Here is a 56,929-nt window from a genome sequence, read left to right as displayed (position 1 = left end):
AAAGTTGTGATGCGTATTTTGGACTTAAGCAGTGTTGCCAATTCAATTGACAAGCTTGGCTTTACAGAGCAAAACGAAGTCCTTTTCCGAAACATGATTGACAATCCTAATGGTATTTTGCTAATAACAGGCCCTACAGGATCAGGGAAATCATCTACATTATATGCAGCCTTAAGCAACTTGAATGAAGAAGATGTAAACATCATTACAGTAGAAGATCCAGTGGAATATCAGCTCGATGGTATAAACCAAATTCAAGTGAAAGAAGAAGTAGGTTTAACATTTGCAGCTGGATTGCGTTCAATTTTGCGTCAGGACCCAGATATCGTAATGATAGGTGAAATAAGGGATTTTGAAACAGCACAAATAGCAGTACGTGCCTCGTTAACAGGGCATTTAGTTTTAAGTACTTTACATACAAATAGTGCAGTTGAGTCAATTTCTCGACTACAGGATATGGGGATAGAACCGTTTTTATTATCCTCTTCACTAGTAGGGATTATGGCACAGCGCTTAGTACGACGTATTTGTCGAGATTGCGGAGAAGACTATGCTTTTACGAAGCATGAATTAGAAATCATGCATAAGAACGGCATTGAAGGAGTTACACATGGTAGACGCGGAAGAGGCTGTCCTTCGTGTAATCAAACAGGTTATCGTGGACGGATGGCTATTCATGAAATTTTACCAATCGATCGCAATATTAAAGAAATGATATTAAGTCGAAGTAGCGATAGTGCGATGCGTGATTATATGAAACAAGAAGGCTATTACACATTACTGGTAGATGGGCTGTTAAAAGTAGTAGAAGGACAAACAACCACTTCAGAAGTATTGCGTGTAGCAAATGCAGATTAGGATGTGAATCGTTCATGACAACATGTAGAAATATTGATGAGCTATTAACACGCGCATTTGAAGAAAAAGCGTCTGACCTTCATTTAACAAAGGGAATCCCGCCAGTTTATCGTATCCATGGGCAACTAGAACAATATGGGAGTGAACTACTAACTTCTGAAGAATTACAGACAATGGTGAAAACTATTTTACCTGAGCATAAATTACAAGAGTTTCATGATAAAGGGGAAACCGATTTTAACTATTCATTGCAAGGGAAATGTCGTTTTCGCGTAAATGCCTATCATCAACGCAATGAAGTGACGATAGCTGCCCGTTTGATTGAAGCGAAAATTCCTTCCATTGAATCGTTAAATATGCCACAGATACTGTATCAATTAGCAGAGAAACCACAGGGTCTTATTTTAGTAACAGGTCCAACAGGTTCTGGTAAATCTACAACGCTTGCTGCAATGATTGATCATATTAATGAAACAAAATCAAAGCATATTATCACGCTTGAGGACCCAATTGAATATTTACATACACATAAAAAATCCATTATCAATCAACGTGAAGTAGGGGTTGATACTCAGAGCTTTGCCAATGGTTTGCGTGCTGCTCTTCGTCAAGACCCTGACCTTATTTTAGTAGGTGAGATGCGTGACTACGAAACGATTTCAACAGCTATCACAGCGGCAGAAACGGGCCATTTAGTGATGGCGACATTACATACAAGTAGTGCTCCGACTACGATTGATCGTATTATAGATGTTTTCCCACCACATCAGCAGGGACAAATTCGTGTGCAACTAGCCAATGTTTTAGTAGGCATTATTTCACAGCGTTTATTCGTACGTAAGGATGCCAAGGGGCGAATTGCTGCTACTGAAATATTAGTACAAGCACCATCTATTTCAAATTTAATTCGAAATGAGAAAGTTCACCAAATTCCTACTGTTATGCAGACGAGTAAAGCGTTAGGTATGCATACTTTGGAATCGTCTATGCAGCAGCTAATCGCTATGGGGAGAATTTCATTGGAAGACGCAAGGCCATATATGAATGCGGGGGATTATAATTGACCGTTTTTCGATATAGTGGACGCACAAAAACTGGTGCACACAAAAAAGGAATTATTGACGCGACTAACAAAAAGGTAGCACTTGAAAAATTACGAACACAAGGCATTAATGCCCGTGAGCTGGAAGAGTCTAAAAGCATTTTACACAAAGACTTAAACATTGGCGGAAAAGTAAAACACCAGGATTTCGTTATTTATTGTCGTCAATATGCAACACTAATCCGTGCTGGCGTTTCAATTGTAGAGGCAACACATATTTTAAGTACGCAAACGAAAAGTAAAGCATTAAAAAAAGCTTTACAACAAGTGGAAGAAGATATACGTGGGGGTACAGCGTTTTCAGATGCAGCAGCCAAGCATCCAAAGGCTTTTCCAGTCATGTTTATTAATATGATGCGCTCAGGTGAGGCAACAGGGAATATCGATGAGACGCTAGAGCGCTTAGCAGGGACACTTGAAAAGCAATTCAAAATTAAGAAGAAAGTACAATCGGCATTGACATATCCGGCTATTTTATCTGTGCTTACAATCGCTGTAGGTATGTTTCTAATGATATTTATCGTTCCGACATTTATGGCTACTTTTGAAGAAATGGACATGGAAATGCCAATATTAACGGTTGTTGTTGTCAGTATTTCAGATTGGTTAATAGCATACTGGTATATTGCAATTGGGATTCTCATATTATCGATTCTTCTATTTCGATTTTTCTATAAAAATAATAAGCAATTTCATTACAATGTGAACTATGCATTATTGCGATTACCTGTATTTGGCATTTTGATGCAAAAAAATGTAATCTCTCGCATGACTAGAACTTTATCATCTCTGTTCAGTAGTTCAGTACCCATTCTACATGCACTGACAATTGTTGAGAAAGTTGTAGGGAATCCAGTTGTAGGGAAGGTTGTAATGGAGGCGAGAGATAACCTAGAAAAAGGCGGTACATTATCTGAGCCACTAGAAAAAAGTTGGCTATTCCCTCCTTTAGTAACCCAAATGACTTCTATCGGGGAAAAAACAGGTTCGCTGGATTATATGCTCGAAAAGATAGCGGATTTTTACGAGGAAGAGGTAGATCGCTCCGTTGATACACTAAAATCGCTCATTGAACCATTGATGATACTCGTTTTAGCAGCGGTTGTCGGTGTAATTGTCGCGGCAATTTTCCTACCAATGTTCGCATTATACGAAAATATGTAAGCGTACTAACTATAAAGGGGGTGGTATAGAAAAGGCTGTAGTAGTAGTTGTTGTAGGGGTACATATTTTTGGACTAATCATAACAATTTATAAGGAGGAACATTGATGTTTAAAAAAATCATGAACAAAAAACTATTGAAAAATCAAAAAGGTTTAACGTTAATTGAGCTATTGGCAGTAATCGTTATTCTAGCGATTATTGCAGTGATTGCAATTCCTGCTATCGGGAATATTATTAATAATTCTAAAGACAAAGCAATCCTTTCAGATGCGGCAGGTTTACTATCAGGTGCAAAAATTGCTATTGCTGATGGATCTTGTGGTGCTGCAGATGATAATAATGTAATTACTTGTAATAAGGATGTACTTGAAGAGGTGTATGAGGGTGAATTATATACAGGTGACCAAGTAACGTATAATACTAAAAATAAAGCTTATGAAATCAAATTCAATGCTTTAGTAAACATTAAAAATAAAGATAAATTTAAATTTGGTGCTTTCGCACCGCCAGCAACTACTATAAGTGGAAAGGATTTAGTTGGAGCTATGAATAAATAATTAATTTTTCACAGAACATCCAATGTAAATTGGATGTTCAATTGAATGATTAATTTATATAGATTAATAAAATAGATATCAGAAAAAGGAGGCATCTTTCCCTATGTTTACAAAAAAGAAAAAATCGCATGTGTCGATTGAGATAAAGGATTATATATTGCGTGCGATTGTGGCAAAAGGTACTGACCCGTCACAATGGAAGGGCTATGAAATGCCATTAGCACAGGGAGTTGTTGAAGGTTCTGTTATTCATGATGAAATGGAATTGTTTGATGTCATGAAAAATAATGTGGCAAAATGGGCAGGCAAAAAGCAAAATGCGCGTATTTTTGTACCGGATACTTCCGTTTTGTTAAAGAGCTTTGAGCATCCTGATGATATAGAGTGGAATGAATTAAAAGGGTATGTGGAAATGGAGCTTGGTCAGTCCATTCATCTTCCATTTCAAGATCCTCTTATTGATGTGTATGATCCAAAACCTAGTGATGGACAGGCGATGCTATTTGCAGCACCTTCAGAAGAAGTGACGAAAATGATTGGACTATTACTCGATGCTACATTAGAACCTCAAGTAGCAGATATTCGTACATTGTGTAATATTCGTCTGTTAGAGCATTTGCAGTTAATAAAAGATAATCGAACTTATTTAATAGCGGATTGGTCCATCAATGAATTGTCGATTAGTATTTTTTCATATGGCCAACTGGAGTTTTTACGGTATCAATCGTTTGATACAGATTTATCGGAATGGAAGTTTGAAGAGATTGAGGAGTTTAGTTTTTCTTATCGTTTAGATGCTGATGACAATTATCGTATCATTCTTACCGATCAAATGCTTGAAATCGATCGTATCATGAATTTTTTTAAGTTTTCCTTACATAAAGGTGAGAAAAGTGTCGATGAGATTATCATTCTAGGAGATAATCCACTACTTCCTACGATTAAAGATTTGTTAGAAAATAATTTTCCGACACCGATTATTATGTTAAATGATTCAGTCATTCAAAAATCATTCCCTCAATTTTCAGAGGAATTTGCAAGCTTAATTGGACTTGCATTAAAGGAGGTTAACTAATGGTACCAGAAATTAACCTCTTGCCGAATTTGGAAAAGAAGCATTCAACCCCTACTTCAATATATATAGTATTTATTATTCTTATTGGTATGATAGTAGGATATATGGTTTTTTTGTTTTTCCAAGCAAAAAGTGATCTTACAAAATTAAGTGCGCAGGAAGTGGAGCTTTCATCCCAACACGAACAACTTCAAACTGAGTTAGATGTAAAGCAAAATGTGAACAAAGGCTCATTGAAACAATCTGTACAATTTGTGGAAAAGGTCTCGTATCCAGTGACCCCCTTAATGGATGAAACCCAAGTATTGTTACCAGAGCAAACGTATTTAAGGGATTATGTATTTGGTGAAAAAAATGTTGAGGTTACGGCTGATTTTGAAACAATGTCAGCAATATCATCTTATTTAGAAAAGCTAACAGCAAGCCGCTATTTCAATGATATTCAGGTTGATACTATTTCTAATTTTGATGTATCTATAGGGAATCAAGAGGAAGAAAGTGCGAAGAACAAGTTTAAGGAAGTGCCTCGTTATTCGGCAACGATTATATTAGGAATTGATTTTAAATTTCTCGCTGGAGGTAAAGAATCATGACTAGTAGTAAAAATTCAACGATTATTATCTTAACAGCTTTCATTGCAGCCATTTTATTTGCGCTATATTACTATATAGTAACACCTAAATTAGAAGAAGTAGATGCGAAGGAAAGTTCAATTAACTCCCTTCAACAAGAAATATCAACAATTCAGAAGCAGATTGCTTTAATTGAAGAGAAAGGTAAATCAACTAGTGCAAGTAATTTATCATTGCGTAAAAAAGTACCTCAAACACGAGCTATTGAAGAGGTAATTCGAAATATTGAAGAGATTGAAGCGGTGACGGGAACACGGGTAGAAGCTATGGACTTTAATAATTATGATTCGCTCGTAATGGATTCTACTATGACAGATCCAAACTCGATAAATTCTGAGGAACAGGCTAAACCAAAGCAACCTGCAAATGAAGCTGAGGAACAAGCTGTTGCTAAAAATGATGAAACACCTGAAGCGAAAGATAAAATACCAACTGCTACTTTCACTAAAGACTCCTTACCAAAAGAATTAAAACTAGTAACATTTAGTATTGATGTTGTCGCACTGGATAATGAAGCAATGGTCGAGTTTATAAAAGAGGTTGAAAAAATTGATCGTGTGATGAAAATTGATGCTATCGATTTCACGTTGACTGGTGAAGAAGAGAAATTCCAGGAGGACGCCGATACAACCTTAAAATCTACCATACAAGTAACGACGTTCTATTATGAAGGACAACAATAAATTTGATGGCGCGCATACATCCGATGTATGGGCGTCTATTAGTATAGGAGGAAATAAAAATGGAGATTGCTTATACAATTACTGTTTTTGTATTTGGGCTCGTTTTAGGCTCATTTTTTAATGTAGTTGGTTTACGTGTGCCTTTGAAGGAGTCCATTGTGCGTCCGCCCTCGCATTGCACTTCTTGTAAGAGACAGCTGACGGCGTTTGATTTGATACCTGTTTTGTCTTATGTATTTCTTGGGGGAAAATGCCGTAGCTGTGGTCACAAAATTTCTTGGATTTATCCATTGATGGAACTTATAACAGGTGTGTTTTTTGCCTTTGCTTATTGGAAATTGGGCTTCAGTACAGAATTTTTTGTAGCACTATTATTAATTTCATTATTAGTCATTATTGTCGTGTCGGATTTTGCTTATATGCTTATTCCCAATAAAGTGCTATTATTCTTTTTACCATTGCTAGTTTTGGGACGCGTCATATCTCCTTTGTCTCCGTGGTGGGACAGTATAGTTGGAGCCTTGGTAGGTTTTGGCATATTATATTGTATAGCTGTCCTATCAAGAGGTGGAATGGGTGGGGGTGATATTAAATTATTCTTTTTACTTGGTCTTGTACTCGGGACAATACATGCACTTCTGACGCTATTTTTAGCTGCTGTAATTGGCATGATTGTTGGAATAGTAGTATTAAAAGTACGCGGACAGGGAAGAAAAACGCCTATACCATTCGGACCTTCTATTGCTTTAGCTGCTATTATTATCTATTTCTATGGGGATGCGTTGATGAACTGGTATCTTGGATTTTGGTAATTAATCAGTGGGGGATTCATTCGATGATTAATAGTCTTCGAGCTTTTATAGGTAGTTAATGCTAGATAAAGATCATGGAGGGGATAACATGAAACCAATTATCGGAATAACAGCCTTTGCGGAGGATAATTTGTCCTCAAGATTAAATGCTGCTTATAGCAAAAGTATAATTGAAGCTGGGGGTGTACCTCTTATAATTCCGATTGGAGTTGAAGAGGATGTAGCACAAATTTTATCGTTGACGGACGGATTATTACTATCGGGCGGACATGATGTACATCCATTTCTTTTTGGTGCAGAACCTACACCAAAGTTAGGGAAGATTCATCCGGAAAGGGATTCAGTAGAACTTTCCTTGATTGAAGCGGCCTCTATTCGGAAAATGCCGATTTTCGGCATTTGTCGAGGGATTCAAATGCTAAATGTTGTGTTTGGAGGCACTCTCTATCAGGATATTGATAGTGAATATCATAGTAAAAAATTAATAAAGCATACGCAACAAGCGGCACGGGGCGTTGCTACACATCATGTTGATCTAACATCGGATACATTATTAACAACAATTATTGAGGAAGAAAAAATTCCGGTGAATTCATTTCATCATCAGGCAATAAACGTAGCAGCAGAAAAATTGAAAGTGGCAGCCAAATCAAGTGATGGTATCGTTGAAGCCGTAGTACACGAAGATTTACCATTTTGTCTAGCAGTACAATGGCATCCTGAAGAGCTAGCCATTGTAGGAGATGAAGCATCAAAAAAATTATTCACTGCATTTGTAGAGGCGAGTTTGAAATTCAAGGTAGAGGCATAAAACTTGATAAGCATTACATGGCTTAGGATGGAAATTAACTAAAGACATTGCTAGAGGGAAGAATCCATATAAGGTGGGTTCTTTTTTAGTGTATAAAATGGCACTCGAAAAATAAGAAAAAGAGGTATATGCCCATTTGTGAACATAGAATCCTCTTTTTGTACGTTGCTATTGAGATACTTTTAATGAACACGACGATAAAGACCTACAACATGACCCAAAATAGAAACTTGGTCTACGATAATTGGCTCCATTGTTGCGTTTTCAGGCTGTAAACGGAAATGACTCTTTTCCTTAAAGAAACGCTTTACAGTTGCTTCATTCTCTTCAGTCATTGCTACGACAATATCACCATTATCAGCTGTTGATTTTTGTTTAACAATAACTAAATCTCCGTCTAAAATGCCAGCTTCAATCATTGATTCACCCATAATTTCTAGCATAAATAACTGATCTTCACTTGTACCATAAATATCCGGTAGCGGGAAATATTCATCGATATTTTCAACAGCAGTTATCGGAGAACCTGCAGTAACCTTCCCAACAAGTGGTACATGAATAACTTGTTGCTTTTGAATAGAGTCCTCTGGCTCTAGAATTTCAATGGCACGTGGTTTAGTTGGATCGCGTCGAATTAAGCCTTTTTGCTCCAAACGAGCTAAATGTCCATGAACTGTAGAGCTTGAAGCAAGTCCAACTGCTTCACCAATTTCACGTACAGATGGTGGATAACCCTTTGCGCGTACCTCTTCTTTAATGAAATCTAATATGGCCTCTTGTCTTTTCGAAACTTTTTTCATGATTGCTCACCTCTTTTTTCTAGTCATTCTACTTATTAGTAGTATAGCAGAATGCGAACACTTAAGCAAACATAGGTTCGAAAAGTGTTTGACAAAAACGTTTGTTCGCATTATTATAAGAACATATATTCCGAACAGACATTCTTGAAAAGGGGTTATACACATGAACTGGTTTAAAAAAAATCCACATATTACAACTTTATTAGGAGCTTGTCTTCTATTTACAGCATATCTTTTTATAACAGATCCAGGAGATGTTACATACGCAGAAATTGAAGTCGAACATGGTGATAGTTTATGGTCGTTAGCCGAACAGTACCGTGGTAAAATGAAATCGGATGAATGGATTAAGCTTGTTAAGGCAGAAAATGAATTATCGAACGTACGAATTATTGCAGGTAATTCTCTAGTGATTCCAGTAGTGGGTGACGACCAATCCAATCCTATAAATTCAATTGAAATTGCGAGAAATGTAAAATGATAACAAAACAACAATCGGCTGTTGTCTATTGCCGTGTGAGTACAGAAAAAGAGACACAAAGCTCCTCATTAGAGCGACAGGAGGAGGAGTTAGTACGCTATGCTAAGGAACAGGGCTACGAAGTGAAACTTGTTTTTAAGGATAAGCATAGCGGCTATGATGTGGAACGAGAGGGTTTACTAGAAATGCTCGATTTCATAAAAGAAAAAGAAGTAACAGCATTATTTGTGCAGGATGAAACACGTTTAGGACGTGGAAATGCTCGAATGGCCGTTTTGCATTTATTGCAGAAAACTGAAACTAATGTTTTCTCTATGCGAGACGCGGGACCTGTACAATTAAATGAAATGGATACGATGCTCCTAGAAATTTTAGCAATTGTAGAGGAGTACCAGCGTAGAATCCACAATGCTAAAATACGTCGTGGTATGCGTCGTGCAGTTGAAAATGGCTACCGCCCTGAAAATAATTTATCTAACCGAGGAAACCCAAACGGTCAGGAACGTAAAGATGTCCCTATAGAAGAAATCGTCAAACTCCGCAATCGAGGCTTCACATTTGAGGAGATAGCTATGACTCTTAGGGGGCTAAGCTTTGACGTAAGCAAAGCCACTGTCCATAGGAGATATCGGGAACATTTAGAGAGAAACGAAATAAAGTAACGTTTTAATCAGTGGGAGTTTTCCTACTGATTTTTTTCTTTTTAAAGGCTCTAGATGAAGGTGAAGGAACCAGTAGTGACGGATAGAACAGTGAAAAACGTGGATAGAATCGGCAAAGTGATGGATAGAACAGCGAAAAACGTGGATAGAAACGCCAAAGTGACGGATAGAACAGCGAAAAACGTGGATAGAAACGCCAAAGTGACGGATAGAACAGCGAAAAACGTGGATAGAATGCCAAAGTGATGGATAGAACAGTGAAAAACGTGGATAGAAACGGCAAAGTGACGGATAGAACAGCGAAAAACGTGGATAGAAACGCCAAAGTGACGGATAGAACAGCGAAAAACGTGGATAGAAACGCCAAAGTGACGGATAGAACAGCGAAAGAATGTCCAACAGATTGGACATTTTGGAAATAAAATAAGAGAAGTAGCCATTTCTACCTCTCTTGCTCAATATTCTCTAGAAACTTTCCATCTTTTATTGTAGTAATCTTTCATATCATTTAGAGCTTTTTCTTTATTCTCTGTACCAATTTTCATCAAAAGAGAGATGTAGGGCTTTGCCCACAGTAATACCAAATTGTATAAAACCTCTACCTCTTGCAGTTATGATGTTACCATCTTGTACAACTAGGTCTTCAGAAAAATGATTAAGATCGAAGAATTCTAATTTTTTAATACCTTCTAGCGGCAATCCAACAGTATACTTTCTGTTTTTTAATACTCCGGCTTTCGCTAAAAGAGTTGGAGAGCTAGAAATACTTGCGATGGTTGCTCCTTTGGCATGCGCATTACCAATAAAATCAATTAATTCTTGCTCATTTATTAGTAAAGCTATATCCATACAGCCTGGTAGCAATAAGCTATCGATTTCGTCAAGATTAACTTCACTTATTTGTGTATCGGCTATACAAGATAAACCAGATTCCCCTTTGATTTTTTCATTGTTTAACCCAACAGTAACAATGGGTTTATCTCCTTGCATTAAAATAGATAATGCTACACTCAATTCATATTCACTAAATTGGGGGTACAATAATATAGCGGTCTTTTTCATATAATTCTCCCATCTATTTTAAAACGAAGATTTAGAACAGCACTATAGTGAAAGTATATCTTATACCCACTCTTCATCTAAGACAGCATAGTAGTATTCATCCCACCACTCATCTTTGTGTGGTATACATTTTTTAAAATAACCCTCGCGTCTCATCCCGATTTTCTCCATCACTTTATAGGATGGGATATTTTCCGGCTGGCAAGTAGCAATAATTCTATGCAGTTTCATTTCTTTAAATCCGTAGTCCAGTACAGCTCTTGCAGCTTCAGATGCGTATCCATTGTTGTAATAGCTCGGATTCAATACCCAGCCAATTTCGTACGTATGATCACCAAAGTATTGATGGAAAACAATATGACCAATAACTATACTTTCACTTAGTAAAATAATAGGGAAGTGTTTTGCTTTTTCACCGCTATTTTCTGAAACAAACTTTTTTGCTTGTTCCTCATTAAAAACGCCCTCTGGAATATACTTCATCACAGTTGGATTTGAAGTATATTCATAGACAGCTTGCCAATCTTGAACTTCGAATTCTCTTATTAATAGTCTGTTAGTTTTGATAAACATTTCATTCTCCCCCAAGCATAAATTAAATGATATTTGGAACCATATAAATTAGTTATACACTTGTAGTTCCTTAAAGTCATGCAATTTATGGTATTTATTTCTAAAATATAAGGATACTAGAAAGGTTGGTATAACTGCATTTTAAGGGGAAACATGCTATACTTTGCATACCATATTCATTAAGATATGTATTGAAAGGTGTGTAATTATGTTATCAAAAGAAAAAATTAACCGAATCAATGAACTTTCTGCTAAGTCTAAAAATGGTACTTTAACAGAGGCAGAAGCTAAAGAACGAACAGCGCTTCGTAAGGAATATCTAGATACATTTAGAGCAACAATGCGTGATACAATTGAAAACGTAAAAGTGGTAGATGCTGAAGGAAATGATGTAACACCAGAAAAAGTTAAACAAGCGAAAAAAAATAAATTTCTAAATTAATGTGTCACATTTAAATCAATTACGCCTCGGCGTAATTGCGTCTGGATTTTGAATTGTGCTAGCACAATTAATTCCTTTCAAAATCCGTGATATCCGCCGGAGGCATTATCTTTATTCAGTTAGTCTTATACGGTTTAACTGCTGTGAAAATAGTATATTTAAAATAAATATTTCTACTGAATAAAGATAAAGTATGTAACAAAACGTTAATAGTATAACAAAAGCATTGTTTTCTGAAGCAATGTTGACTAAACTGTATAAGAACAATATATAGGACGAGAAAGGATGTCACAAAATAATGACTCAACATGCGGATCAACTAGCGATTAATGCTATCCGAACATTGTCAATCGATGCAATTGAAAAAGCAAACTCAGGTCACCCAGGTTTACCGATGGGGGCAGCGCCAATGGCTTATACGCTTTGGACAAAACAACTTCGCCATAATCCGGCTAATCCAAAATGGTATAACCGCGATCGTTTTGTACTTTCTGCAGGTCATGGCTCTATGCTTCTATACAGCCTACTTCACCTTGGGGGCTACGGTTTACCAATGGAAGAAATTCAAAACTTCCGTCAATGGGATTCATTAACTCCAGGACATCCTGAATATGGTCATACTATAGGGGTAGAGGCAACAACAGGTCCTCTAGGTCAAGGTATTGCTATGACAGTTGGTATGGCAATGGCTGAACGCCATTTAGCAGCTACTTACAATAAACCTGGACATGACATCGTTGATCACTATACATTTGCACTTTGTGGCGATGGCGATTTAATGGAAGGTGTAGCAGCTGAAGCTATCTCTTTAGCAGGTCACTTAAAGCTTGAAAAGTTAATCGTATTATACGATTCAAACGATATTTCTTTAGATGGTGATTTAGAAAAATCATTCTCAGAAAATGTCCAAAAGCGTTTTGAGTCTTATGGCTGGAACTATTTAAAAGTTGCTGAGGGTACAGATGTTGAAGCAATTAACGCAGCTATCGAAGAAGCTAAAAAATCAACTGGCATGCCAACACTTATCGAAGTGAAAACAGTTATCGGTTTTGGTTCACCAAACAAATCAGGTAAAGCTGCTTCTCACGGTGCACCACTTGGTCAAGATGAGGTAGTTTTAACAAAAGCGGCTTATGAATGGGCTCACGAGCCATTCCAAATTCCTGCTGAAGCCTATGATACATTCGCAGCAGCTGCTGAAGTTCAAGGAGCACAACCTGAAGAAGCTTGGAATGCTAAGTTTGAAGCATATAAGCAAGAGTTCCCAGAATTAGCGGCGCAGTTTGAAAACGCAATGAATGGTCAATTACCGGAAGATTTCGCTTCAGAATTACCAGTTTATGAAGCAGGTAAATCAGTAGCAACTCGTTCTTCTTCTGGAGATGCAATCAATGCAATTGCGAAGAAAACACCATCATTCTTCGGTGGTTCAGCTGACCTTGCTGGGTCAAACAAAACTACGATGAAAGACGCTGGAGATTTCTCTGCAGATGATTATGCTGGCCGTAATATTTGGTTCGGTGTACGTGAATTTGCAATGGGTGCTGCTATGAACGGTATGGCACTTCACGGTGGTCTAAACGTATTCGGTGGTACATTCTTCGTATTCTCTGATTATGTTCGTCCAGCTGTACGTCTTTCTGCATTAATGGGTCTTCCTGTTACTTATGTATTTACACATGACTCAATTGCTGTAGGGGAAGATGGTCCAACGCACGAACCAATCGAACACCTTGCATCTTTACGTGCAATGCCTAATTTATCTGTTGTTCGTCCAGCTGATGCAAATGAATCAGCAGTTGCATGGGAGCTAGCGGTAGCATCTGAAAAAACACCAACTGTTTTAGTATTATCTCGTCAAAACTTACCTGTTCTTGATGCATCTATTGATACAGTACGTGAAGGTGTTACAAAAGGTGCTTATACAGTATCTCCTGCTACAAAAGAAGTGGCAGATGCCATTTTAATTGCAACTGGCTCTGAGGTTTCACTTGCAGTTGAAGCACAAAAAGCACTAAAAGCTGAAGGCATGGATGTGGCAGTTGTTTCAATGCCATCTATGGATCGCTTCGAAAAACAAGACGCAGCTTACAAAGAATCTGTTCTTCCAAAAGCTGTGACAAAACGTTTAGCAATCGAAATGGGCGCATCATTCGGCTGGCATAAATACACTGGTTTTGAAGGAGACGTTCTTGCAATTGACAAGTTCGGCGCTTCTGCACCAGGTGAATTAGTAATGGAAAAATACGGATTCACAGTAGAAAATGTTGTAGCGAAGGTTAAAGCTCTATAATTTAATAAATACCGCAATACTCAGTAAGGGTTAAATCTCCACTGAGTGTTGCGGTATTTTTTCGCGTTTAGAAGATTTCATTAAAGAAATCAAATAGTTGCACAATGAATTAGAAGTATGGCAACAAAGTAGTAAAAGGCTTTGGAACTTCCTCCAATGTTAGCCCATCAACAATAGTCCCACTAAATCAAAGAAGCTGACATCTGTGCAATGATTGAGAGGCTTGCAAAAAGTTGCCCAACATCGTGCTGTTGCTGTCGCTTCGCTTTCACACAAAAAACATTTGTTGGCCTAAAACCTTCGGACGTAATTATCGAGGCATATTTAAAAAATACGAAACGGCATAGATAGAATGCAGTTTCGTATTTTTTTGGAAAAACTCACTTTGCAAGCCCGTTTTGAAAAGCGTAGACAACTGCTTGCGTGCGATCTTGAACATCGAGTTTCGCTAAAATATTGCTGACATGTGTTTTTACAGTTTTTAATGCAATGAATAGTTCATTGGCGATTTCCTGATTCGCTTTGCCCTTTGCCATAAGCAATAATACTTCCATTTCACGGTCGGTAAGTTGCTCATACAGTGGGGTACTAGAGCCATGGCGCATGCGATGCATCATTTTTGATGTTACTTCTGGCTCTAAAACAGTTTCGCCACCCATCGTTTTACGAATGGCTTCGGCGATTTGTTTCGCATTTGACGTTTTTAAAATATAGCTGACTGCACCAGCCTCTAATGCAGGATAGACTTTGTCATCATCTAAAAAACTTGTCACCATCATAATTTTTGCTTCTGGCCATGCTGCTAAAATTTCAGCTGTCGCCTCAGCTCCTGTCATGACTGGCATCACATTGTCCATTAAAATAATATCTGGACGCAAGGCGAGAGCGCGTTCCACTGCCTCTTTACCATTTTCAGCTTCACCTACTACAGTGATATCTGGTTGTGCTGACAAATAGGCAGATACACCGATACGCACCATTTCGTGGTCATCCACTATTAACACTTGAATCATTTACTTCAACCTCCTTTTGTAAAGGGATTTTCACCTCTACAATTGTACCTTCCCCAGGTACTGACACAATTTTGTACATACAGCCTATCTCCACAGCGCGTTCAGCGATGTTTTGTAGACCATAAGAAGTAGATTTATCGGCTTCGACATCAAAGCCGAGGCCATTGTCCTGAATACGTAAAATTGCTAAATCATCGCGGGCAACGAGCAATAATTCAACTTCACTTGCTTTGGCATGCCGTAGCGTATTCGATAACGCTTCCTGTGCAATGCGGAATAAATGATCCTCTTCCGCTTTGGATAACGCCATTTCCTCAAGTTCATATTCAATATGAAAAAATACTTTTTGCTGCAGCTCAATTATAAGTTCCTCTAGACCTTGTGCCAGCGTTTTATTATGCAGAGCAACAGGGCGTAAGTGTAATAATAATGCACGCATTTCAAGCTGTGCCTGTTGCACAATTTTTTCGACCTGCTTTAAGCTCGTAGCATTTTTATCGGTTTCGGTTAAGGCGGAAAGTAACATCGAAGCTGCGAATAATTGCTGTGATACTGAATCATGGAGCTCGCGAGCAAGACGTTGACGCTCAGCAATAATTCGCTCTTGAATAATTTTATCATTAGCTTCTGCACGTTCATTGGATAAGCGCTGCAAGCTTTTTCGTTGCGTATCAATTAACTCACTTGTTTGAACTAAAGCTTTCTTCAAGGGTTTTGGTAAAGGTTGTTTTTTAGGTAAAACAAAATCAGGTTCAACTAACTGTTTCACGATACGGGTCGCCTGAGCTTCTCTAGCACGGGCAGTCATACTAATCCAGCTGGCAATCAGTAAACTAAGTGCAAAAAGAATGACGACAATAAAACCACCGAGTGGAATATTATTGTAATTCTGTTGCCATAAGGGCTCCCATGTTTTCTCGTTTGGCTCGCCCCAAACAACGACAAGGAGACCGAATGCAGCACTCATCAATATAAAAAGTAGGGTAAATATCCTTGAGATAAAAGCAATCATTTACGTAGCACCTCCAAGTCCCCAAGCCATGTTGCAACATGTATAACAAGGGTACGCTTTGCATCCTCAGGGTTTCCATCTGAGAAACTTACACTTTCATTGAGTATACGTTGTGGACCAACATGTAGGCACTTTAATTCACCAAACAATGTTGTATAGTGTAAGCGGAATGGTATTTCATATGGGATATAAATTTGTACCTTACCAATGCCTTGTCGAATCGTAATAATACTTGTGCCGGTAGGTAAAATTGTTTGTGTTGTGTCAATCGTAATGTCGCCTGCAAGTCGTTGTATTTGGACATCTTGCCATTTATAAGCTTCTACTGGTGCAGGGAATGTACCGAATAATTCACTTTTTGTAGCGGGAAGCTTTTCGAAAAGCTCCGCACCAATAACTTTGGCCGTGTTTTCTCTTTGCAAGTATTGATAGAGCATATATAAAAGAATAATGACGATAAATAAGCGTAAACTCCACATCGTAAAGAGTGCGATCGAGATAAAGAAAATTCCTGTCCATTTAAAGAAACGATTTTTTTTCGAGAAACTTAAATAAAGAAGCCCTACTCCAATCAATAGACAAAAGGCGCCACCATTATTAAAAATTGTGAGCTCGACAAAAACGAGTAAAAAGAAGCATAGTACCCAAAAAGTGAGCTTATTAGTTGTGAAATTTTGCAAGAGGGTCACCCTTCTTTCTACTAAGAGTATAAGAGAGGGAATGGGTCCCTCTATTTCAAAACGTGAAAGAATGCGCCTCTAAATACGGCGCATTTCTTTTTATTATAACATGTTATTTATTTTCAATTAGCAGTGGTGCGTTATCTTCTGCGACATTTTTTTCAAGCTGTGCAAGACGAGTTTCGAAAGATGTTACTTCATGATCTTTGTCGATTTGGTAAGCAAGTTTATCGATATATGATTCTAAATCTTCAAAGTTGGTTTTATTGTTTTTAGCAATCATACCGTCCATTTGATGATGAGCGCGTGTGACGTTTTCTTTGCCCATAAGCTGTAATTGACGTACTTTCATATCTTTAATTTTGTGTTTCATCGTTTCAAATTTGCGTTCAAGCTCGAAGTATTCACGTGTGCTTGCTTCAATACTAGTTTGTAATATATTGTTACGTGCTGTGTATGCAGCTACTTCATCAGTAGCAAAATCGATTAGATCTTGCTCACCGCTAGTATTCGCTAATTGAAGTTGAGCTTCACGTTTAGCTAGTAAATCTGCATTTTGCTTAAATTCCTGCTCTAGTTTTTCCTTTAATTGACCTTGACGCTCTAATAATTTTCCAGTTTGCTCTGTTTGTTTTTCTGCTTCACGAATGTATTGGTTTAACATTGCAATTGGATTTTTTTGTTCTTTCTTATCAAATAAATGATGCAAGTCTGCCTCTATTGTATATTTAAAACGTTGAAATAAGTTCATGTAAATTCGCTCCTTTTATTTTGTTAAGTTAGACCATTCTTTTTCAAAGTTTGTAAACGGATCTTCTTCTTTAGCTTCAATTGTTGGGATTTTTACATCTTCGTTGTTCCATTTTTTATAGATAACGTAGATGACAGCGATTGCTCCTAAACCAATCATTGCTGGGATATTAGATATTGCTGATAGAACACCTATCAGACCTACTGTAACCCATAAGATTTTGCCGAATGTCGATTTACTCGCAGTGTAGAAGTGCATACCGAGTGCTACAAACAATCCTGAAAATAGTAGCCCTGCAAGCGGTCCAGTTAAAGCAAGTGCAACACATCCTGCGATAAAGCCTCCTATTAGTAGAAAAAATTTTCTCATATGTTTTAGCTCCTTTCGTTGATACCTTTATATTACCTATTAGCGCGCTTTGCTAAAACGGACTGGAAATTGATTTTACTCTAGGTCTTGAGGCTGAGAGTATTCTAAGTACTATAAAAAAAAGCGAAAATGCAATTAGCCATAATGTAATTAATAGAACTGAAAGTAGAAAGTTTTCGACAAAAATAGAAGATGAATGCCTCCTTCTTTTGACAAATTAAAGAGTTTGGATGAGCTATACTTATAAAAAAGAAATGAGCGAAGGAGGATTTCTAGTGAGAACCTATTCCATATATAAAATAAAAGAAGAGCATTTAACGTTTATTTTTGGCAGAGAGCGTAAGTTGTTAGAGATGATGCAAGGCTGTGAAGACGCTAACGAGAAATCCTTAAAAGAACTTGCATATATATGTGAAACCGTTCGCTTTGATGAGATAGCTACGATGCTAGAGGCGCAACTAGATTCCAAGTATGCACATTTAGAGAGAGCTCGTAATGCATTATTTTTAGAACATCCTATAAAAGGAAAAATGGCTATTTATTTAGTGGAACGCAAAATTTGTGTCTATTGTGAGGGTTCACGGATGCTTGATTTGGATCTATTCCAAATGCTTGCAAAGATGAGCGAACGCTTTATTGCATTTAATAAACAAGATAATGAGTGTGGGTGGCTAAAGCCAATGAAGTATACAATGCATTAGGAAATTTCACTACAATATATAGTAACACGCTAATATTTGGTGTATAATGGAGCGTGGAGAGTTTTTTTTCTCGGTATATATTGTAGTGGAGGAGGTTGGTTGTATGCCTACATGGGGCTGGATTATTATTGTAATTATCGCATTAGCAGCGGGCGCGGCACTTGGGTTCTTTTTAGCTCGTCAAGCTATGATGAAATATTTAAAAGAAAACCCACCGATTAACGAACAAATGATTCGTATGATGATGGCGCAGATGGGTCGTACGCCGTCTGAAAAGCAAGTACGCCAAATGATGTCACAAATGAATAAATTCCAAAAATAATTGGAATTTTTAAAAAGCAACTAGTCCAAGCCTGGGCCAGTTGCTTTTTTAATTATTTCAGAGACAAATCTTCGGATTAAATCGATTTTTGTGAATAATATAAATAATTTGTAAAAAACATATAATTCTATCGGAAAACTCGTTATAATGGAAATATTCTATTTAAAGGAGTTGTGTGCATTGCAGAAAGAAAAAACAAATGTTGAAAGCTTTGATTTAGACCATACGAAAGTAAAAGCGCCATATGTACGTTTAGCAGGTGTTAAAACAGGAAAAAATGGTGATGAAGTGTACAAATATGATATTCGTTTTAAACAGCCTAATAAAGAGCATATGCAAATGCCTGCATTACATTCCTTAGAGCATTTATCGGCAGACATTATCCGCAATTACTCTGACCACATTGTTGATTTCAGTCCAATGGGATGCCAAACGGGCTTTTATGTATCACTAATCAATCACAATGATTACGAAGACTTATTGAATATTTTAGAAAAAACATTTACAGATGTAACTAAGGCCACTGCAGTCCCAGCGTGCAATGAAGTGCAATGCGGATGGGCCGCTAGCCATAGTCTAGAGGGTGCGCAAGCGTTAGCTAAAGAATTTTTAGCAAAACGTGATGAATGGCATATCGTTTTTGCAGAATAAAATGAAAGGCAGAAAAGTTGTTATATCAACATTTCTGCCTTTTTTCGTAGCTTCTTTCAAAAATGAAATGGAATGACATTGGACGAAGAAGAATCACGATTAATTTTTTGGTAGATGAAGTTTTCTAAAAAATCATGGATTAAATCCTCATATTCAGCCATATTTTCATTAAAGGATTGTGCATGAGCACCATTATCAAATAGCTGTAGTTTCTTAGGTCCAGTTTTTTTATTGTATAAATCCAGTGACATGGAAGCTGGGATAAATGTATCAGGAATACTATGGATAAAGAGTACTGGCTTTTTAATATTTGTTACAGCTTCAGAAGGAGTCACACTTTTAAAGGAATAACCGTCTCGCAAGCGGACGAAGAAATCGGCAAAACGAATTGGAATAATCGAACCGTATTTAAATTCGGTCTTCGCAATTTGTTTTAACAGCATTGAAAAATCAGAGAACGCACAATCAGAAATATAGAAATCTGCACCGTCCTCTACAGTTCCTGCATATAGGAGCATTGTTGCGGCACCCATCGATTCACCATGAATACCAAGAAGAGCGTCTTCACCAATCATCGCCTGGATAGTTTTAACAACTGCGTCAAGGTCATTTTTTTCATAATAGCCGTAGCTAGTCGTTTTCCCACCAGTTTCCCCATGCCTACGATGGTCAAAAATAACGGAATTGTAACCAAGTCGTTCAAAAAGTCGAGCGTATTTGACGGAGTTAATTTTATTTTCCGTTACGCCATGGCAAATAATGATGGTATTATTTGTTTCCAAAGGTTGAAACATAATACCGCGAATCGTATATCCATTTGGAGAGTCAATATTTAATTCACATTTTAAATTTTTATTGTACCAAGCTTCGTCAAAACGTTTTGCAGTCGTTTCCCGTTCACGAACAAATTCAGGATCCTTTTGCTTAATGAACATTAATTTATTGGAGAGCGCGAAGCCAAACAGACCTGTTGCTGCTGCGGCAAGCGTCGTCGTTATACCTGAAAATAAAAGCATTTTCTTTTTCATTATTAACACCTCCACGTCCTGTTTCTTTTGTTGTCTAGGCATACAAATGACATCTTACGTATGTATGCACTTTGCTTAATTGTAATGTTCCCAACTGAGATTGTTTAAAACACGTCAACATTTTACAATATCTTTGGCAAAACTGCGATTATTTCTATTATCGAAAATCGTCAAAATATTTGTTAAAATAGATATATCTGCTAGTAGCATATGCATGCAGTGTTCATTTTTGAACGGGGAAAAGGGGAGAATGTTTATGACAAATGAGGTAGTAATAGTAAGTGCAGTACGTACAGCTATTGGTTCATTCCAAGGAACATTAAAGGATGTACCAGCGACAAAATTAGGGAGCATAGTTATTAAAGAAGCATTAGCACGTGCTGGTGTAGCAGGTGAAAAAGTTGACGAGGTCATTATGGGGAATGTCTTATCAGCTGGGCTTGGACAAAATCCAGCTCGTCAAGCAGCAATTGCAGCAGGTTTACCACATGAAGTATCTGCATTAACGATTAATAAAGTTTGTGGCTCAGGACTAAAAGCTGTTCACTTAGCGACGCAAGCCATTTTAGCAGGGGATGCGGATATTGTCGTTGCAGGTGGCTTTGAAAATATGAGCCAAGCACCGTATGTATTAAAAAATGCACGAGAAGGCTTCCGCATGGGGGATCAAAAAGTAGTCGATACGATGATTCATGACGGATTATGGTGTGCCTTTAATGACTACCATATGGGCGTTACAGCTGAAAATTTATGTGATGTCTATGAGATTTCTCGTGAGGAACAAGACGCCTTTGCAGCACGTTCACAACAGCGTGCAGAAGCGGCAATTACAGCAGGAAAGTTTAGCGATGAAATCATAGCGGTTGAAATTCCTCAGCGCAAGGGTGATCCTATTGTTTTTGATAAGGATGAATTCCCGCGTCAAGGCGTTACAGCTGAGTCTCTATCTAAACTACGTCCTGCCTTTAAGAAGGATGGTTCTGTGACAGCTGCAAATGCATCAGGCATTAACGATGGCGCAGCGGCAGTCGTTGTCATGTCGAAAGAAAAAGCGGAAGAGCTAGGCATTCGACCAATGGCACTAATTACAGCAAATGCAAGCGCAGGTGTTGACCCAGCTATTATGGGAACAGGTCCAGTAACGGCAGTAAAGAAAGCATTAGCAAAGGCTGATGTGACATTAGATAATATAGATTTAATTGAAGCGAATGAAGCTTTTGCAGCTCAATCGATTGCTGTAGATCGCGAACTAGGCTTTAATCATGATAAACTAAATGTGAACGGGGGAGCAATTGCCCTTGGTCATCCAATTGGTGCAAGTGGAGCACGTATTTTAGTAACGCTTTTACATGAGATGGAAAAGCGTGATGTTAAAACAGGTCTGGCAACACTATGTATCGGCGGTGGGCAAGGCGTAGCAACAATTGTCAAGCGCCCTTGAAGTGAATAAGAAGGTGAAAGTAATGGGGAAAAAACGAAAACAGCAGCAACGCGTGGATAGTAGCGTAACAGCTAGTCTACCAAAGCAGGAGGCAGTGACATTAGCCGATCAACTAGGCGGTGACGTACTAGCCAAATTAAAAGCTGCAAAGCAAGATTTAACAGTGAAAGAACAAGCCGCTGAAGAAGAGCGCCAAGCAAAGCTAGCCTTTGAGCGCAAGCAACGCGAAAAAAACAAATCGTTTGAAGAACTACTAAACGAATACGGCGATAAAGGCTCGAAATTCTAAAGAGAAACAGTGAATCCAAATGCATGCGGATTCACTGTTTTTATGTTTTATCGGAAAGATTCGAAGATTTATCGGAATTATTTATGTTTTTATCGGAATAATTATCCTCCTTGCTCAATTTTAGAGATAAATTATTATTACTATATTATTGATTTATTGATAAAATTAGAAATAATCACCAAAGGTTGAAATCAACCCACTATATGGTGATTAGTTCAAAAATTATTTAAAAAATAAAAAACGGGAGACGCTGCCAATACATATATCTCTTAATAGTTTTAGATAAATCTAAGATAGGAGAGAAAAAATGATTGAATTAAGCACGAAAAAATTAAGAGTAATCCCATTGAACGCAAAGTATTTAGATTTACTAATTAATGAAGAAAAGACATTGGAAATAGAGTTGTCAGTGAGTAGTAATGAAGTTTTTCTTGATGAAGAATTAAGACAAGCTTTGAAGTTTAGACTATCAAAAGTATTAGAAGATGAAGAAAATTATATTTGGTACACGAATTGGGTAATCGTATCGAAAGAAAAAAACTGTATCGTTGGTGGCATTATGTTAAAAGGTCTACCGAATGAGCAAGGTGAAGTCGTAATCGGATATTATACATTTCCACAGTATCAGGGAAAGGGATACATGACGGAAACTGTTAGGGTGATGAAAGATTGGTTACTTAGTCAATCTCATGTTAAGTATGTGATTGCTGACACTGATAAAAATAATATTGCCTCCCATAAAGTATTACAAAAAGCAGGTGCAACGTTATATTCAGAATCTGAAAAACTATATTTCTGGAGATTCTAATAATATCAATTAAAAGGCAAAGGGTGCTTTTAACGCGCCCTTTGTCTATTAAATATCTTCCTCATCAACACGACAATCCCAACAAATACAACTGCTCCAGCGGTATCCAAAATAACATCCTGTCCGCTCATCGTGCGTCCGGGTGTGAAGCTTTGACGTAGCTCATCAAGCGTTGCAATAATAGCTGTCCCGGCAATAGCGATTCCTGCGGCAAATCGACGCTTTCCCCATGCAAAGTAAATGCCAAGTGCGATGCAGCCGAATCCAGCAAAATGCGTGAATTTCCGAATTAAAAATTCTACAAACTTAAAGTAACCACGCTCTTCAACGGAAACAACTGTATCCCAATAAGGAATTTTTAAAACAGATAATTGCTTTTCAAACGGCTTATTTGCTAATATCTGCTCTAATTCAGGAATAATAGACTGTTGTTCATAGGTCATACTAGAGGAAATCGCAAGTACTACTAAAAATACGATTAAGATAAGCCATTTTTTCATCGGTGATCCATATATTGTTCGGCTTTCGTTAGCTCTTTGATAGCTTTAAAATCTGTTATCGAATCAATTTTTTCATAGGCAGCTAGTGTTTGCGCCAGCTGTTCTTGTGAGCTTGCACCGATTACTGTTGAGGCGATAGTAGATTCCTTTAGATTAGAAGCGATTGCTAGTGCATGTAAATCGTCATAATGTGAAGCTAAACCTGTTAATGTTGCAGTTAATTCGTCCGCTGTGTAAGTGTTAAAGCCATTGACACGCTGTAAACGTTCTTTCCAACTATTCGTTAGTAACCCCTTTGCAACAGTCCCACGCGTTACAACGGAAGCCCCTTCTTTTGCGATAAAGTCGAGCCATTCCTCTGGACGACGATCTAAAGCACTATATTGCATCATGACACTTTTTGCAGAGCTTGCTGGTAAAAAACGCTTTAGTACATTTGGTCGAATAGAGGAAATACCATATTCTCGAATTAATCCATCCTTTTTCAAATCTTCAAAAGTGTCGATAATTCCATCCCAATCGTCCTCTATAGTACCGCCATGTAACTGGTAAACATCAATATAGTCAGTACCTAGACGTTTTAAGCTAGCGTGTAAAGCCTCCTTTATATAGGACGGAGATGCATCCCAATGCCAACCTTCTACACCTTCTGTCCATCGATTACCCACTTTCGTCGCGACTAGTACATCTTGACGACGCTTTCCTAAAATAGCGCCGATCATTTCTTCATTTGCCCCAAAATCATATAAATCGGCTGTATCGATGTAATTAATGCCTGCATCTAATGCCATATCGACGATTTTAGAAGCCTTTATCTTATCTGTCGAAAGAGACATGCCCCCTAAACTAATCTCTGAAATAAACAATTCACTTGAGCCAAGCTGTCTTCTTTTCATACTAATGCCCTCCTTCGATTTCTCTACTTGTAATGGTACAATGAACATATCTGAAGAACAAGCGAGGTTATAGTCAATGAAAAAGTTTGAAGAAAAAACGACAAAGACTACATCCATTTATGACGGGAAAATTGTGAAATTTCAAGTTGACGATGTCACTTTACCGAATGGTAATGTTGCAAAAAGGGAGATTATTAAACATCCTGGTGCGGTGGCAGTTATTGCTGTTACCGATGAAGGAAAGTTAGTATTAGTGGAGCAATATCGCAAAGCTTTAGAACGTTCAATTGTTGAAATTCCAGCTGGTAAGCTTGAACCTGGTGAGGAGCCGATTGTGACGGCGCGACGTGAACTGGAGGAAGAAACAGGTTACGGTGCACAAAGCTTAACGTATTTACAAGCGTTTGCAACATCCCCGGGCTTCGCAGATGAGATCATCCATCTATTTGTAGCAAAAGATTTATATACAATTGAAAACAAAGCAGATCTAGATGAGGATGAATTTGTCGAATTAGTAGAAGTTTCGTTGGAAGAGGCGAGGCAAATGGTTGCAGATGAGCGTATATACGATGCTAAGACAGCGTTTGCAGTACTTTGGCTTGCAGCACAATAAGATAATAATCTTTTGCATAATAGAAGCGGACGAGCATAAGCTGTACAAACCTTGATAGAAAAGGAGCATGTTTATGTCTCGTACGGTGTCTATATTTTATCACGCATCTATTATTGCGGTGAGTTTCGTTTGTGGCGTTATCTTATTTCATATTATTGGTGGGCCGAATGCGGAGCCTTTTATTTCATTTATAGAGCCTCGTTTAATAAATGGGGACAGGCATTCTCTATTTCGTTTAGTGTTACCTGTTGCTGTTTCAATCGCTCTTATATTATTGCTTGCAACACATAGTCTCCTGAAGGTTTTAGTACGTGTTACAGTGGCGATACGAGCAACCTTTTTTGGCTTTAGCTCGGTTTTTTTATTACAAAAACTTGAAGCTTTCTGGGTTTATACGATTTGGTGGTTTCCATTTCAGCTCATCTATTGTATATTGTTGCTAGTCCTATGTAATTTACTTGTACCAGCTTGGTCAAAAAGAAAAATCGGAAAAATGATACATGGTCGGACAATTTTGTTGAATTTTTTCGCATTTTTCATCATAATAGTGGCTGAGTTTATTGTTATTTCTTATGTGATTAAATAATAGATACAATTCACGGGAATTTAACTTCTTTCAGCTGGTGTCCTAAAATCTGTACCTGTCGCTACGCTTTCGGTACAAAAGACATTCGCTGAAATAAAGGAACTCAGTCTAAAAACGCCACGTTCTGTGGTGACGACTGAGTGACCAACATCACGTTGGCTTAAAGCCTCCGGACGCAATTATGCCGAGGCATAATTGATTGTCAGGTAAAAACATACAAAAGCAAATTCGAAATCTACTCACTACCTTGTAATAGGATTTATTCCTTTGGTATAATGGGAAGAGTTTAGGGGGGCGTCACATGGAGAGCCGAATAGATCGTATAAAAAAACAGTTGCATAGTGCTAGTTATAAGCTGACGCCGCAGCGAGAAGCAACAGTTGCTGTACTGCTTGAGCACGAGGAAGACCATCTAAGTGCAGAAGATGTTTACCTTTTAGTAAAAGAAAAAGCACCAGAAATTGGTCTAGCGACTGTCTATAGAACGTTAGAATTACTAACTGAGCTCAAAATTGTCGACAAAATCAACTTTGGCGATGGCGTTTCACGCTATGATTTACGCCAAGAGGGAGCTGCGCATTTCCACCATCATCTTGTTTGTATCGAATGTGGTGCGGTTGATGAAATTCAGGAAGATTTACTTGAAGATGTGGAAGCCGTTGTTGAAAGACGTTGGAATTTTATTATAAAGGACCATCGATTAACTTTCCACGGCATTTGCTGGCGCTGTCATGATAAAAACGACGAAGTATCAGAAGAAAAGTAAAAAAGACGTCCCAAAAAGTTTTATGACTTTTTGGGACGTTTTTTTAATCTGAAATTTTAGTTTTAATAACTTTTGAACGGTCTTGGATGTCTGTAATCAGTAATCTATTATTTGATAGTTTCATTGTGTAACGTTTTTCGCGCTGGTATGACCAAGTACCATCTTCTGTTAGGTAAAAATCAAAAATTTCCGTCGAATCAAGAATGATTGTGGATGGATCCGTAGCATATACCTTGTCAATCATATTAGACTTAAAATCATAGGAATAGTAATCAAATGTGATATGATCCGTTACGAATTTACTGTAATCTCTTCGTATTTGTGTACCCTCTAAAAAATAATCCTGAACATAACTAAAATCAGCATTATCTAAAGCGTACTTGTAGTTATTACGAAAATCATAGAAGAGGGAGCGAGCCACGTCTTCATATTCAGAAAGGAAAGTATCCAATGCTTGTTGATTTGCTTTTTTTTCGGCTTCAGCTCTTTGTTTAGTCTGTATAGAGCCAAATTGAAGATGATGTTGCGGATTATTTAATGTTATTATTTCGGATTTCTCTTCTTGACCATCTTGTCCTTTTTTAACAGCATGTACTTTAACAGAATCATCTAGTTTTGCAGTGAAAAGCTTAACATCTTGTGCTTTTTTTCCCGTACTTTTTCCGTTGATAAATACAATTGCATCTTCAATATCAGATGTAAGATGTACCTGATAATCTGCAAGATCTATTGAAAGCATCTTTTTGTTCTCTTCATTATTAGAAATTATTAGCTGATCTTTAATTTCATTTTGAAAATATTCATCTTTTAACGCTAAACTATAATTGTAAATTCCAGGGGCGAACTTACCAATTTTTTCTGTTTCATTAGATAAATCAGTAGATACCAATTCCCCTAATTTAAATTTTGTGTCAAGTTTAACAGGACTAATAGTATGTACACTTAATTCGATTGGTTGAATATCAAATGTATATTTTTTGTAGAATATTAAGAAATTGTTTTCTTTTATCGTAATTAGTTTCGAATCATCCTTATTTGTTACAGGTTCGGTATATCCTTTTTCCATATATTCATTCAAATTTTCCTCTAACACAGGATTAATATTTTTTGTCCAATTTTGATCCTTCATATAGTTATAAAATGCCTTATTATCAATGATTGTATCTTCAGGAAATCGGAATGATTGGGCGAATTTTTCATAATTTTCATCAGAAAAATAATTGTTCAAATCAGCTAGCTGTTTTTTAGGGTCTATCTGGCTTTTAATAATAAAATGCCCACCGATTAGCAATGCTAGTATAGCAAAAATACTACTAATGATAACCTTTTTTGTTGTGCTCATAGGTTCTTTTTTGTGGGATGTTTCAGAGAAATAGCTTTGTTGTTTAGGGATGTTTGCTATAATTTCTGATTCTTCAGAACGAGTAGGTGAGAGTTTAGTACCGCATTCTAAACAAAATTTCTCGTTCGATATTACTTGTTTTCCACAACTCTGACATTCGCGCATTATAAAACTCCTTTTTTGTAAATATAATATAAATATACCATGTAAAATGGAAGAATAAAGAATAACTTATTGAAAAAATAATAAAAAATGGATACTATTAGGGATGATAACAACAGAAATAGTGAAGGAAGTGTATATATGATTGAAATGAAAGATATAAGTACAATGGAGTTGAAGGATTTAAAAAATGGCTTGAGATTGGCGAAAGATAAGCGAATGGAACTGATTGTTAAATTAGGAGAATTGGTTCATTTACAATTATTAAATCAAAAACTCAATCATGATGAATTGTCAGAAATTTCTTTGGGGATTGCGTCGCAGGATCGCTTAATCTACCGATATGGTAAGCAGATAACAAATATAAACGCGGCATCACAACAGTGTTCAAAATGCATGCAACAACTTGGCGAGAATGCAAAATTCTGCGGGAATTGTGGTACATTGAATCCTACTTATATTGATCCAAATACTGTGTATAAATCATGCCAAAGCTGTTCTGAAGAAATACATGAATCTGCTCTATTTTGTCCATGCTGTGGAATGAAACAGGGGGCACTATAATGACTTGTAGGCATTGTCACGAGCAACATCCCAATTATTTTACATATTGCCCTAAAACAAATGGGGTTATTGAGAAAGAGCCATTTAAACATACATATGCAACGAATGATTTTTGCTTATCTTGTGGCACAAAAAACGAAGAATCAGGCTCGTTTTGTAGTCAATGTGGTGAGATAACTATTAAAAGAGTTGAGCAAAAAACGACATTCAATAAGGTAATAAGCGAAACGTTAAAAAATGTGAATGTACCAAACATGGGGAATATAAAAGGTCAAGAATTAAAGAATGCATCAAAGGAAAAAGTGAATTTCTTTAAAAATAACCCATTATTTTTTGTTCCTATTGTTGTGTCCATTTTGTTAATATTTATGTTTACATTCATTGCGAAAAATAGCTTTCTAGATGTAGTAACGGCTGATTTAGATCATGAACAATCAGCAATCGTTAAAGCAATTATGAGTGACCCTTCAGAGCTAGAGGATAAGATATATAAGGAGTCTGGTATCAAACTAAGTATACCTAAAATACTCTCACTTCCAAGCTTAGTGACAGTGGTTCATAATGTTAAAGCAGAATGGAATGTTGTTTTAGACGCAGGTTTTACTAATAATTCTATACATATATCTATGGACAATGTGTTATTTGGGCTAATGCTCATTCCTTTTATTGCTTTAGCAATAGGTGGTGTTATTTACGGTATTCTTGCACGTAAAAAAAATTGGTCTTTATATCAAGGGATTGTTTATTCAACAATTGTGTATGTTATTGTGATGTTAGTTGTCTCTTTCATATCAAAGTTCAGTACAAAGCTTGGTCAAGTAGAAACTAAAGGGCTATTTATGATTGAGGCGTCAATGGATTATTCAGCTTTGGATATGATTTTCTCAGCGACTATTTTATCAATTGTAATATTTGGGTTTGCTGCAATTTTAACTTATTTTAATAAATCTATTTTTGAAAAATTGAGCTATCAAGTAAAATATGTGCAGTATGCTATGTTTTCTGTAGCCATTACATTTATTGGGTTGCTTATTAATTTCTCAAACATTTATTTTAGTTTGGATAAAAAGGTTTTAGAATCAGAAACTGTTTCGATTTTTAGCAGTATTTATATGGGAACTTGGAATTGGATATGTACGTTCTTTTCAAAGCTGCATATGAATACATCACTAGATGGTTTTTCAGAGAACATCACTTACAGCCTTTTTGATAATGAAAAATCTGAAGTATATCAGTCTTATTTTTATAATAGTTTATTTGAAGGGGAAAAATATTCGTTATTGCCATCATTTATTTTAGTACTAATTACGATCGTATTGATTAGTGCAGCTGGCTATATATTATATATTGTCCATCGTATGAATTGGAAAGAATGTTTAATTTTTGCAGGTATGTTCACAGCGTTACAGTTAATGATTATTTATTTTGTGAATATCCAGCTCGATTTTGCAGCTTCCGATGGTTACATCCAGTTTTCATTTTCATTTGAAATCATTTTGACAGCTTTACTTGTTTTGATCGTCTCTTCAGCAAGTTTTGCCGCAGGTGGTTATTTGCGACAGTATCAATTAAAAAAATAAATAGACTACCTCTCTTACACGATGCGTGAAGGGAGGTTTTTTTTGTAGAGCAAGCATTTGGTTTATTGAACATGTTAATATGGAAGATAGTAGAATGTTAAGGGGGCGCTATGATGAATGAATTTCAATATGCAATAGAGGATTATATCCATTTTATCCAAGTAGAGCGACAATTATCTGATAATACATTAGCATCCTATCGCCGAGACTTAGAAAATTACGTGAATTTTTTGCGGGAAACGGAAGGGATGTCTGATTTTCGTAAAGTGGAAAGGACGACCATTTTGCGTCATTTAGAGCAGTTGCGAATGCAAGGAAAGACAAGTCGTACTGTTGCCCGCCATATTTCCTCTATTCGTAGTTTCCACCAATTTTTACTTCGAGAAAAGCGAGCTGAAACAGATCCGACAGTTCATTTAGAAATGCCAATCATTGAGCAAAAGCTACCAAATGTCCTCTCGATTGAAGAAATTGAAGCTATATTAGCGTCACCAAATCGCAGCAAGCCACAGGGCATTCGGGATGTGGCAATGCTAGAACTATTATATGGGTCAGGGATGCGAATTAGTGAGCTAATTGCATTGGATTTAACTGATATTCACCTAACGATGGGCTTTGTGCGTGTTTTTGGTAAGGGAGGCAAGGAGCGCATCATTCCCCTTGGAAAAAGCGCGCTTTCTGCATTAAGTACTTATTTAGATGGCGCACGGAGTCAATTACAAGGAAAGTACCCAAAAACGGATGCTTTTTTTATTAATCAAAGAGGAAAACGTTTAACAAGGCAAGGTTGTTGGAAATTAATGAAGGAGCACGCTTTAAAAGCAGGCATCCAACATGAACTAACGCCACATACATTACGCCATTCCTTCGCAACACATTTAGTGGAAAACGGTGCGGATTTACGTGCAGTACAGGAGATGCTTGGGCATGCGGATATTTCCACAACACAAATTTATACACATATTAGTAAATCCCGACTATCAGAGGTTTATAAGCAATTTCATCCACGTGCTTAAAATTAGTAGGAGGTCTGACCTTTATTTTTCGAGCTTTTTTGGTAAAATAGAGACATGAGAGTAGGAGGCAAAATTATGAATAAACCATTTAAGAAAATCCATGTAGTTGTATTGGACTCAGTTGGAATTGGTGAAGCTCCAGACGCAGCGAATTTTGGAGATGTAGGTTCACATACTCTTGGACATATCGCTGAAAAAATGAATGGGCTTACAATGCCACATATGGAGTCTTTCGGCTTAGCAAATATTGAACCATTACAAGGTATACAAGCTACTGACAAACCAAAAGCATTCTACGGAAAAATGCAAGAAGCATCTGTTGGTAAAGATACGATGACAGGCCACTGGGAAATTATGGGATTAAATATTGATAAACCGTTTAAGGTATATCCGGATGGGTTCCCAGCAGAGCTTATTGCAGAGCTTGAAAAACGTACAGGTCGCAAAGTTCTTTGCAATCAACCTGCAAGCGGAACACAAGTAATCGAGGACTTTGGCAAGGAGCATATGGAGACAGGAGCGATTATTGTCTATACTTCTGCTGACCCTGTTTTGCAAATTGCTGCACATGAGGAAATTATTCCATTAGAGGAATTATATAAAATTTGTGAAATTGCTCGTGAGCTAACATTACAACCAGAATATTTAGTTGGTCGTGTTATTGCTCGTCCATTTATCGGTACACCAGGAAACTTCGCGCGTACTTCTAATCGTCATGATTATGCGTTAAAACCATTTGGTCGTACAACGATGAATGTCTTACAGGATGCAGGTTTAGACGTTATCGCAATCGGGAAAATTTCTGATATTTTCAACGGTGAAGGCGTTACTGATGCAGTGCGTACGAAAAATAATACGGATGGTATGGATAAATTTGCAGAGGTAGTACGTCGTGACTTCCATGGTATAAGCTTCTTAAACTTAGTAGACTTTGATGCGAATTTTGGGCATCGTCGTGACCCTATAGGCTATGGTAACGCACTACAAGAATTTGATGCACGATTACCAGAAATTACAGAGGTAATGACAGAAGATGATCTACTAATCATTACAGCGGACCACGGAAATGACCCAACATTCCCAGGGACAGACCATACACGTGAATATGTACCGTTAATTGTTTATTCACCACGCTTTAATGGTGGTAGTGAGCTAGCACTACGTGAAACTTTTGCAGATATCGCAGCAACAGTTGCAGAAAACTTCAAAGTAGAAGCACCAAAGTTTGGTAAAAGCTTCTTGAATGATCTGAAGTAAGGGGGATTATAGATATGAATATGGCACAGCTGTTTGAAAAGAAAAAGCAAGGTAAAGAGCTATCTCAGGCTGAAATACAGTATTTTGTAGAGGGTTACACTACTGGTGCAATTCCTGATTATCAAGCAAGTTCCCTACTAATGGCAATCCGTTTATTGGGCATGACATATGATGAAACATTTTATTTAACAAAAGCAATGATAGAATCTGGAGATGTTATTGATTTATCATCTATTGAAGGTTTTAAAATTGATAAGCATTCAACTGGCGGTGTAGGTGATAAAGTTACACTAATTGTCACTCCGATCATTGCTGCACTTGATATTCCTGTTGCAAAATTCAGTGGTAAGGGTCTAGGCATTACAGGTGGGACAATCGATAAATTAGAATCGATTCGTGGCTTTAAAACAGAGCTTTCATCACAAGAATTTATCGATAATGTCAATAAACATAAAATTGCAGTTGCTGGTCAAACAGGCAACCTTGTACCAGCTGACAAAAAATTGTACGCGTTGCGAGATGTGACAGGTACTGTCGATTCCACTCCACTTATTGCCGCGTCTATCATGAGTAAGAAAATAGCAAGTGGTGCAGACGGTATTGTACTAGATGTTAAATGTGGCTCAGGTGCATTTATGAAAACAGAAGAAGAAGCACAAGTTTTAGCTGATACGATGACTGCAATCGGTGAAAAGCTAGGACGTAAAGTAGTCGCGCATATTAGTGATATGGATAATCCACTAGGTAAAATGATTGGCAATAAGCTTGAAGTAGTAGAAGCAGTTGCTTTATTAAGTGGACGTATGGACGAAACGCACGAAGATCTGCTAGATGAATGTATTATTATCTCTTCGCTGATGTACCAAGTTGCAGCTGGAGTGAATGAGGCTGAAGCAACAGCAGCTGTTAAACGCGTATTAGAAGATGGTTCAGCCGCTGCAAAATTCGAGGAATTTATCGTAGCACAGGGCGGCGATTTAGCAGATATCCTACAAAAAGACACAGCAAATAAAATAGCTGTTAAAGCATCTGCTGAAGGTACTGTAGGGACGATTAACGCACTATTAATCGGAGAAGCTAGCGTAGGTCTTGGTGCAGGCCGATTAACGAAGGAATCAGTGCTTGACTATGATGCCGGTATCCAATTAGTTGCCAAAAAAGGCGACCAAGTTCGTACTGGCGAGACGATTGCTTATTTATATTCAAATGGTCAAATTGATGAGGAAACAATCGAAAAAGTACAGAAAGCTTATACAATTGCATAAATACTATGAAGCGAGAATTCTCTTTAATAAAAGGGGATTCTCGCTTTTTTTTGTTCTGAAAAGCGAAGGGGGAAGCGGTGGAACGGAGAGTTAGAGCGGCGGGAAGAAGGGCTGAAGCGACGGAAAGAAGAGTCCAGGCGACGGAAGAAAAGCTGAAGTCGTGGATAGAATGGTCAAAGCCGTGGTTAGAACGGTTAAAACGACGAAACGAAGTCAGAGCGATGGAAAGAAGTGGCGAACCGACGGAACGAAAAGCCAAAGCGACGGAAAGAAGTGCTGATATGACGGGAAGAAGAGTAAAGGCGACGGAATGAAAAGCCGAAACGACGGAAAGAAGCCAGAGCGACGGAAAGAAGAGCCGAAGTGACGGAACGAAGTCAGAGCGACGGAAAGAAGAGCCAAAGCGACGGAAAGAAGAGCCAAAGCGACGGAAAGAAGTGCCGAAGCGACGGAAAGAAGAGCTAAAGCGACGGAAAGAAGAGCCAAAGCGACGGAAAGAAGTGCCGAAGTGACGGAAAGAAGTCAGGGCGATGGAAAGAAGTCAGGACGATGGAAAGAAAAGCCAAAGCGACGGAATGAAAAGCCGAAACGATGGAAAGAAGTCAGAACAAAGGAAGAAAAGCCAAAATCGTGGATAGAACGTTCAAAAACGTGGATAGAGCAGCCAAAATCGTGGATAGAACGTTCAAAAACGAGGATAGAACCGCCATCCCCGCTCCATCGGACAAAACTTCTACCTCCGGCGGCCATCCCCGCCCCGCCCACCCCTACCAAATTTCTACTCACGCCTCTAACATAATAATAATTCTTATGAAAAGTGTCAGCTATGTTTAAAAAATGTTGATTTATCCCATACTGCAATTAACCTAAAAAGCTATAAGTATGTCGATTTGCCACTATTTCGGAAGACTTTGCACTAGTTCTGTCAGCCGCAAGGAATCACCACATTGAATGTGGAATTGCACGAGGAGGAGGCGATGTTCATGCATTTTCAGTTAGAAATGGTAACAAGAGAGACAGTGGTTATACGTTTATTTGGGGAGCTCGATCATCATGCGGTAGAGCAAATTCGAGCTAAAATTTCTACAGCAATTTTTCAAGGTACTGTAACAACTATTATTTGGAATTTAGAGGGGCTTTCTTTTATGGATAGTTCAGGTGTAGGTTTAGTGCTTGGTCGGATGCGTGAGTTAGAGGCAGTCGCTGGGCGGACGATATTATTGAATCCATCGCCGACAATGCGAAAAGTATTTCAATTTTCAGGTTTAGGGCCGTGGATGATGGAAGCAACAGAAGAAGAAGCAATTGATCGAGTTAGGGGGATTGTAAATGGATAACGAAATGACATTAACTTTTTTAGCAATTAGTGAAAATGAGGCCTTAGCGCGTGTAGCTGTGACAGGATTTATCGCACAATTAGATCCAACTATTGATGAGCTATCCGAATTTAAAACGGTTGTTTCAGAGGCCGTTTCTAATGCCATTATTCACGGTTATGAAGAGGATGGTAAGGGCGTTGTTACAGTTCATGCAAAACGTGAGGATGATATTGTAACGGTGTCTGTTTTGGATAAAGGTATTGGCATTGCGGATGTAAGCCAAGCAATGGAGCCGTTATTTACGACGAAAAGCGCGATGGAACGTTCAGGTATGGGCTTTACCATTATGGATAGTTTTTCAGATCAGTTGACAGTCATGTCTAAGTGGCAAGAAGGTACAACCGTCACATTTACGAAGAAATTTTACTCGGTTCGCACACCGGTAATGTGAGGATGCGATTGTGAAGCCGCTAGAACAGTCGTCCGATAAGCTATTGTCACAGGGAGAAATGCGAGATTTAATTGCACGTGCACAACAGGGTGATCATGAGGCTCGTAAACGAATGATTGAAGGGAATACGAGGCTTGTGTGGTCTATTGTCCAACGCTTTACAAGCAGGGGCGTGGAGCTCGAGGATTTGTTTCAAATTGGATGCATTGGGCTTATGAAGTCTGTGGATAAATTTGATCTAACGTATGATGTTAAATTTTCGACATATGCTGTACCAATGATCATCGGAGAAATTCAGCGCTTTCTAAGGGATGATGGAATGGTGAAGGTTAGCCGTTCTATTCGTGAGCTTAATTTTAAAATTCGTCATGCAACTGATGAATTTATTAAAAATAATGAGCATCCACCAACCATACATGAATTAGCACAGGTTCTTGATGTTACAACTGAAGAAATTGTAACAGCTTCAGATGCATTGAGAGATCCAGCTTCCTTGCATGAACAATTGTATGAGAGTGAAGGGGATTCTATTACATTAATGGATCAGATGAAGGACGAAAAATCTGAGCAGCCATTTGACTATATTCCACTAAAAGAGGTGCTCACAAGGCTTGAGCCTAGAGAGCAATCCATTATTTATTTACGATATTTCTCAGATTGTACCCAAACTGAAATTGCCAACAGGCTAGGTATATCACAAGTTCAGGTATCACGATTAGAGAAAAAAATTCTTGCCCAATTGAAAACTTGGATGGCCACAAGTGCCACAGTTGAAGAGGAAGAAGTAAAAAAAGACATTTAAGAAAATGGTGACAGCATGACAGATAAAGATAAACTATTTAACAGCTTAGAAGAAGCCGAAGATTTTCTTAAAGAACAGTTTGGAGACGGCGAATCATTTGACATTAGTATAAAGCATCTATTTGTCAAAGATTTGCCGGTTCTTTGCGCATATGTAACCGGACTTGTGGATGGAGTTGTGTTAACACAACTACTCTCTAATATGTTACCTGATGAGGACGTTGATATTGAGGATGAAAAGGAGTATTTTGAAGCCTATTTCAATTACCAAGGTCGTTCAGAGGAAACCAAACGTGAAGCCATTTTATTAGCCATATTAAGTGGACAGGTAGTCTTTATAACTAAAGGTGGTTACGGCTATGTTGCAGAGATACGAAGCTATCCGGGTCGTACCCCTGAGGAGCCTGACAATGAAAAGGTTATTCGTGGATCTAGGGATGGCTTTGTTGAAGGTATTTCTCAAAATACTGCTTTGATTCGTCGACGAATTCGCAATAGTAATTTACGTTTCGAGCTACATAAAATATCCGAAATCGGTCAAACTGATGTCGCTCTAGCGTTTATAAAAGGTATTGCGAATGATGAAACGCTCGATAAATTGCGACATCGCATTGCGCAAATTCATCATGATGGTTTGACTATGACGGATAAATCACTAGAAGAATGGCTGTTTAAACAGAAGTTTCATCCAGTTCCTTTTGTACGTTATACGGAACGACCAGATATTACCGCAGCCCATTTACTTGAAGGCCATATAGCCATTATTGTCGATACGTCACCTTCTGTCATTCTCGTACCTGCAACTGCTTTTCATTTGTTGCAGCATGCGGAGGAGTATAGGCAGGCACCATCAGTCGGAACCTTTGTCCGTTTTATGCGCTATTTTGGGGCGTTTACGGGTTTATTATTATTGCCTATGTGGTATTTATTTGCAACACACGGGATACATTTACCAGATGAGCTATCCTTTTTAGGTGCTAAGGAAAAATCACATATCCCACTTTTGCTACAAGTACTTATTGGCGATATTGGGATAGAATTTTTGAGGATGGCCGCCATTCATACCCCATCACCATTATCCACTGCGATGGGGTTGGTTGCGGGTATAACTATTGGTCAGATTGCTATTGATGTTGGGGTATTCTCGCCGGAAGTTGTGTTATATACAGCAGTTTCAGCTATTCTGACATTTATTATTCCGTCTTATGAGCTGGGTATCTCCATTAAACTCTTTAGAATATTGCTGTTAATAATGACTGGAATTTGGGGAGTTAATGGTTTATTTATTGGGATATTTATATTGTTTACGTATTTATGTTCATTACGTCCGATGCAAGCGCCGTATTTATGGCCACTTATTCCGTTCTTCCCAAATGCGATGCTTCGCGTACTTATTCGTTTCCCAATGACAGCAGATGCATTGAGGCCATATGTTGTTGACTCCCAACAACGAAAAAGATCATAGAAGCCGTTGCACTCGTTTTTTTCATGTGATAAAGTTCACATATAGTATTTTGTGATTTTTGCGAAAATTGTCTTCATTCATCAAAAGGTTCACCACATGTTAAAACACATGTGCAACTTGTTGAATGAAGCAATATCCCTCTAAATAAGGATTGTAGGCTAAATTGCCCGAAAACTTTCTAAAATGGGGTGCAATGTATCACATGATGGAACGATGTGAAAAGGGAGAGATGCACATGCATTTATATGGAACACAAGCGATTTCTGAAGATGGTCATTTAACGATTGGACAGGTAGATACATTAGAGCTTGCAAAAGAATATGGTACACCTTTATTTGTGTATGATACAGCACTTATTCGTAAGCGTGCACGCGGCTTTATAGATACGTTTAAAAAACTAGGTGTAAAAGCAGAAGTAGCTTATGCTTCAAAAGCATTTGCATGTGTAGCTGTGTACCAATTAGCGGCAGAAGAAAATCTATCTTTAGATGTTGTCTCTGGTGGAGAATTATTTACAGCTTTAAAAGCTGGATTCCCTCCGGAGCGCATTCATTTCCACGGTAATAATAAAAGCATTGCTGAACTAGAATTAGCATTTGACTCAAAAATCGGTTGTATTGTCGTGGATAACTTCTATGAAATTCAACTTTTACAAGAAATTTCAGAGCGCCGTCAGCAAAAAATGCGTATTTTACTACGTGTCACACCAGGTGTGGAGGCACATACGCATGATTTCATTACGACAGGTCAAGCGGATTCAAAATTTGGCTTCGACTTAAATAATGGTCAAGCAGATGAAGCTTTCCAACAAACTTTTAAGCATGAATACCTAGAACTTCTAGGATTACACTGCCATATTGGCTCTCAAATTTTTGACACAGCGGGCTTTGGCTTAGCAGGAGAAAAACTAATTGATAAAATTTCGGATTGGAACAAGACTCACGATTTTACGTGTACTGTGTTAAACTTAGGTGGGGGCTTCGGAATTCGTTATACAGAGGAAGATGCACCGCTTGAGCCACAAGTATATGTAGAGGATATGATTACAGTTGTAAAGACTAAAGCGACTGTACTTGGTCTAACGATGCCAGAAATTTGGATTGAACCAGGGCGATCACTTGTAGGGGATGCAGGAACATCTCTTTATACAATTGGTTCACAAAAAACAGTACCTAATGTTCGTAAATATATTGCTGTCGATGGTGGTATGAGTGATAATATCCGTCCGGCTTTATATGATGCGAAGTACGAAGCGGTCATTGCGAGTAAAGCAGATGAATCGAAAAGTGAAACATATACAGTGGCTGGTAAACTTTGTGAATCAGGTGATAAATTAATTATTGATGCTAAGCTTCAGGAAGCAGCTTCTGGTGATGTGCTAGCAATCTTCTGTACTGGTGCGTATGGATATTCTATGGCGAGTAACTACAATCGTGTGCCACGACCAGCAGTTGTATTTGTAGAAGATGGCAAACATCAATTAGCAATTCGACGCGAAAGTTATGAAGATATTGTACAAAACGATCTCCCGCTAACGTTAAAAAAGGGTGAGTAAATATGAGAAAAAACAAATGGGTATTACTAGCGTCCATTTCAACTTTTATTTTGTTGTGGGGCGTTGTCTATTGGGTATTGGCGTCTAAAGGTATTCTCGGACCTGGTTCGTAAGACAGAAATGGACTTGCGGTAAAAGTACAAATCGTGTAGGATAATCAAAGATTATGTACAGCTAGAAAATGAGGGAATAGACAAATATGTTAATTCGATATAAGAAAGCTTTCGAGAAAATAGCAATGGGGCTACTCTCGTTTATGCCTAACGAAAAAGACATAAAAAAGCTCAAAGAGACAATCCACTCCTATGAAAATGATAATAATTGGGTTTTATATTTATGGAAAAAGAACGACGAGTATGTTGGCATTGTTGGACTTGTAACACACAATGATAATATAGCTACGATTCAACATGTTTCCGTTGTCCCTTCTTATAGAGGTGAAGGTGTTGCGAAGGAAATGCTACAGGAAGTGGCAGAACTTGGTCAGTATGAAAGTGTGCTTGCAACGGAGGAAACACGTAATATTGTTCACAAATGTATAAATTGTATCGATGGAGAAGCAGACGATCATTGACGTCTGCTTTTTCTTTGTTTGCTTTCTTGACGCTCCGCAAGAATATGTGAGCGATCTCGAAGCATATGTTTATGAAGAAGATAGTTAGAGCTACTTGATGGTAAAATCTTCATGCGAGCAAATACTAATTCCTCCAATGTAGGTGAAAGAGGAAGCTGAAATGCTTGAAAGGACTTGCCCTTCTGGGTAGCAGAAAGTGCATCTGCTAGTTGAGTTAGTAGTATTTCGTAGTCAATTTCATCAAAAAATAAATGTCCCTTATTATATTGGAAATTTTTGAGTGCTTTTTCTAATATTCTCGCAGCGCCAATATAATTGTTACGTCGCCAATGATATAAACCGGTTGCAAGCTGTACGTATCCAACGAGTGGGTGCTTTTTATCGCCTGGAGCAATATCTTTCCAGTATTCTTCAAGGACTTCATGGCATTCAAAAAAATCGTGATTACCATTGAAAAAAGAACAGTAGTCGATAAATAAAGTATGGTGCTGTGGATGCATTTTAGACTCCTTTCTACTATACTAAAAGAACATATAATCTCAGGGTGGTAAAACAATGTCTTATGAAGTGAAATTAGAAGCCTTTTCAGGGCCTCTTGATTTATTATTACATTTAATTAACAGATTGGAAATTGATATTTATGATATTCCAATGGCAGAAATTACTCAACAATATATCGACCATATACATGCTATGCAAGTACTGGAGTTAAATGAGGCTAGTGAATATTTAGTGATGGCAGCAACATTATTGGCTATTAAAAGTCGTATGCTTTTGCCAATCCATGAAGGTGAGCTTGACGAAGCTGAATTAGAAGTCGACGGTCCAGACCCTCGTGAAGAACTAGTAATACGTTTAATAGAGTATAAGAAATATAAAGAAGCAGCAAGTAGCCTGCAAGAGCTTGAAACAGATCGGGCACAGGTATTTACACGGCCACCAGCAGATTTATCTGGATTAGCTTCAGATGAGCAAATGGCGTTATTTGATTTGAACGTCAACATTTATGACATGCTTGGAGCCTTTCAAAAACTAATGCGTCGAAAAAAATTAAAAAAACCACTAAAGACAACTGTTGCAAGACAGGAACGCTCTGTGAAAGATCAAATGCGTTCGGTTGTCGATTCATTACGATTTACTGGTGGACGTGCATCATTTTTTGAGCTATTTCCCTATGAAGATAAGCCAACACTTATTCTGACGTTTTTATCTATTCTTGAATTGATGAAACGTCAGGTAGTCATCGTAGAGCAAGATGGTAACTTTGAAGAATTAACAGTTACATTACAGAAGGAGGAATGGGATGATGACGAAAACAATGATGCTACAGAGTAGAATAGAATCCTTATTATTTGTTGTTGGAGACGATGGTTTAACTATTAAACAATTATCACAACTTTTAGTAGAACCGGAAGAGATAGTCGTAGAGAAAATGGAAGCATTGAAAACGACCTATGAAGAAGATGGATCTAGAGGAATAACGGTAAAAGAAATAGCTGGCGTTTATCAGCTTATAACAAAACCTGAACTAGCAGATACGATACAAAGATTAGTAGAAAATCCAACTGCTCAATCATTATCTCAAGCTTCACTTGAAGTATTGGCGATCGTGGCATACAAACAGCCAATTACGCGTGTAACAATTGAAGATTTACGTGGTGTGAAATGTGAAAGACCAATACAGACTCTCGCTTCTAGGGGGTTAATTAAGGAAGTGGGTCGCTCAGAAGGGACAGGACGTGCAATCTTATATGGTACAACGAAAGAATTCTTAAACTACTTTGGTTTAAATAGTATAGAAGAAATGCCGTCTTTACCTGAAGATGAGCTAGTTGAAGCAGAGCAAGAAACAGATTTATTTATGACTAAATTCCAGGAAACCTTCAGTGGAGTAAAGTAAAAAGTTCGGAATGAGTTATAGGTATAAAGCTTAGCTTGAAACATAAATATAATCTATATTTTCCTATTACTTTTAATAAGGAGTGGCTCGTTGCAACGGTTAGTACGTTTAATATTGTTCATGATAGTCGTGGTAATGTTAATGCTTCCACAAACCAGTTTGGCTCGAGGTGGTAGCGGATATGCTGTCTTAGATGGTGATACGGGTCGTGTTTTATATGAATCTAATAGCGACGCCCGGTTACCAATTGCAAGCTTAACAAAAATGTGGACAGCACTCGTTGTTATTGAAAATAGCAATCTTCAAGATGACGTGGTTATTTCACCAAAGGCTGCAACGTCTGAGGGCTCGTCTATTTACTTGCAGGCAGGGGAAAAAGTAACGGTAGAAACACTGTTATATGGTTTGATGCTACGGTCAGGAAATGACGCTGCAACAGCTTTAGCAGAGCATGTTGGAGGATCGGTAGAAGGGTTTGTAAAGTTAATGAATGAACGGGCTGTTGTTGCTGGCCTCACAAATACAGTATTTATGAACCCGTCTGGCTTGCATCATGATGAGCATTTATCGTCAGCGAGAGATACTGCTGAAATGTTGAGAATAGCTCTTCAAAATAAAACTTTCAAGAAGATTGCCTCCACAGTGTTATATCGTGCCAATACTGAAAACGGGATGTTATGGGAAAATAAGCACCGTTTAGTACGAGAAGGATCTGGGGTTGCTATCGAAATAGACGATGAGACACAACCTGTCAGTGCATTAAAAACAGCAAAAGGTTCAGCATTTGCCGGGAAAACAGGCTTTACAAAGGTAGCTGGGCGGACACTTGCAACCGCCTTCCAAAAGGACGGGCAAACGTGTATTGTTGTCACACTGAATGAATCCGATGATTGGAATATGCATCGGAGTTTAGCTAACAAGGTTTGGGGAGATTACAGCCTTGAGACAGTAGTGAAAAAAGGAAAATATAAAGTTAATAAAAACCTATCTATTCGCTTAGAGCAACCGATTCGTTTGCAATTAAATAAAGAAGAAAAAGAAAGTGTAAGGCAAGTATTGCATGTTTCTAGAAAACGTATGGAAGGTGTACTATCCATCTTTATCGGTGAAGAGCGTATTTATGCAGTGCCAGTAAAAGTTGAATCAGCGGATCGTTAAAAGCGATACGCTGATTTTTTTATGAGATAACGTTTGTGTGTCAATGCCAGTACCTTTCCGTTATATTGCGATAGCGTTCGAAATCATTTTGATTTATTTAACAAATGAGAAATAATCAGGTAAAATAAATTCGGGTGGTTTTGATTTAAGATTCTGAATTTTTGAATATCGATGAAGGGGGATAAGTATGTATGATGACTATATCAAACAGTAGACAATATCAAATAGGGGTCATAATAATTTTATTCTTGTCTAGCTTTATTGCTCCTGTTATTTTCTTATATCCTGTTCAAGAGTTGTTCTTTAGACCTAAGGAATCCTATTTCTTTGATCCTTTTTTCACAGCCTATATTATATTGATGGTAGTAATGATCATGTTAGCGGTCACGTTATTAGTCAATTTTTTAGTAGAACCTAAAACGAAAAAAAGGATGATTATTCAACGAGGACTTGTGGGAACATCGTTTATAATTGCTGGCGCATTCATATTTTTGTGTATTAATAACTATCAATACATTGATACAAAAGGACTTCATATGAATCATCTTTTTAGTTTGCAAGAAGATTATATAAGCTGGGAAGATATTGTGAAGGTTGAACAGACTATTGTAGAAAAGAATGGTGTGAGTGCACCAGAAAAATTGATTTTCTCATTACAAGATGGTTCAACAATTGAACTATCTTTTTCAGGAAAGCTATCAAGTGCGAAGCAATTTATTAATAAAGAATTAAGTACATATGGGCTTAGAATTGAAAATAAATATAGTGAAACCTAGAAATTATGAAAAGCTGCCCAAATTGGGTAGCTTTTATGTTTTATAAAGATTTCAAAGCCGATAGCAAATTGAATGGGGAGGCTTGGTTAAAATTAGAATACGCCAAAAGTTAGGATGACATTTGTTAAAACTTATTACTTTCTTCATTCTGCAGAATACTCCTACCATTGAACGTGGTTCTCTTTCAATGGGGACCAGACACCAATAGAAATAGAGGAACTCAGTGTAAGAACGTCACGTCCTGTGGCATTACTAAAATGACCGACATCGTGTCGCCCTGTCATGCAGTCCTGGGGACAATTCAAAATCCGGTCACATCAAGGAAAGCACCCGGTCGGAACGAAAATCAACCTATACTATGCAGAGGACCCTTAAAATTTAAGTGCAAATTATCCAGAAATTAGTTGATAAAAACAATTTCAAATAATTTAAATACTTACGCATAATTAGTTTTTCTTTAATAATGCATAAAAGTATGACATAATTTTCACAGATTAGCGGGAAAAATAACCTTATTCATATTAGTCGAATGAGGTTTAAATTTTGGTGACTAAAACCAAGGTGAATGAAAATTAGAGGTGAAAGAATGGAAAGATTACAGAAGGTTATTGCGTATGCTGGTGTGGCGTCTAGACGTAAGGCAGAACAATTAATTGTAGAAGGTAAAGTAAAAGTGAACGGAGTCGTAGTGCGTGAGTTAGGTACAAAGGTGTCAAACTCAGATACGATAGAAGTAGAAGGCGTGAAGCTTGAGAAAGAGGATAAGGTTTATTACTTGTTATATAAACCACGTGGAACGATATCAGCTGTAACAGACGACAAAGGACGCAAAACTGTCACAGATTTGTTTAAGCATATCCCACAACGAATTTTCCCAGTTGGTCGTCTCGATTATGATACATCTGGCTTGTTGTTATTAACAAATGATGGTGAATTTTCTTATATGCTGACACATCCGAAGTTTAAAATCGACAAAACATATATTGCTCGTGTTAAAGGTGTTCCGACGATTGATGGCTTAAAAAAGCTTCAACGTGGAATCAAACTAGAAGATGGTAAAACAGCTCCAGCAAAAGTAAGTATGACTTCATTTGATGAAAACGCGGGTAAGGCAATTTGTGAAATTACTATTCACGAAGGACGAAATCGTCAAGTACGTCGTATGTTTGAGGCAATAGGTACACCTGTTGTTAAACTTAAACGTGAACGCTTTGCCTTTTTAGATTTATTCGGACTAGCTCCGGGAGAATATCGTGAATTATCAAAGCATGAAGTGAAGCAATTGCGAGTGCTAGCAGAGACAGGACAAATCGGATAATTAGCATTTTCTAAGAGAAAGTGAAATACTTCTATGTGTAATAGTAATGTTTTCACTTTCTTATTAGTGAAATCGTTCATAAATCATTCATAATTATTAGCTAAGCGTTTGTGTTTCCTTTTGCTATAATAGGTGAGAATAGTGCACCTAAATTAGTTTTCATCCTGATGAAATCGGTTCCACAAATTATCAGGTGGTGTTTGACGCGCAAGTGAATGACAAATATAAAAATTGACAAACATAATAAATGGTATAAATTAGACGGTAAAAACTATACATATGAATGTTTGTAGGAAAAGCTTTGCGTCAATAGGGATTATTCTAAGCCGAAATTGATAGGGGGTTTATTAACTTGGAGAAAAAGAAAAAACGTCTCGTCATTCGTACCATTATTTTGGCAGTCTTAGTCTTAGCGATTGGTTATACGGTATACGGAACAGCGACAAAAGATAAAGTAGAGTTAATAGCAGTAGGCTCTAAAGCACCAGACTTCACGTTAGTAGATTTAAACGGTGAGAAACATAAGCTATCTGATTATAAGGGGCAGGGCGTATTTTTGAACTTCTGGGGAACTTGGTGTAAGCCTTGTGAAAAGGAAATGCCTGCAATGGATCGTCAGTATAAAGTTTTTAAAGATCAGGGTGTACAAACATTAGCGGTCAATATTGCCCAAACTGATTTTGAAGTACAGAATTTTGTCGATAGATATGAGTTAACGTTCCCGGTAGTTATTGACAAAACGAAAAGCGTCATGACTGCCTATAATGTAGGTAATTTACCAGCAACTCTCCTTATTGATCCAGATGGTAAAGTAGCCAAAATCATTACTGGTGAAATGACGGAGGCAAAAATTGCTTCGTACATGGAATTAGTGAAGCCAAAATAAGGAGTAATGACTATGGAAAACATCATTTGTGCTTGTGGTCATAGTAACCCATATGGCACGAAGCTTTGTGAGAAATGTGGTCGTCCTTTAACTGAGGAAGGTAAACAGACAAAAGTTGTTGATATGCGTTACGATGGAACGGCAATTCGTTCAAAAACGTATAATACAACATTTGTTGACAAAATTTGGAATTTCTTCTCGAGTGTAAAAGTGGGGATTGCCCTCATTATTATAACGTTGGTCGCAGCGTCAATCGGAACAATTCTACCGCAAGCGATATATGTTAATGCCCCGGAGCCTAGTAAAGCAGAGTATTATGAAAAAGTGTATGGTGTATTAGGCAAACTCTATAATAATTTAGGACTTTCTCATTTATACAACACTTGGTGGTTCCAAATTTTAGTAGGTATGCTTGCGATATCGATTATTGTTGCGAGTTTAGACCGAGGGTTACCTTTGCATAAGTCTTTAAAAAATCAACGCGTTAAACGTCATGAAAGTTTCATGAAACGCCAACGGATCATTGCGGAAGGGCAAGTGCCAAACGCTGATGAAACGCTTGATAAAGTTGAGCAAAAAATGTCCGAATTAAAATACCGTGTTCGTCGTGATGGAAGTGCACTGCTAGCAGAGCGCGGTCGCTTCGCTCGATATGGCCCATACATAAATCATGTCGGTCTCATTATTTTTTTAACAGGTGTTATGTTGCGCTTAGTACCTGGTTTTTATGTGGATGAGACGATTTGGATCCGTGAAGGTGAAACACGAGCTATACCAGGTATGGATGGGTATTTTATTAAAAATAATAAATTTATTTTGGAAACCCATGGCGAAAAGCAACAAGGCGGGGAAGCGAGCCAAGGTGTAAATGTTATGGCGAAGAACTATCAAACGGATATAACATTATACAAACAACCTGAGGGAGCTCTTCCAGGAGATTCAGACAACCTTGAAAAATTGAGAGATTATTCAATTCGTGTTAATCATCCGTTAAAAGAAAACGGTTTTGCGTTGTATCAAATGAATTATCGTCTTAATGAATTGAGACAGATGAATTTTAATTTAGTGAATAAAGCTTCTGAAGAATCACAAGGTCAAATTGAAATTGATTTAACGAATCCTAAAAAACAATATGATTTAGGAGATGGTTCCTCAGTACAAATTCTTGTTTATACACCAGATTTTGATGGTTTTGAAAATGGGGAGCCACAGACAAAAACATCAATACCAAATAATCCGGCATTTTTATTTAGAATGACAACACCAGAAACGCCAGAAGGTGAAGTAAGCTTTGTAGAAATCAGAAAGCCACCACTTGAACCACTTGGTGAAAACAAATATAGAATGAAATTCGCAGGAGCAGAGATGCGTAATTCATCAAACTTTACAATTCGTAAAGATAGTACGATACCAATTTTATTTGTTGGTGGTGTTATTTTCATGATTGGTGTAGTAATTGGCTCATATTGGAATCATAGACGTTTATGGTTACAGGTGGATCCGGATGGTCGAGTGTTGATGGCTGCTCATGTGAATAAAAATATGTTTAGTATGAAAAAGGATTTAGATTCAGTCACTACGTTTGCTGGTCTACCACCATATAGAGATCAGTTGGATAAGCCTGAAGATGACAACAAATCCGCAAAGCCAGGCACTAAAGAAAAGGAAGGTGACAACACCTTATGAGTTTGATTGACATAAGTGGAAACCTATTATTTGTAGCATTCATAGCCTACCTAGTTGCAACTTTATTGTTTGGTGGTTCGATAAAGCAATCGAATGCAACTGGGAAAAATACCGATAAATGGGGCAAAGTGGCAATTATTGTCACAATTATTGGTTTACTTTCGCAGCTTGGTTATTTTATTACTCGTTGGGTTTATTCAGGACATGCACCTGTTAGTAATATGTTTGAATTTACGACTGCGTTCGGAATGTTCATTGTTGGGGCATTCGTATTGATTTATTTTATTTATCGAGTGACAGCTCTAGGATTAGTAGCATTGCCTGTGGCGATTTTAATAATTGCCTATGCGTCGATGTTTCCGAGTGAAGTTAGTCCTTTAGTGCCGTCTTTACAAAGTTACTGGTTAACAATTCATGTTATTACAGCTGCTTTAGGTCAATCAATTTTAGCGATTAGTGCGGTAGCAGGACTAATTTATTTATTAAAAGTAGTTGATTTAAAGAAGCCTTCTAAACAACGTTTCTGGTTAGAAGCGGTAATGTTCTTCCTTGTGGTAGTCGTTGGTTTCGTAGTTGCTACATCAGTATTTAATATGATGGATTACGATTCAACATATACTTATTTAGATAAAGAAGGAAATGAACGTCAAATTGACTACAACATGCCGCCACTATTTGGTATGAATGAATATAAGGCAGTGGAAGAACATGGTATGTCTCCGTTAGTAGAAATGCCTGCGCTCATTAATGCGAAGAAATTAACTACAGTTGTTTGGTCATTATTGGTAGGGTCTATTATATACTTATTAATTCGATTAATTGCAAGACGTCGAATTAGTGCGATTTTCCAACCTTTTGTCAAACGAGTAAATTTACAATTAGTTGATGAAATTGGTTATCGTTCAGTAATAATTGGCTTCCCAGTATTTACGTTAGGGGCTCTAATCTTTGCAATGATTTGGGCACAACTTGCGTGGAGTCGTTTCTGGGGATGGGACCCGAAGGAAGTGTGGGCACTTATTACATGGTTATTCTATGCAGCATTCCTACACTTACGTTTATCAAAAGGCTGGGAAGGTGAAAAATCTGCATGGTTAGCATTAATTGGTTTTGGAATAATCTTATTTAACTTAATTGCTGTTAACTTGATTCTTGCAGGTTTACACTCATACGCTTCAGCTTAAATTGTTTAACTTGAGCAAATAAATTTTTAACGTCGCTAGTATTAGAAAGAAGAGCCTTCTTGCTGTGGCAAGAAGGCTTTCTTTTCTTTTCAATATGTGTCGTACGATGTACAATAGAAGGTAGAGAAAGATTAGAAGAGAGGGATCGTGAAAGTGTCAGAAAATATTTCAGTATTAGTAGTAGATGACGAGGACCGTATTCGACGCTTATTAAAAATGTATTTAGAGCGAGAAGGATACCTTGTTGACGAAGCAGAAAATGGTGAACAAGCGATCGAAAAATCTTTAGAAAAAGAGTATCACTGTATTTTACTTGATATTATGATGCCTGAAAAAGATGGGCTTGAAGTTTGTGCGGAAATCCGTGAACGAGCAGCAACACCAATTATTTTATTAACTGCAAAAGGCGAGGAAGCGAATCGTGTACAAGGCTTTGAGCTTGGCGCAGATGATTATATTGTAAAACCGTTTAGTCCTCGTGAAGTTGTGTTACGTGTGAAGGCTATATTACGCCGTTCACAAGCATTCTCACCTTCGACAAATGCTTCTTCTTCAAAAGATTTAGTTGTGTTTCAACATTTAATGATTGATCATGATGCACACCGTGTAACAGCAGAAGGCATTGAAGTAAATTTAACACCTAAAGAGTATGAATTACTTTATTTCTTAGCAAAATCACCAGACAAAGTATTTGACCGTGAACAATTACTAAAAGAAGTTTGGCATTATGATTTCTTTGGTGACTTACGTACAGTTGACACACATGTAAAACGTTTACGTGAAAAGCTCAACCGTGTTTCAGAAAACGCTGCAAAGATGATTGTTACTGTATGGGGCGTTGGCTACAAATTTGAGGTTGTCAATGAATAGAATATGGAATAGTGTTGTCGGGAAGCTATGGGTAACCATATTGCTTCTCGTTTCATTTGTATTATTTGTTTTCACGATTTTAATGCTTGAGTTTCTTCAAAATTACCATATGCAACAAGCGGAAAGCTCCTTGCGTCAAACTGCTGCAACGATTGCAAGTATAGTGGATGATAATGAAACAGCAAAATCGACTTCTGAATTATTAAAAGATATTTTACCTGAAAGTACAAATGCACTTATTGCTATTAATCATGATAGAGTCTCTTTTGCAATGCAGGAAGGTGTCAATAAAAAAGAAATTCAGGATATGATTTTAGCCAATAAATCGTTTCATGAAGTTTTTCAATCAGATAAACCAATTATTAAGGAAATGATGATGCCGTCTTCCGCAGACGAAGAAAAAATGGAATCTTATGTTGTGCTAGGTTTCCCGCTAAATGTAGAAAATACAGTCCACGGGGCTGTCTTTATTTATCAAAGTCCAGATGCATTGCATAAAACATCGAAAGAGACGACGAAAATTGTCTTTTTATCTGCTTTCATTGCCTTTGTGCTGACAACATTTTTTGCGTTTTTCCTTTCGTCACGTATTACGTCACCATTACGTAAAATGCGTGAGTTAGCGTTTGAAATTTCTAAAGGGAATTTTGAAGCGAAGATGCCGACTACGCAAAATGATGAAATAGGCCAGCTTGCAGTTGCCTTCAATCAAATGGGACGTCAATTGAAACATAATCTAGAAGTGATCAATCAAGAAAATGAACAGCTTTCAAATATTTTAACATCGATGACAGATGCAGTTATAACGTTTAATCGTGATCGTACAATATTATTAAGTAATCCACCAGCGGACCGTTTAATGCAAAAATGGTTCGTCAATAAAGGCTCACAAAGTGCAAAGCCAATTCCCCCAGAGCTTTACCATATGCTTGATCATGTACTGATGTTTGAGGATAAGCTTGAAGAAGAAATTGAGATGGATGGAAATTACTATACGTTTACGATTAGCCCTCTTTATAGTGAGGAATCGATACGTGGAGCGGTCGCAGTTATTCGTGATATGACTGAGCAGCATCGCTTAGAAAAACTGCGTTCAGACTTTATTGCCAATGTGTCTCATGAGCTACGGACGCCGATTTCGATGCTCCAAGGGTATTCAGAGGCATTAATGGATGATGATTTTATTCAAGATCAAGAAGAACGAAATGAGATTACAAAAATTATTTATGATGAATCGAAGCGTATGGGACGCCTCGTGACAGATTTATTAGACCTTGCTCGTATGGAATCGGGGCATATGACGCTTTACAAAGATGAGCTTCCGGTTAATTCAACATTTGAACGTATTACACAAAAATTTGCACAAGTTGCAAAAGAGAAACATGTTCGACTAATATTTGACAGTGAGTTTAATGACGATGTTACGATTAGTATAGATGAGGATCGGATTGAACAAGTATTAACGAATTTAGTCGATAATGCTCTTCGTCATACAGCTGAAGGATCAGTAACCGTGAAGGTTGAGCAAGAGCCGACCTTTGCCAAAATATCTGTCCAGGATACAGGACATGGTATTCCACAAGAGGACCTGCCATATGTTTTTGAACGTTTCTATAAAGCAGATAAAGCACGTACGCGTTCTAAAGGTGGAACTGGCCTAGGATTAGCTATTGCTAGAAATATAGTCAAGGCACATTCAGGCAATATTATGGTAGATAGTGTGCTAAAAGAGGGGACTACTTTCACGTTTTATTTACCATTCGATTAAAAGCATCGCTATTAACTGCTTACAGCAAATGAATGAGGATTTAAGTTACTTTTCAGCGGGTGCCAAAGCATACGCTGTAATAGAGAACTCAGTGTAAGAACGCCACGTCCTGTGGCAATTTATCTGTGCGAAAGCGAAGCGACAACAACAAAAGTTTTCTGTGCGACAGCAACACACGACTGAGTGATACATCACGTTAGCCCAAAGCCAATTTCTGACCAATTATGCCTAGGTATCATTGATAAATTGGTGTTAATTGGATGTAACTTCTGTGAACGTTTAAACGACAAATATAAATAGAACGGGGGTGGAGTGCTTTGAATGACTCCGTGTTCCATCGATTATACGATGCATATCATCAAGACGTGTTCCAGTTTCTTATTTATTTAGTAAAAAACCGTACACTTGCTGAGGATTTAGCACATGAGGTTTATGTTCGCGTATTGCGCTCATATGATAAATTCGCAGGCAATAGCAGCGAAAAAACATGGCTTTTTGCTATTGCTAAAAATGTCGCTATTGATCATTTTAGAAAGCAGGCTGTACGCCAAAAACATTCACTTGATTTTTTTGATTGGGAAACGGAACAGCTGCATTCAACCACACCATTACCCGAAGACGTGCTGCAGGCGAATGATGAATTTATGGAAGTTCAATCAGCACTTGAACACTGTACAGGTGACCAAAAAATGGTCATTATTATGCGCTACTTTCAAGAGTTATCGATTGCGGAAACAGCACAAATATTAGATTGGACAGAAGCGAAGGTAAAAACCACGCAACATCGCGCCATAAAATTTTTAAAGCAACAGCTACAACAGGTTAGAGAACGGGAGGCGAAACGGTAATGACAGGTAATCCATTCGATGATGACCAACTGGAACATATATTGAATAATGCCCCTAAGCTTTCTGACCGCCGTTCGAAAGAAGAAATATTAAATCGATTATTGGCAGATGCTCGCTTGCAGGATTCTGTCCATCTTCAAGCTATACAACAACCAATTGATGATGAAATAACATCACAAGAGCAAGACAATACGGAACAGACAATAAAGAAAGAAGGTCGTAAATGGCCAATCTTTATGAGTGTTGCAGCTGTCTTCGCTTTAACAGTACTTACAGGCTCTATGTTCATGAATAATCATGATACAAAAATGGATCAGGCCAATGCTCCTGAAACTTCTCAATATTCAACAATGCAGGAAGATCGTGCAGCAAAAAGCTCTATGCATGATAATATTATGGAGTCTAACATAGTAGCGGAACAATCGCGGATCATGTCTCTGCGATCATCTGTATATGAAGATGATTTAACAGATGCAGTAGCATTCCATATTGGTTTGGCAAATCGTGATAAGGAAAGTGTACCGATGACGTATATTATTCCAAATGAACGAGTGGCTACTGATTTCGGGAAGAAAAAGCCTACAACATTACAAATGTATGAAAAGTATGCGCCACAAATTGATGAGGAAGCAAATGGTTTTACTAATTACCATCCGTATAAAGGAGAATTGAAGGAGAAGGGCGATCAACTGGTTCATGTATTGCCGAAGCAAAATGATTATGATGTTGCTGCTAAAGATTCTGGAGAATATGTAGGGACTATACAGGATACATTTTCAGACTCGGAGTATAAAGATATTGAATATGAAAATCTTAATGGTGCAGAATCCGAGCTTTCCAATGAAGAAGGGACTAGTAATTCTATGGCATTAACGAGCTCAAACCATTTTAATTATTATTTATATAAAGATGAAAATGGAGTTGAATATTTATCACCCGATTCTCGTAAAACTTTTTCCACTGTAACAGAAGCTCTTATTGATATGCGAGCTAAAAAAGATAATGCATACGTTCCAGTCATACCGGAAAATATAATATACACTGTAAAAGAGGTAGCAGAAGGTGTTATTGTTACATTTGACGTGCCGCTTGATTTAACGACAATGGACGTGATTCGTGCAACCCAATTAATTGAAGCAATGATGCTAACTGCTGCAAGCTTTGATCAACAAGTACGTCTAGACAATGTTGTACAGGAGAGTTGGGAAGGATTTGATTTGAAAAATTTCTTACCAAAGCCTGTAGGAGCCAATAAACGATATATGCCATAAATTGTGAAACAACAAATAAATGAACGCGATTTTATAAGTGAATTTTTTGGAGCATTCTCGCCGCTGTACGTGCGTGAATGCTCTTGTTAGTTTAGAGGTAGCAAGACATCAAAGATTAGGGGAAGGTCAATGGCTGGTAAAAGCCCGATTGGCGAAGAATAATAATCAATCGGGATGAAGTAAACACTTATCTTTTAAAGATGGGGCTATTGCGGGTATTTGTAAAACATACAAGTTTAATCGGAATTTTTTAAGCAAAGTTATTTACTTTTCCTTCAAAATTCATTATAGTAAGGCTATGAAACAAAAAAATATTGATTCATCTTCGGGGCAGGGTGAAAATCCCGACCGGCGGTAATAGAGTTGTAAATCGCTAATGTCTTTCATTAGCTCGAATAATTTACTAAAAACTCTTTAGCCCGCGACCTGTGCAAATTTTTTTTGCATGGCTGACTTGGTGTAATTCCAAGGCCGACAGTTAAAGTCTGGATGGGAGAAGATGGAGGTACGATCGTCATTCATTGTTATGAATTTAGCTATGTGCGAGCGTTTTTTCGTTGTGGATTTACGCAGCGTAAACTCAACAATAGTTAATTAATGGCGTTTCTTTAATCATGCCTATTCTCCCTTATGCTTATTTTGCATAAGGGTTTTTTCATAATAAGAATTGATGAGGTCGTAACCTTTCTTCTTGCGAGATTGAATCAGCAAAGAGGAGAGAGTTTACTATGAAGAAAAATGTTAAACTTCAATCGTTTATTACGATTGGCATGCTGAGCAGTATTTCGTTTTTGTTAATGCTTTTTAATTTCCCTATTCCGCCATTTCCAGCATTTTTGGAAGTAGACTTCAGTGATATGCCAGCATTGCTTGCGGCGATCACTATGGGACCTGTAGCAGGTATTTTAGTAGAATTCTTTAAAAATGTGTTGGATTGGATATTCTCAGGTACGCCAACAGGAGTACCGGTAGGCCATATCGCGAACTTTGTAACAGGTATTTTATTTATTTTACCAGTTAGCTTTATTTTTAATCGTTTCAAAACAGTTAAAGGTCTTGTTGGAGGTTTAGCGGCTGGAACAATCATAATGGCAGTAGGAATGAGCATTCTTAACTATGCAGTATTTTTACCTATGTACACTTACTTTTTAGGTATGGAGCCTGTCGTAGGCGATTCACTATATAAAATGATCGTAGCTGGTATTTTGCCATTTAACATTATTAAGGGTATTTTAATAACGTTCATCATGGCATTACTATTTACAACAATGCGCAAATGGATTTATCAACAGCGCTCTATGTATATGAGTTAATTTCGTGAAAAAAGTATGATTTAGGATAGTGTTCAAGTAATGACACCTTATTGGACTGTTAAAGTCTAGGAGGTGTCTTTTTTGTTGCTTAAATTTGCAATTGCAGATTTTTTAGATGAGAAAGAGTTACAGAATTTAAGCAAGAATACATTAGATGGATATAGAATATTTTTTCGTGAATTCAAACGCTGGTCTACTGAAAACGAGGTATTAGATGCTTCAGATGTCACACATGCCCATATTAAAAGTTACTTATTATATTGTAAAAATGAACGAGGGAATAATCCAACTACGAATACTAGCCCTATGAGCAACGATAGCAATAGAAACGACTTGTAAGGTCATATTAATGCTTAGGGCGGTCATAGGGCTTGTATGAGTATTTAGTCGTTACTATACTGTAGTGCATTTAATAGTGTGACCCTCAAATTCATCTTCCAATAGTTATATAAATGCAGAGGGTTTCATTTCAAGTGCCTGAGCTAATAAAAAATTAGTAGTGATGATTGGTTGCTTGCTTGATATTTCGCTCAAACACGAATGAGAAAAAGGTATGTTGATTGATGTGCAACCATTGAAAACTAAACAGGAAGTAAATGAGCTGATTGAAGCTCTAGGCATGACAGAGCAAGGCGAGGTGAGTGAGTATGCTAAACGCAATCAACTTTTGTTCAAACTAGGTATCTCAACAGGCTTACGTTGTGGTGACTTAGTCTCCCTAAAGGTTGAACAGGTCAAAGGGAAAAGCTCTTTCAAGATTCGTGAGGGCAAAACTAAGAAAGAGCGTACAGTGTACCTAAACAACTTGATGGCTGATATTGCAGACTACATTGACACACTACCAACAGACACAGTTTACTTATTCCATAGTCGCAAAGGTGAAGGACATATTACAACTACACAAGCCTACCGTATCATTGCCAAAGCAGGTGACATGATAGGGAATCAGTCCATTGGTACACATACTATGCGTAAGACGTTTGGCTATACATACTACCAAGCAACAAAAGACGTAGCCACACTAATGGAGATCTACAATCACAGCTCGCAGAAAACAACTTTACGCTACATTGGAATTACTGAAAAAGCCATTGAGAACAGCATAAAAAGTGTATCTTTCTTCTAAGTTGTTAGGTGAATCCTAGAGTGTACCTGAACGTAACCTTATTAATTTATCCTTTGATTTATTAGGCTTTTTATCACATCATTATTGCTCGTAGGAAGGCTGCAAAATTTAGATATTAATGAGCTATGTGAAGCTGATATGAACGTGTCTGATGGCTTGTGTGAGGTCTTAGGAGAGCTGTGACAAGTCGAGTTGACACATAGGTCAGAGAAGGACAAGGGCGTGTCAAATGGATGATTGGAGCGCTACAGCGTGTGGGAGTATAGAGGGGGTACTTTCCGATATTTTGATGTTGTTGAATGAAGAATAGGAGCTACCTACTACACGCACACCAAAAGGTAAATGAAATCATAGGAGAGACAAATGAATTTGTGTATATGATTCTACGAAAGGAACGATTAAACTACAAGTTTATGCCGTTTTTAGATTTGAATACTTTACTATGAGATTAAAATTATTGAACCCTAAAAGGCTAAGGGAACTGTTATAGTTCTCTTTTTTGCTGTCCTAAGAATTGTGAAAATCTAATTATACTTTGTGAGAAATTTGTTTAATTTTTGTTATCACTGGAGAAATAAATGGTTATTTTTATTCATCTATAGTTCAATATAAGAACTATGCTTTATCAAAAATGGTTTTATTTTACTGAAATATGTATTAAAATACATATAATGATATATTTGATATTTTGATTTGAATAGGAGTGGTCAAATGGATACTTTTTTTGCCCTATTATTCTTTGCTAGCAGTATAGCAATTATTGTATTTTTAGTAATAGCTCTAGTGAATAAAATAGGAAAGAAAGAAAGCTCCAAAAAGAGTTTACGTAATGCGGGTATTTCTTTCGTAATTGCAAGTGTTTCCTTTATTGTTTTTGGAGTAACTTCTGATTCTTCTACGGAAAAGGAACAAGAAAAGCAAGAAGCAGTAGAAGTAAGAGCAGAGGCAGAAGCGAAGGCTAAAGCAGAGGCAGAAGCGAAGGCTAAAGCAGAGGCAGAAGCGAAGGCTAAAGCAGAGGCAGAAGCGAAGGCTAAAGCAGA

The 56,929-nt window shown here is 37.6% G+C and carries 64 protein-coding genes, 1 pseudogene and 1 riboswitch (1 of these 66 cut by a window edge); of the genes and pseudogenes, 51 read left to right on the top strand and 14 right to left on the bottom strand.

The annotated features are described in order from the left end of the window. The 9 genes from AC3WSK_RS00340 to AC3WSK_RS00300 all read left to right on the top strand — a co-directional run. On the top strand, positions 1 to 858 hold the 3' portion of the coding sequence (locus AC3WSK_RS00340; protein WP_492411383.1) for a GspE/PulE family protein. It extends 813 nt beyond the left edge of the window; only the last 858 of its 1,671 coding nucleotides appear in the window; the start codon falls outside the window, past its left edge; it ends in the stop codon at positions 856 to 858. Between the two features lie 14 nt (positions 859 to 872). Continuing rightward, positions 873 to 1,922, top strand: a complete 1,050-nt coding sequence (locus AC3WSK_RS00335) for a type IV pilus twitching motility protein PilT (RefSeq protein WP_427482690.1) — start codon at positions 873 to 875, stop codon at positions 1,920 to 1,922. Continuing rightward, a complete protein-coding gene (locus tag AC3WSK_RS00330) occupies positions 1,919 to 3,124 on the top strand; it encodes a type II secretion system F family protein (RefSeq protein ID WP_492411381.1) in 1,206 nt (401 codons plus the stop codon). The genes AC3WSK_RS00335 and AC3WSK_RS00330 overlap by 4 nt, the downstream gene beginning before the upstream one ends. A 105-nt stretch (positions 3,125 to 3,229) precedes the next feature. After that, positions 3,230 to 3,682, top strand: a complete 453-nt coding sequence (locus AC3WSK_RS00325; protein WP_492411379.1) for a prepilin-type N-terminal cleavage/methylation domain-containing protein — start codon at positions 3,230 to 3,232, stop codon at positions 3,680 to 3,682. Positions 3,683 to 3,785: 103 nt separating this feature from the next. Beyond that, on the top strand, positions 3,786 to 4,757 hold the full coding sequence (gene pilM / locus AC3WSK_RS00320) for a type IV pilus biogenesis protein PilM (RefSeq protein WP_492411377.1): 972 nt from the start codon (positions 3,786 to 3,788) through the stop codon (positions 4,755 to 4,757). Continuing rightward, the gene (locus AC3WSK_RS00315) at positions 4,757 to 5,350 is read left to right on the top strand and encodes a PilN domain-containing protein (protein WP_492411375.1); all 594 of its coding nucleotides are present in this window, start codon (positions 4,757 to 4,759) and stop codon (positions 5,348 to 5,350) included. Before pilM ends, AC3WSK_RS00315 begins: the two co-directional genes overlap by 1 nt. After that, a complete protein-coding gene (locus tag AC3WSK_RS00310) occupies positions 5,347 to 6,072 on the top strand; it encodes a potassium transporter (RefSeq protein WP_492411373.1) in 726 nt (241 codons plus the stop codon). The genes AC3WSK_RS00315 and AC3WSK_RS00310 overlap by 4 nt, the downstream gene beginning before the upstream one ends. A 59-nt stretch (positions 6,073 to 6,131) precedes the next feature. Further along, on the top strand, positions 6,132 to 6,884 hold the full coding sequence (locus AC3WSK_RS00305) for a prepilin peptidase (RefSeq protein WP_492411371.1): 753 nt from the start codon (positions 6,132 to 6,134) through the stop codon (positions 6,882 to 6,884). An 88-nt stretch (positions 6,885 to 6,972) separates the two neighbouring features. After that, a complete protein-coding gene (locus AC3WSK_RS00300) occupies positions 6,973 to 7,695 on the top strand; it encodes a gamma-glutamyl-gamma-aminobutyrate hydrolase family protein (protein WP_492411369.1) in 723 nt (240 codons plus the stop codon). 182 nt (positions 7,696 to 7,877) lie between these two features. On the opposite strand, the gene lexA is transcribed toward AC3WSK_RS00300, so the two are convergent. Continuing rightward, entirely contained in the window at positions 7,878 to 8,495 is a 618-nt protein-coding gene (lexA, locus tag AC3WSK_RS00295; protein ID WP_079560642.1) for a transcriptional repressor LexA, read from the bottom strand. Between the two features lie 163 nt (positions 8,496 to 8,658). Between lexA and yneA the strand changes: the two genes are divergently transcribed. The 4 genes from yneA to AC3WSK_RS00275 all read left to right on the top strand — a co-directional run bounded on the left by yneA (position 8,659) and on the right by AC3WSK_RS00275 (position 10,060). Then, positions 8,659 to 8,976, top strand: a complete 318-nt coding sequence (gene yneA, locus AC3WSK_RS00290) for a cell division suppressor protein YneA (RefSeq protein WP_079560644.1) — start codon at positions 8,659 to 8,661, stop codon at positions 8,974 to 8,976. Then, complete coding sequence (locus AC3WSK_RS00285; RefSeq protein WP_079560646.1) at positions 8,973 to 9,638, top strand: YneB family resolvase-like protein; 666 nt, start codon at positions 8,973 to 8,975, stop codon at positions 9,636 to 9,638. Before yneA ends, AC3WSK_RS00285 begins: the two co-directional genes overlap by 4 nt. Before the next feature lie 75 nt (positions 9,639 to 9,713). Then, positions 9,714 to 9,884, top strand: coding sequence for a hypothetical protein (locus AC3WSK_RS00280; RefSeq protein ID WP_492534760.1), 171 nt, complete (start codon positions 9,714 to 9,716; stop codon positions 9,882 to 9,884). Further along, positions 9,884 to 10,060 (top strand): hypothetical protein, encoded by a 177-nt coding sequence (locus AC3WSK_RS00275; RefSeq protein WP_492534758.1) that lies wholly within the window; start codon positions 9,884 to 9,886, stop codon positions 10,058 to 10,060. Before AC3WSK_RS00280 ends, AC3WSK_RS00275 begins: the two co-directional genes overlap by 1 nt. Before the next feature lie 100 nt (positions 10,061 to 10,160). Here the strand turns inward: AC3WSK_RS00275 and AC3WSK_RS00270 are convergent, their stop codons facing one another. Further along, positions 10,161 to 10,700, bottom strand: a complete 540-nt coding sequence (locus AC3WSK_RS00270; RefSeq protein WP_492411366.1) for a DJ-1/PfpI family protein — start codon at positions 10,698 to 10,700, stop codon at positions 10,161 to 10,163. 60 nt (positions 10,701 to 10,760) lie between these two features. Then, on the bottom strand, positions 10,761 to 11,273 hold the full coding sequence (locus AC3WSK_RS00265; RefSeq protein WP_079560651.1) for a GNAT family N-acetyltransferase: 513 nt from the start codon (positions 11,271 to 11,273) through the stop codon (positions 10,761 to 10,763). A 208-nt stretch (positions 11,274 to 11,481) separates the two neighbouring features. Between AC3WSK_RS00265 and AC3WSK_RS00260 the strand changes: the two genes are divergently transcribed. Together AC3WSK_RS00260 and tkt are read left to right on the top strand one after the other, a co-directional pair. Next, positions 11,482 to 11,715: a DUF896 domain-containing protein gene (locus tag AC3WSK_RS00260; RefSeq protein WP_079560654.1), complete on the top strand. Its 234-nt coding sequence runs from the start codon at positions 11,482 to 11,484 to the stop codon at positions 11,713 to 11,715. Positions 11,716 to 12,013: 298 nt separating this feature from the next. Then, the gene (tkt, locus tag AC3WSK_RS00255; RefSeq protein WP_492411363.1) at positions 12,014 to 14,008 is read left to right on the top strand and encodes a transketolase; all 1,995 of its coding nucleotides are present in this window, start codon (positions 12,014 to 12,016) and stop codon (positions 14,006 to 14,008) included. A 380-nt stretch (positions 14,009 to 14,388) separates the two neighbouring features. Here tkt and AC3WSK_RS00250 read toward each other — a convergent pair whose 3' ends face one another. The 5 genes from AC3WSK_RS00250 to AC3WSK_RS00230 all read right to left on the bottom strand — a co-directional run bounded on the left by AC3WSK_RS00250 (position 14,389) and on the right by AC3WSK_RS00230 (position 17,833). Then, complete coding sequence (locus tag AC3WSK_RS00250) at positions 14,389 to 15,021, bottom strand: response regulator transcription factor (RefSeq protein WP_079560658.1); 633 nt, start codon at positions 15,019 to 15,021, stop codon at positions 14,389 to 14,391. Beyond that, positions 14,996 to 16,033 (bottom strand): sensor histidine kinase, encoded by a 1,038-nt coding sequence (locus AC3WSK_RS00245; protein ID WP_492411361.1) that lies wholly within the window; start codon positions 16,031 to 16,033, stop codon positions 14,996 to 14,998. The genes AC3WSK_RS00250 and AC3WSK_RS00245 overlap by 26 nt, the downstream gene beginning before the upstream one ends. Then, the gene (liaF, locus tag AC3WSK_RS00240) at positions 16,030 to 16,722 is read right to left on the bottom strand and encodes a cell wall-active antibiotics response protein LiaF (RefSeq protein ID WP_492411359.1); all 693 of its coding nucleotides are present in this window, start codon (positions 16,720 to 16,722) and stop codon (positions 16,030 to 16,032) included. Before liaF ends, AC3WSK_RS00245 begins: the two co-directional genes overlap by 4 nt. Positions 16,723 to 16,825: 103 nt before the next feature. Further along, a complete protein-coding gene (locus AC3WSK_RS00235; RefSeq protein ID WP_079560666.1) occupies positions 16,826 to 17,464 on the bottom strand; it encodes a PspA/IM30 family protein in 639 nt (212 codons plus the stop codon). Positions 17,465 to 17,479: 15 nt separating this feature from the next. Further along, a complete protein-coding gene (locus AC3WSK_RS00230) occupies positions 17,480 to 17,833 on the bottom strand; it encodes a lmo0954 family membrane protein (RefSeq protein ID WP_079560668.1) in 354 nt (117 codons plus the stop codon). Positions 17,834 to 18,108: 275 nt separating this feature from the next. On the opposite strand from AC3WSK_RS00230, the gene sirA reads away from it, so the two are divergent. From sirA to AC3WSK_RS00215, 3 genes are all read left to right on the top strand, one after another. After that, complete coding sequence (sirA, locus tag AC3WSK_RS00225) at positions 18,109 to 18,534, top strand: sporulation inhibitor of replication protein SirA (protein WP_053483154.1); 426 nt, start codon at positions 18,109 to 18,111, stop codon at positions 18,532 to 18,534. A gap of 103 nt (positions 18,535 to 18,637) precedes the next feature. Continuing rightward, on the top strand, positions 18,638 to 18,856 hold the full coding sequence (locus tag AC3WSK_RS00220) for a YneF family protein (RefSeq protein ID WP_049668607.1): 219 nt from the start codon (positions 18,638 to 18,640) through the stop codon (positions 18,854 to 18,856). A gap of 147 nt (positions 18,857 to 19,003) precedes the next feature. Further along, complete coding sequence (locus AC3WSK_RS00215) at positions 19,004 to 19,507, top strand: S-ribosylhomocysteine lyase (RefSeq protein ID WP_094075077.1); 504 nt, start codon at positions 19,004 to 19,006, stop codon at positions 19,505 to 19,507. 56 nt (positions 19,508 to 19,563) lie between these two features. Here AC3WSK_RS00215 and AC3WSK_RS00210 read toward each other — a convergent pair whose 3' ends face one another. Then, entirely contained in the window at positions 19,564 to 20,535 is a 972-nt protein-coding gene (locus AC3WSK_RS00210; RefSeq protein WP_427482715.1) for an alpha/beta hydrolase, read from the bottom strand. A gap of 256 nt (positions 20,536 to 20,791) precedes the next feature. On the opposite strand from AC3WSK_RS00210, the gene AC3WSK_RS00205 reads away from it, so the two are divergent. From AC3WSK_RS00205 to AC3WSK_RS00195, 3 genes are all read left to right on the top strand, one after another. Then, positions 20,792 to 21,976 carry an acetyl-CoA C-acetyltransferase gene (locus AC3WSK_RS00205; RefSeq protein ID WP_079560676.1) on the top strand — a complete coding sequence of 395 codons (1,185 nt, stop codon included), beginning with the start codon at positions 20,792 to 20,794 and terminating at the stop codon, positions 21,974 to 21,976. Between the two features lie 22 nt (positions 21,977 to 21,998). Continuing rightward, complete coding sequence (locus AC3WSK_RS00200; protein WP_079560678.1) at positions 21,999 to 22,265, top strand: YqkE family protein; 267 nt, start codon at positions 21,999 to 22,001, stop codon at positions 22,263 to 22,265. 307 nt (positions 22,266 to 22,572) lie between these two features. Then, the gene (locus AC3WSK_RS00195; protein WP_079560681.1) at positions 22,573 to 23,073 is read left to right on the top strand and encodes a GNAT family N-acetyltransferase; all 501 of its coding nucleotides are present in this window, start codon (positions 22,573 to 22,575) and stop codon (positions 23,071 to 23,073) included. A 29-nt stretch (positions 23,074 to 23,102) separates the two neighbouring features. Here the strand turns inward: AC3WSK_RS00195 and AC3WSK_RS00190 are convergent, their stop codons facing one another. Both AC3WSK_RS00190 and AC3WSK_RS00185 read right to left on the bottom strand, forming a co-directional pair. Next, positions 23,103 to 23,573, bottom strand: coding sequence for a VanZ family protein (locus AC3WSK_RS00190; RefSeq protein ID WP_079560683.1), 471 nt, complete (start codon positions 23,571 to 23,573; stop codon positions 23,103 to 23,105). Further along, positions 23,570 to 24,469: an aldo/keto reductase gene (locus AC3WSK_RS00185; RefSeq protein ID WP_079560685.1), complete on the bottom strand. Its 900-nt coding sequence runs from the start codon at positions 24,467 to 24,469 to the stop codon at positions 23,570 to 23,572. The genes AC3WSK_RS00190 and AC3WSK_RS00185 overlap by 4 nt, the downstream gene beginning before the upstream one ends. 76 nt (positions 24,470 to 24,545) lie before the next feature. Here AC3WSK_RS00185 and AC3WSK_RS00180 point away from each other — a divergent pair, with 76 nt between their 5' ends. From AC3WSK_RS00180 to fur, 3 genes are all read left to right on the top strand, one after another. Beyond that, the gene (locus AC3WSK_RS00180; protein ID WP_079560686.1) at positions 24,546 to 25,082 is read left to right on the top strand and encodes an NUDIX domain-containing protein; all 537 of its coding nucleotides are present in this window, start codon (positions 24,546 to 24,548) and stop codon (positions 25,080 to 25,082) included. Positions 25,083 to 25,155: 73 nt separating this feature from the next. Further along, positions 25,156 to 25,668, top strand: coding sequence for a hypothetical protein (locus AC3WSK_RS00175; RefSeq protein WP_079560687.1), 513 nt, complete (start codon positions 25,156 to 25,158; stop codon positions 25,666 to 25,668). A gap of 301 nt (positions 25,669 to 25,969) precedes the next feature. Beyond that, positions 25,970 to 26,434 (top strand): ferric iron uptake transcriptional regulator, encoded by a 465-nt coding sequence (gene fur, locus AC3WSK_RS00170; protein WP_079560689.1) that lies wholly within the window; start codon positions 25,970 to 25,972, stop codon positions 26,432 to 26,434. Between the two features lie 43 nt (positions 26,435 to 26,477). On the opposite strand, the gene AC3WSK_RS00165 is transcribed toward fur, so the two are convergent. Continuing rightward, complete coding sequence (locus tag AC3WSK_RS00165; protein ID WP_492411352.1) at positions 26,478 to 27,941, bottom strand: TcaA 3rd/4th domain-containing protein; 1,464 nt, start codon at positions 27,939 to 27,941, stop codon at positions 26,478 to 26,480. Positions 27,942 to 28,079: 138 nt separating this feature from the next. Between AC3WSK_RS00165 and AC3WSK_RS00160 the strand changes: the two genes are divergently transcribed. The 5 genes from AC3WSK_RS00160 to AC3WSK_RS00140 all read left to right on the top strand — a co-directional run bounded on the left by AC3WSK_RS00160 (position 28,080) and on the right by AC3WSK_RS00140 (position 33,620). Continuing rightward, positions 28,080 to 28,502 carry a zinc ribbon domain-containing protein gene (locus tag AC3WSK_RS00160; protein ID WP_079560694.1) on the top strand — a complete coding sequence of 141 codons (423 nt, stop codon included), beginning with the start codon at positions 28,080 to 28,082 and terminating at the stop codon, positions 28,500 to 28,502. Further along, complete coding sequence (locus AC3WSK_RS00155; RefSeq protein ID WP_079560696.1) at positions 28,502 to 30,082, top strand: zinc ribbon domain-containing protein; 1,581 nt, start codon at positions 28,502 to 28,504, stop codon at positions 30,080 to 30,082. The genes AC3WSK_RS00160 and AC3WSK_RS00155 overlap by 1 nt, the downstream gene beginning before the upstream one ends. A gap of 113 nt (positions 30,083 to 30,195) precedes the next feature. After that, positions 30,196 to 31,098: a site-specific tyrosine recombinase XerD gene (gene xerD / locus AC3WSK_RS00150; protein ID WP_079560699.1), complete on the top strand. Its 903-nt coding sequence runs from the start codon at positions 30,196 to 30,198 to the stop codon at positions 31,096 to 31,098. A gap of 75 nt (positions 31,099 to 31,173) precedes the next feature. Beyond that, complete coding sequence (gene deoB / locus AC3WSK_RS00145; RefSeq protein WP_492411349.1) at positions 31,174 to 32,355, top strand: phosphopentomutase; 1,182 nt, start codon at positions 31,174 to 31,176, stop codon at positions 32,353 to 32,355. A gap of 14 nt (positions 32,356 to 32,369) precedes the next feature. Beyond that, a complete protein-coding gene (locus tag AC3WSK_RS00140) occupies positions 32,370 to 33,620 on the top strand; it encodes a thymidine phosphorylase (protein WP_079560704.1) in 1,251 nt (416 codons plus the stop codon). Positions 33,621 to 34,142: 522 nt separating this feature from the next. Here the strand turns inward: AC3WSK_RS00140 and AC3WSK_RS00135 are convergent. Further along, positions 34,143 to 34,370, bottom strand: a complete 228-nt coding sequence (locus tag AC3WSK_RS00135; RefSeq protein WP_492411346.1) for a hypothetical protein — start codon at positions 34,368 to 34,370, stop codon at positions 34,143 to 34,145. A gap of 233 nt (positions 34,371 to 34,603) precedes the next feature. Between AC3WSK_RS00135 and spoIIAA the strand changes: the two genes are divergently transcribed. The 6 genes from spoIIAA (at position 34,604) to AC3WSK_RS00105 (ending at position 39,785) form a co-directional block, all read left to right on the top strand. Continuing rightward, the gene (spoIIAA, locus tag AC3WSK_RS00130; protein ID WP_079560712.1) at positions 34,604 to 34,957 is read left to right on the top strand and encodes an anti-sigma F factor antagonist; all 354 of its coding nucleotides are present in this window, start codon (positions 34,604 to 34,606) and stop codon (positions 34,955 to 34,957) included. Then, positions 34,950 to 35,390 carry an anti-sigma F factor gene (gene spoIIAB, locus AC3WSK_RS00125; RefSeq protein ID WP_079560714.1) on the top strand — a complete coding sequence of 147 codons (441 nt, stop codon included), beginning with the start codon at positions 34,950 to 34,952 and terminating at the stop codon, positions 35,388 to 35,390. The genes spoIIAA and spoIIAB overlap by 8 nt, the downstream gene beginning before the upstream one ends. 10 nt (positions 35,391 to 35,400) lie before the next feature. After that, complete coding sequence (gene sigF, locus AC3WSK_RS00120; protein ID WP_079560716.1) at positions 35,401 to 36,192, top strand: RNA polymerase sporulation sigma factor SigF; 792 nt, start codon at positions 35,401 to 35,403, stop codon at positions 36,190 to 36,192. A gap of 15 nt (positions 36,193 to 36,207) precedes the next feature. Beyond that, a complete protein-coding gene (locus tag AC3WSK_RS00115; protein ID WP_079560719.1) occupies positions 36,208 to 37,656 on the top strand; it encodes a spore germination protein in 1,449 nt (482 codons plus the stop codon). Between the two features lie 235 nt (positions 37,657 to 37,891). Then, positions 37,892 to 39,211 (top strand): diaminopimelate decarboxylase, encoded by a 1,320-nt coding sequence (lysA, locus tag AC3WSK_RS00110; RefSeq protein ID WP_427482732.1) that lies wholly within the window; start codon positions 37,892 to 37,894, stop codon positions 39,209 to 39,211. A gap of 199 nt (positions 39,212 to 39,410) precedes the next feature. Beyond that, on the top strand, positions 39,411 to 39,785 hold the full coding sequence (locus tag AC3WSK_RS00105; RefSeq protein WP_492411342.1) for a GNAT family N-acetyltransferase: 375 nt from the start codon (positions 39,411 to 39,413) through the stop codon (positions 39,783 to 39,785). Here the strand turns inward: AC3WSK_RS00105 and AC3WSK_RS00100 are convergent. Next, positions 39,779 to 40,285, bottom strand: a complete 507-nt coding sequence (locus AC3WSK_RS00100) for a DUF309 domain-containing protein (protein WP_492411340.1) — start codon at positions 40,283 to 40,285, stop codon at positions 39,779 to 39,781. The two genes, AC3WSK_RS00105 and AC3WSK_RS00100, sit on opposite strands and share 7 nt — an antisense overlap. 55 nt (positions 40,286 to 40,340) lie before the next feature. Here AC3WSK_RS00100 and AC3WSK_RS00095 point away from each other — a divergent pair, with 55 nt between their 5' ends. From AC3WSK_RS00095 to AC3WSK_RS00020, 16 genes and pseudogenes are all read left to right on the top strand, one after another. Beyond that, entirely contained in the window at positions 40,341 to 41,120 is a 780-nt protein-coding gene (locus AC3WSK_RS00095) for a segregation/condensation protein A (RefSeq protein WP_079560728.1), read from the top strand. Then, positions 41,092 to 41,685, top strand: a complete 594-nt coding sequence (scpB, locus tag AC3WSK_RS00090; protein WP_427482770.1) for an SMC-Scp complex subunit ScpB — start codon at positions 41,092 to 41,094, stop codon at positions 41,683 to 41,685. Before AC3WSK_RS00095 ends, scpB begins: the two co-directional genes overlap by 29 nt. Before the next feature lie 90 nt (positions 41,686 to 41,775). Beyond that, the gene (locus tag AC3WSK_RS00085) at positions 41,776 to 42,843 is read left to right on the top strand and encodes a D-alanyl-D-alanine carboxypeptidase family protein (RefSeq protein WP_427482738.1); all 1,068 of its coding nucleotides are present in this window, start codon (positions 41,776 to 41,778) and stop codon (positions 42,841 to 42,843) included. Between the two features lie 191 nt (positions 42,844 to 43,034). Continuing rightward, positions 43,035 to 43,619: a hypothetical protein gene (locus tag AC3WSK_RS00080; RefSeq protein ID WP_492411337.1), complete on the top strand. Its 585-nt coding sequence runs from the start codon at positions 43,035 to 43,037 to the stop codon at positions 43,617 to 43,619. Between the two features lie 586 nt (positions 43,620 to 44,205). Further along, entirely contained in the window at positions 44,206 to 44,937 is a 732-nt protein-coding gene (locus AC3WSK_RS00075) for a pseudouridine synthase (RefSeq protein WP_079560737.1), read from the top strand. A 352-nt stretch (positions 44,938 to 45,289) separates the two neighbouring features. Beyond that, positions 45,290 to 45,823, top strand: coding sequence for a thiol-disulfide oxidoreductase ResA (resA, locus tag AC3WSK_RS00070; protein WP_079560739.1), 534 nt, complete (start codon positions 45,290 to 45,292; stop codon positions 45,821 to 45,823). A 12-nt stretch (positions 45,824 to 45,835) separates the two neighbouring features. Beyond that, positions 45,836 to 47,509: a cytochrome c biogenesis protein ResB gene (gene resB / locus AC3WSK_RS00065; protein ID WP_079560742.1), complete on the top strand. Its 1,674-nt coding sequence runs from the start codon at positions 45,836 to 45,838 to the stop codon at positions 47,507 to 47,509. Beyond that, entirely contained in the window at positions 47,506 to 48,693 is a 1,188-nt protein-coding gene (gene ccsB / locus AC3WSK_RS00060) for a c-type cytochrome biogenesis protein CcsB (protein ID WP_079560743.1), read from the top strand. The genes resB and ccsB overlap by 4 nt, the downstream gene beginning before the upstream one ends. 153 nt (positions 48,694 to 48,846) lie before the next feature. After that, positions 48,847 to 49,563 carry a response regulator transcription factor gene (locus AC3WSK_RS00055; RefSeq protein ID WP_049668637.1) on the top strand — a complete coding sequence of 239 codons (717 nt, stop codon included), beginning with the start codon at positions 48,847 to 48,849 and terminating at the stop codon, positions 49,561 to 49,563. Continuing rightward, on the top strand, positions 49,556 to 51,331 hold the full coding sequence (locus AC3WSK_RS00050) for an ATP-binding protein (protein ID WP_079560745.1): 1,776 nt from the start codon (positions 49,556 to 49,558) through the stop codon (positions 51,329 to 51,331). The genes AC3WSK_RS00055 and AC3WSK_RS00050 overlap by 8 nt, the downstream gene beginning before the upstream one ends. Before the next feature lie 317 nt (positions 51,332 to 51,648). Next, on the top strand, positions 51,649 to 52,179 hold the full coding sequence (gene sigX, locus AC3WSK_RS00045) for an RNA polymerase sigma factor SigX (protein WP_079560748.1): 531 nt from the start codon (positions 51,649 to 51,651) through the stop codon (positions 52,177 to 52,179). Continuing rightward, positions 52,179 to 53,450 (top strand): RNA polymerase subunit sigma, encoded by a 1,272-nt coding sequence (locus AC3WSK_RS00040; protein ID WP_492411333.1) that lies wholly within the window; start codon positions 52,179 to 52,181, stop codon positions 53,448 to 53,450. The genes sigX and AC3WSK_RS00040 overlap by 1 nt, the downstream gene beginning before the upstream one ends. Before the next feature lie 317 nt (positions 53,451 to 53,767). Further along, positions 53,768 to 53,955, top strand: a riboswitch (FMN riboswitch). 223 nt (positions 53,956 to 54,178) lie between these two features. Further along, positions 54,179 to 54,763, top strand: coding sequence for an ECF transporter S component (locus AC3WSK_RS00035; protein WP_079560753.1), 585 nt, complete (start codon positions 54,179 to 54,181; stop codon positions 54,761 to 54,763). An 81-nt stretch (positions 54,764 to 54,844) separates the two neighbouring features. Next, positions 54,845 to 55,102: a hypothetical protein gene (locus AC3WSK_RS00030; RefSeq protein ID WP_492411331.1), complete on the top strand. Its 258-nt coding sequence runs from the start codon at positions 54,845 to 54,847 to the stop codon at positions 55,100 to 55,102. Positions 55,103 to 55,316: 214 nt separating this feature from the next. Beyond that, complete coding sequence (locus AC3WSK_RS00025) at positions 55,317 to 55,889, top strand: tyrosine-type recombinase/integrase (protein WP_492411329.1); 573 nt, start codon at positions 55,317 to 55,319, stop codon at positions 55,887 to 55,889. Between the two features lie 711 nt (positions 55,890 to 56,600). Then, positions 56,601 to 56,929 (top strand): annotated as a pseudogene (locus AC3WSK_RS00020) (hypothetical protein); the annotation flags it as partial.

This window comes from Lysinibacillus sp. EB271-A1-10B (genome assembly GCF_058791335.1).
Note: the sequence above shows the minus strand (reverse complement) of the source record. Positions and strands in the feature narration are given on the sequence as shown.

Coding starts and splice junctions, on each gene's coding strand:
- AC3WSK_RS00335 (WP_427482690.1), top strand. CDS start 873: ATGACAACATGTAGAAATATTGATGAGCTATTAACACGCGCATTTGAA.
- AC3WSK_RS00325 (WP_492411379.1), top strand. CDS start 3,230: ATGTTTAAAAAAATCATGAACAAAAAACTATTGAAAAATCAAAAAGGT.
- pilM (WP_492411377.1), top strand. CDS start 3,786: ATGTTTACAAAAAAGAAAAAATCGCATGTGTCGATTGAGATAAAGGAT.
- AC3WSK_RS00315 (WP_492411375.1), top strand. CDS start 4,757: ATGGTACCAGAAATTAACCTCTTGCCGAATTTGGAAAAGAAGCATTCA.
- AC3WSK_RS00310 (WP_492411373.1), top strand. CDS start 5,347: ATGACTAGTAGTAAAAATTCAACGATTATTATCTTAACAGCTTTCATT.
- AC3WSK_RS00305 (WP_492411371.1), top strand. CDS start 6,132: ATGGAGATTGCTTATACAATTACTGTTTTTGTATTTGGGCTCGTTTTA.
- AC3WSK_RS00300 (WP_492411369.1), top strand. CDS start 6,973: ATGAAACCAATTATCGGAATAACAGCCTTTGCGGAGGATAATTTGTCC.
- lexA (WP_079560642.1), bottom strand. CDS start 8,495: ATGAAAAAAGTTTCGAAAAGACAAGAGGCCATATTAGATTTCATTAAA.
- yneA (WP_079560644.1), top strand. CDS start 8,659: ATGAACTGGTTTAAAAAAAATCCACATATTACAACTTTATTAGGAGCT.
- AC3WSK_RS00285 (WP_079560646.1), top strand. CDS start 8,973: ATGATAACAAAACAACAATCGGCTGTTGTCTATTGCCGTGTGAGTACA.
- AC3WSK_RS00275 (WP_492534758.1), top strand. CDS start 9,884: ATGGATAGAACAGTGAAAAACGTGGATAGAAACGGCAAAGTGACGGAT.
- AC3WSK_RS00270 (WP_492411366.1), bottom strand. CDS start 10,700: ATGAAAAAGACCGCTATATTATTGTACCCCCAATTTAGTGAATATGAA.
- AC3WSK_RS00265 (WP_079560651.1), bottom strand. CDS start 11,273: ATGTTTATCAAAACTAACAGACTATTAATAAGAGAATTCGAAGTTCAA.
- AC3WSK_RS00260 (WP_079560654.1), top strand. CDS start 11,482: ATGTTATCAAAAGAAAAAATTAACCGAATCAATGAACTTTCTGCTAAG.
- tkt (WP_492411363.1), top strand. CDS start 12,014: ATGACTCAACATGCGGATCAACTAGCGATTAATGCTATCCGAACATTG.
- AC3WSK_RS00250 (WP_079560658.1), bottom strand. CDS start 15,021: ATGATTCAAGTGTTAATAGTGGATGACCACGAAATGGTGCGTATCGGT.
- AC3WSK_RS00245 (WP_492411361.1), bottom strand. CDS start 16,033: ATGATTGCTTTTATCTCAAGGATATTTACCCTACTTTTTATATTGATG.
- AC3WSK_RS00235 (WP_079560666.1), bottom strand. CDS start 17,464: ATGAACTTATTTCAACGTTTTAAATATACAATAGAGGCAGACTTGCAT.
- AC3WSK_RS00230 (WP_079560668.1), bottom strand. CDS start 17,833: ATGAGAAAATTTTTTCTACTAATAGGAGGCTTTATCGCAGGATGTGTT.
- AC3WSK_RS00220 (WP_049668607.1), top strand. CDS start 18,638: ATGCCTACATGGGGCTGGATTATTATTGTAATTATCGCATTAGCAGCG.
- AC3WSK_RS00215 (WP_094075077.1), top strand. CDS start 19,004: ATGGAAATATTCTATTTAAAGGAGTTGTGTGCATTGCAGAAAGAAAAA.
- AC3WSK_RS00210 (WP_427482715.1), bottom strand. CDS start 20,535: ATGAAAAAGAAAATGCTTTTATTTTCAGGTATAACGACGACGCTTGCC.
- AC3WSK_RS00205 (WP_079560676.1), top strand. CDS start 20,792: ATGACAAATGAGGTAGTAATAGTAAGTGCAGTACGTACAGCTATTGGT.
- AC3WSK_RS00200 (WP_079560678.1), top strand. CDS start 21,999: ATGGGGAAAAAACGAAAACAGCAGCAACGCGTGGATAGTAGCGTAACA.
- AC3WSK_RS00195 (WP_079560681.1), top strand. CDS start 22,573: ATGATTGAATTAAGCACGAAAAAATTAAGAGTAATCCCATTGAACGCA.
- AC3WSK_RS00190 (WP_079560683.1), bottom strand. CDS start 23,573: ATGAAAAAATGGCTTATCTTAATCGTATTTTTAGTAGTACTTGCGATT.
- AC3WSK_RS00185 (WP_079560685.1), bottom strand. CDS start 24,469: ATGAAAAGAAGACAGCTTGGCTCAAGTGAATTGTTTATTTCAGAGATT.
- AC3WSK_RS00180 (WP_079560686.1), top strand. CDS start 24,546: ATGAAAAAGTTTGAAGAAAAAACGACAAAGACTACATCCATTTATGAC.
- AC3WSK_RS00175 (WP_079560687.1), top strand. CDS start 25,156: ATGTCTCGTACGGTGTCTATATTTTATCACGCATCTATTATTGCGGTG.
- fur (WP_079560689.1), top strand. CDS start 25,970: ATGGAGAGCCGAATAGATCGTATAAAAAAACAGTTGCATAGTGCTAGT.
- AC3WSK_RS00165 (WP_492411352.1), bottom strand. CDS start 27,941: ATGCGCGAATGTCAGAGTTGTGGAAAACAAGTAATATCGAACGAGAAA.
- AC3WSK_RS00160 (WP_079560694.1), top strand. CDS start 28,080: ATGATTGAAATGAAAGATATAAGTACAATGGAGTTGAAGGATTTAAAA.
- AC3WSK_RS00155 (WP_079560696.1), top strand. CDS start 28,502: ATGACTTGTAGGCATTGTCACGAGCAACATCCCAATTATTTTACATAT.
- xerD (WP_079560699.1), top strand. CDS start 30,196: ATGAATGAATTTCAATATGCAATAGAGGATTATATCCATTTTATCCAA.
- deoB (WP_492411349.1), top strand. CDS start 31,174: ATGAATAAACCATTTAAGAAAATCCATGTAGTTGTATTGGACTCAGTT.
- AC3WSK_RS00140 (WP_079560704.1), top strand. CDS start 32,370: ATGAATATGGCACAGCTGTTTGAAAAGAAAAAGCAAGGTAAAGAGCTA.
- AC3WSK_RS00135 (WP_492411346.1), bottom strand. CDS start 34,370: ATGGCCGCCGGAGGTAGAAGTTTTGTCCGATGGAGCGGGGATGGCGGT.
- spoIIAA (WP_079560712.1), top strand. CDS start 34,604: ATGCATTTTCAGTTAGAAATGGTAACAAGAGAGACAGTGGTTATACGT.
- spoIIAB (WP_079560714.1), top strand. CDS start 34,950: ATGGATAACGAAATGACATTAACTTTTTTAGCAATTAGTGAAAATGAG.
- AC3WSK_RS00115 (WP_079560719.1), top strand. CDS start 36,208: ATGACAGATAAAGATAAACTATTTAACAGCTTAGAAGAAGCCGAAGAT.
- lysA (WP_427482732.1), top strand. CDS start 37,892: ATGCATTTATATGGAACACAAGCGATTTCTGAAGATGGTCATTTAACG.
- AC3WSK_RS00105 (WP_492411342.1), top strand. CDS start 39,411: ATGTTAATTCGATATAAGAAAGCTTTCGAGAAAATAGCAATGGGGCTA.
- AC3WSK_RS00100 (WP_492411340.1), bottom strand. CDS start 40,285: ATGCATCCACAGCACCATACTTTATTTATCGACTACTGTTCTTTTTTC.
- AC3WSK_RS00095 (WP_079560728.1), top strand. CDS start 40,341: ATGTCTTATGAAGTGAAATTAGAAGCCTTTTCAGGGCCTCTTGATTTA.
- scpB (WP_427482770.1), top strand. CDS start 41,092: ATGACGAAAACAATGATGCTACAGAGTAGAATAGAATCCTTATTATTT.
- AC3WSK_RS00080 (WP_492411337.1), top strand. CDS start 43,035: ATGATGACTATATCAAACAGTAGACAATATCAAATAGGGGTCATAATA.
- AC3WSK_RS00075 (WP_079560737.1), top strand. CDS start 44,206: ATGGAAAGATTACAGAAGGTTATTGCGTATGCTGGTGTGGCGTCTAGA.
- resB (WP_079560742.1), top strand. CDS start 45,836: ATGGAAAACATCATTTGTGCTTGTGGTCATAGTAACCCATATGGCACG.
- ccsB (WP_079560743.1), top strand. CDS start 47,506: ATGAGTTTGATTGACATAAGTGGAAACCTATTATTTGTAGCATTCATA.
- AC3WSK_RS00050 (WP_079560745.1), top strand. CDS start 49,556: ATGAATAGAATATGGAATAGTGTTGTCGGGAAGCTATGGGTAACCATA.
- AC3WSK_RS00040 (WP_492411333.1), top strand. CDS start 52,179: ATGACAGGTAATCCATTCGATGATGACCAACTGGAACATATATTGAAT.
- AC3WSK_RS00035 (WP_079560753.1), top strand. CDS start 54,179: ATGAAGAAAAATGTTAAACTTCAATCGTTTATTACGATTGGCATGCTG.
- AC3WSK_RS00025 (WP_492411329.1), top strand. CDS start 55,317: ATGTTGATTGATGTGCAACCATTGAAAACTAAACAGGAAGTAAATGAG.